The sequence below is a fragment of the Streptomyces sp. NPDC057638 genome (assembly GCF_042800315.1).
Taxonomy (GTDB): Bacteria; Actinomycetota; Actinomycetes; order Streptomycetales; family Streptomycetaceae; genus Streptomyces.
This window is the reverse complement of sequence record NZ_JBHVHF010000004.1, coordinates 1-57,671: the sequence shown is the minus strand read 5'-3', so window position 1 is coordinate 57,671 and position 57,671 is coordinate 1. Positions and strand designations below refer to the sequence as shown.

The window sequence follows — 57,671 nt, the reverse complement described above, 5'->3', positions numbered from 1 at the left end:
CGAAGGCCGCGGCAACGGCGGCAGCATCAAACTCCCCTCCGTCCAGCTCACCGGAAGGAAACTCGACAACCGCGTCGACGAGATCGGCAACAACCTCTCCCCGATCAAGCGGTTCCGCCTCCACACCGTGCTGAGCGAATCCGGCGCACAGCTCGACATCACCTACAAGAACGCCGACTGCGCCGTCGGCTCCCTCCCCGCCCCGGGTGCCTCCACCAAGCGCTGCTACCCCGTTGTCTGGGCCCCGCCCGGCGCCGTGGAACCCCTCACCGACTGGTTCCACAAGTACGTCGTCGCCTCGGTCCAGCAGTCCGACCGCACCGGCAAAAGCGACCCCATGGTCACCCACTACACCTACGGCAAGGAACTCGGGGCCAGCGAGAAGGGCGCCGCCTGGCGCAAGACCAAGCCCGACGGCATCACCGACCCCACGTTCCTCACCTGGGGCCAGTGGCAAGGCTACGAAAAAGTCTCCGTCACCAACGGCGACGGACAGAACCAGACGTCCCGCGTGGACTACACCTACCTCCAGGGCACCCACGGCGACGCCCTGCCCGGCGGCGGCACCCGCGACGTGACCGTCAGCGACAGCGCCGGAGGAAGCCACCAGGACCTGGAGGAGTACACCGGCTTCGAACTGGAGAAAGCCGTCTACCAGGGGACCACGGTCCAGTCCAAGGTCATCTCCGCTCCCTGGCGCCATGTCACCGGCACCCAGACCCGCACCTGGGACGGCAAAGACGTCATCCTCACGGCGAGCGCCGTCCGCACCCAGACCACCCGCACCTTCACCGCCCTGCGCCCTGAGACCGACACCTCACCCCGGTGGCGCGAGTCCCGCACCGAGAACACGCTGGACACCACCCCGGGCGCCGCGGGCCGCATCACCCGCGTCAACAACCTCGGCGAACCCTCCACCCCCGCCGACGACCAGTGCGTCCGCACCGACTACGCGGACAACCCCGCCCTCAACCTCTTCAGCCTGACCGAACGCGTCGAAACCGTCAGCGTCCACTGCGGCGCCACCCCCAACCGGGCCACCCAGGTCATCAGCGACCAGCGCACCCACTACGACGGCGCCGCCTTCGGCGCCACCCCCACCCGCGGCCTGGCCACCCGCACCGACGTCCTCACCACCCACGACGGCACCACACCCACCTACGACACCACCGGCACCACCACCTACGACTCCTACGCCCGTCCGCTCACCCAGACCGACCCGGCCGGAGCCACCACCACCCTCACCTACACCGAAGCCCACGGACTGATCTCCAAGTCCACCTCCAAAAACCACCTCGGCCACCTCACCACCACCGAATACGAGCCCGCCTGGGGCCAGTCCACAGCCCAGATTGACCCCAACAACCGCCGCACCGACCTCGCATTCGACGCCCTCGGACGCCTCACCGCCGTCTGGCTCCCCGACCGCGCCAAGGGCACCGCCGACCCCAGCATCAAATACGGCTACCTCATCCGCCAGAACGAAGTCTCCGCCGTCAAGACCGAGAAGATCGGCAACGCCGGAACCTACAACCCACCCGAGTACCAGCTCTTCGACGCCCTGCTGCGCCCCCGCCAGCATCAGACCGAAGGCCCCAACGGCACCCGGATGATGGCCGACACCTGGTACAACGGCCTCGGCAAGGTCGCCAAGACCAACACCACCTACAACGCGCTCGGCGCCCCGTCCGACAAACTGCAGGCCACGCCCGATGGCGAGGTCGGCGCCCAGACGCTGAACCTCTACGACAGCATGGCGCGGCCCACCGCCGAGATCTTCGCCATCGCCGGACACGAACAGTGGCGCACCACGACCCTCTACGACTCCACCACCGAGGGCAACCGCGTCCACACCGACCCGCCCCAGGGAGCCGTCCCGACCACCGCCATCCACAACGAGAAGGGGCAGCTCGTCGAGCTGCGGCACTTCGACGGCGCCGCCCCCGTCGTCAGCGGCCCTCTCGGGGAACACACCCGCACCACTTACACGTACCGGCCCGGCGGCCAGCTCGCCACCGTGACCGACACCGAGAACAACGTCTGGACCTACGCGTACGACCAGCGCGGCCGCAAGGTCAAGTCCGTCGACCCCGACGCGGGCACCTCCACCATCACCTACGACAACGCCGACCGGCCCGTCACGGCGACCGACGGCCGCAAGAAGTCGGTCACCACGACTTATGACGTCCTGGGCCGCCCCCTCACGACTCACGACGGCACCAGCGCCACCGGCCGCAAACTCACCGAGCGCAAGTACGACCGGGCCGGAGCCCTCGGCCACCCCTACGCCTCCTACCGCTACGTCGACACCACTCACTACTTCGCCTCGATCATCACCGGCTTCGACACCTCCTACCGGCCCACCGGGACCAACGTCTCCGTCCCGGCGACCGAAGGCGCCCTCAAGGGCCTGTACGGGTTCGCCACCCGTTACAACAAGGACGGAACCCTCGCCTCCACGACCGTCCCCGGCGTCGGCGGACTGCCCCAGGAGACCCTCGCCACCACGTACGACAGCCTGCAACGGCCCCTCAGCCTGTCCTCCGCGGCCGCCAGCTATGTCACCAACACGGCCTGGACACCCACCAGCAAGCTCTCGACCCTGACCCTGAGCACCGGTGCCAACCAGTCCCAGCAGCACTTCTTCTACGAGAAGGGCACCGACCGCGTCACCCGCCAGGTCGTGACAGCTGACGGCCTCACCCGCGCGGCCAAGGACACCCACACCTCCTACGACCAGTCCGGCAACATCCTCTCCATCGCCGACACCGCGGCCACCACCAGCACCACGATCGACGTCCAGTGCTACACCTACGACGGCCAGCGCCGTCTCACCGAGGCATGGACCCCCCGCGCCACCGCCACCACGGCCACCGGCTCCGGCACCGTCGGCATGACCACCCCCGAGTACAACGGCACCACCCCCACCGCCTGCACGACGGCCAAGCCCGGTATCAACCCGCTCGGCGGCCCCGCCCCGTACTGGACCTCCTACACCTTCGACAAGATCGGCAACCGGGTCACCGAAGTCCGCCACGACCCCGGCCGCGTAGCCGCCAAGGACACCACCCGCACCTACACCGCCGGCGACGCCAACGGCAACGGAACCAAGAACGAACCCGGCGACGGCGGCCCCCACGCCATCAACAAAGTCACCGAGAGCAAGCCGACCGGCGTCCAGCAGTCCCTCTACACCTACGACGCCGCCGGAAACACCCGCACACGGACCCTCAGCGGCGACGACCAGACCCTGACCTGGAACTCCGAAGGCAAAGTCGCCTCCATCACCGAACCCGACGACCCCACCACCCCCGACAAGGACGAATCCTCCACCAGCACCTTCCTCTACGACGCCGACGGCAACCGGATCAAACGCACCGACCCCACCGGCACCACGCTCTACCTGCCCGGCGGCACCGAACTCCACCTCCCCGCCACCGCTGGCGCCCAGCCCCAGGGCACCCGGTACTACACCCACGCGGGCCAGACCGTCGCCGTCCGCACCGAGGCCACCAAGGTCTCCTTCATCTCCTCCGACCGCCACGGCACCGGCGACCTCACCATCGACGCCACCACGACCAGCGCCGTCACCCAGCGCCGCCTCGACCCCTACGGCAACCCCCGCACCGGCACCACCGGAACGTGGCCCGGCCAGAAAGGCTTCGTCGGCGGCACGATCGACACCGCCACCGGCCTGACCAACATCGGTGCCCGCCAGTACGACGCCGCCCTGGGCCGGTTCATCTCCGTCGACCCGCTCATCGACATCCAAGATGCGCAGCAGATGAACGGGTACGCCTACGCGAACAACAACCCGACCTCCTTCTCGGACCCCACCGGCCTCATCCTCGGCTGCGGCGGATCAGCCCCCGACTGCCCCACCAACAAGAGCAACCCCCCGGGACAGAGCAGCCCCGGGAAAAACGTAAGCCAAGCCGAATCCAACGTCGGCGTCGCCGAGTACACCCACAAGAAGGCCCGCCAGAGCGTCGTCACCGCAGTCAGAAAGCTCGTCAAGATCCTCAAGGACGAGCTCGGCGTCAACGCCGCCATGGACTGCATCTCAAGCGGTGACGTCTCCTCCTGCGGCGAGACCTTCCTCAACATCGCCGGCAGCTTCGCCGGCGGCCTGGCAGGCAAGGCCCTCATCAAATACGGACCGCCAACACAGTGGGCCAACGTGGGCAAACTGGCCAAGCGAGTCAACGGACTTCTCGACGACATCGTCTCAGGCGTCAAGGAAACCTGGGACGCCTCCCAAAGACTCAACAGGGCACGCGATAAGTACGCGGCCGCTCTGGCCAGATACAAGAAGGCTCAGAAGACGGGGGACCGCTGCCACAGCTTCCTGCCCGGCACCTTAGTACTTCTCGCCGACGGAACCCGAAAGCCGATCGAGGACGTCAGGCCAGGCGAACGCGTCGTCACCACCGACCCCAAGACGGGGAAGGAGACCACCCGCACCGTCGTCGGCACCATCGTCACCGAGGACGACAAACACTTCGTCGACCTCACCATCCGCGCCGACGGCAGGTCCTCCTCCCTCATCTCCACCACGACACAGCCCTTCTGGATCGCGTCGAAGCGACAGTGGGTCGAGGCCGGAGACCTGAAGCCGGGCTCGCTCCTGACCACTCCTCAGGGCGCGACCGCCCTGGTCGAAGAAACCCAGAGCTTCGAAAAGCGGCAGCGCACATACGATCTGACGATCGCGCACCTCCACGCGTACTATGTGCTGACGGGCTCCACTCCAGTCCTGGTCCATAATGTAAACGAAAGCGATCTCTGTAATTTGACACTCGGGCCCAACTTGAGAGGTCAGAGAGCGGAGGGGGTTAACGCCGAGCGAGGAGATACCGTTCTCGCTCATGAACAGAGAATGGTCAACGAGTTCGGGGACCGGAATGGTTGCGCTGCTTGTGGTGCGGATGAATCTGGTTACAGGGACGGGCACTGGACTGGTGACCATAATCCGCCGAACAGGCTCTCCCCGAATGGTCCATGGACTCTGTATCCGCACTGCAAGGCATGCTCTAAGCAGCAGGGTGGAATCGTGCGAACACTTATCAAGGAGTACTACGACTTCCCCGCGTGGAAGCCGAGACAATAGGTGGATTCAATGATGCTTTTCGCCGCGTGCACGACTAGGTTTGCGCACGGTCTGGTTGTTGCTGCCGCACCCGGGAGCGTTGACGACCATGCAGGCTGGGATGCGGCAGCTGACGTGGTGCACGGTGGTCCGGACTCCTTGTTCATCGCGGTGCAACAAGCCGCCAGTGGTCCGGTATCAGTCCAATGTGTGCAGGGACCTTACCAGCCGAGCGGAAAGGTTCTTGTGTACTCGGGGGGCCTGACTCTCCCTAAGGCATCCCTCGAAATTTCGGATCCAAATGAATCGGTGAGGATGCTGATTCCTGTTCCCAATTCGGCGAATCGGGTCGATGTCTACGGGGATGGCACAGACGAACCCGACGAGGTAGTCATCGTTCTGACGGGCGAAGAGGTCTGGTGATCCAAGCTCTCTGACGATGGCGGTTCGGCCCTGCCAGTCGGGTGTGTGGTCATTGCTGCTTCGTGGGGAAGCCTTCCTGGTTCAGTGGCTCATCACTTGTCCAGCAATTTCAGGAAGCCCCGCCGGATTAATTTCGTGCGGGGCTTCCTGGGGGTTTGATGGAACACTGACGGTGCGTCCGTGAAACTGCGGCTGCGGTAGCCCCGGTCATCGCCCTGGCCGGTGCAGGCTCCGCTTTGGTGGCGTGGCCGCTGTCTGGGCGAGTGGGCCTACCAGCGGACCCTGCCACTCGAACGACGAGTGAACCCGGGCTCTGGCAGACTTCCTCCACACCTGCAGCCACCATCGCAGGCACACCGCACTTGGCGGACGCATACTCATCGCCCGCGTCAACAACCGTGCGAGTCAATACACCTCACTGCCAATCATGCACGAGCTCGTAGCCGCGACCCGGCTTCTCCTCGCCGCCGCAGGCGTCCTGAAGCGCTTCCATTGCCTCATCTTCGTGTGTGGCAAGGACTTGTCTGTGCAAGGTTGCGGGGTGGCGCACGGGGGCAGAGCGATACGAAAAGCCGTCTGGGTAGAGAGGCGGATTGTTGGTGTCATCCGCCGCCCTCCACAGCCTGTCCCGTCCCGTGATGGCCGCTTGCAAGGTGAGGCTTGAGTGCGCGTCGCCGGGGAAGCCTCCGCCTCACCCTCCGCTGCAGCAGGCACTGGTTACCGGCTTGCCGGGCTCCGCACCCAGCGCTTCCTGGTTGGCGGGCGTGGTGACCGATGCCTCGGCTATGAGCGAATGGTCAGTACCACTCACGGGCGCCTTCCAGAATTGCCGCCGCCAGGTCCGCGTCCGAGGCCAGTGTGCTCATGTGGTCCAGGGTGCTGCGGAAGTACGCTACGTCGAGCCAGCCATCCATCGGGGGAGTGCCCCGAGGGAGCAGCACTGCCGAAGATCACCGAGATCGCCGCGAGCTACGGGATCGCCCAGCAAACTGCCCGCGAGGCCATCGTCGAAACGGAGATAGGCCGTGACCACGGAGGGACGGCAACCGGCCCGGGTGTATCCGCGGCGGTCAGGCCGACTGCGGGGTGCTGCGGGGGTGGGAGAGACGGTGGGCGAGCCGGCGCACGGCCCGGTCGCTGTAGGCGGAGCGGATCGTGGCGCTCAGGCGGTGGGCGCGGCGGGAGAGCGCCGCCGCGGCCCCGTGTTCCCGCCGGCTCAGGTGGCCGTGGGCCAGCCACACGGTGTAGAGCACCGTTTCACGCACCCGGCGCGGGTCGCAGTTGGTCAGTGCGGCGCTGATCCGGTGGCTTCCGTGCCGCGGACGCCCCAGGGCGATGTCGAGGCGGCCGGTGATGATCTCCATCTCGTCGGGGGTGAGCCAGTACGCCCAGGCAGGGTCCGGGTCGGTGCCCTCGCGGCGGGCCGCGTAGGCGTCCTGGGCACGCCGGATCGCCTCCTCGGCCTGCCCCCGCTCCCCGGCGACGGTGTGCGCCCAGGCGGCGCGGGCGAGAAGCAGCGCGCGGACCGCGGGGGTCGCGTCCGGGACGGTGTGCCCGAGGGCGTCCAGGCGGGCCAGCGCGGATCGGGTGAGAATGACCGCGTCGCGGCCCAGGCCGTGCTCGGCGAAGTGGTATCCGAGGCTGGAGACCAGCTGCGCGGCCAGGACAGGGGCGTTGGCGGCGTGAGCGGCCTTGATGCCCTGGAGGTGGTAGTGCTCGCAGGCCGGCGTGTCGCCCGCGTCCGCGGCTGACCACCCGGCGAGCTGGCACATCTCGGCCAGGGTCCGCAGCAGATCGCGGCCGACCTCCTCGGTGTGGGAGGCCGTGCGCAACAACGCCGCGGTACGGGCGAGTTCATCACGGACGGCCGGGTACAGGTCCCCGCCCGCAACGGTGTCGTCCGCCCGGTGCAGGTAGCGCAGCCGCGCCCGCACGACGTCCACCTCCGGGCCGCCGATGCGGCGGGACGGCCCGTGCCAGCGGTGGACATGGCCCGGTGGCGGCGGAGTGATCAGCCACTGGTGCACCACACGCACGGCATACGCGCGGGCGCTTCCTGCCATGACCGGCGCGGGTTCCCCGGCCGCGGAACCCTGGCGTGCGCCGAGGCCCGCGGCCAGTTCCTCGCGCTCCGCCGCTCCCCAGATGTCTTTGATCAGGTCCGGGGCGCCCTGCCCGTCGGGGGAGGCGGCGGCCGGTGCCGGGGAAGGGGAGAGGGGCGAGCCCAGGAGGGCGGCGAGGCCGTCCAGGGTGAGGGCGAGCTCGTCCGCCAACGCCCGGCGGACACCGGGCGACGGGACGGAGATTCCCCGCTCCCACCGGGCGACGCTGGAGACATCGACCCGCAGGCGCCGTGCGAGCGACTCCTGGGTGTGGCCGCGGCTGCGGCGCCGGCGCGCAAGGGCGGAGGAAGGCGGCATGCCCGCAGCCTAGCGCCGCACCCGGCACCGACCGGGCGCCGGTCGGGCAAGGCCGTCCCGGCGGTCCACGGCGCGGCACGCGCCCGTGCGGGTGCGCGCCGGGTGACGGGCAGATGCCGGGTTTCCGCCCTGGTCTGCGGCGGCCCGAACCGGTGGACTCGGTGCCGTCCACCCGTTTCCGTACCTCCAGGAAAAGAGCCCCATGCCACTGCTACGCGATCCCGCACTCGCCGACGAGGGCGCCAGCAAGATCGACTTCGCGTACCGCCGGATGCCGGTGCTGCGCGCGCTGGCCGAACGGTGGGCCAGGGAGAAGCCGCTGGCCGGTGCGCGGATCTCCGCCTGCCTGCATGTGACGACCGAGACGGCCAACCTGTGCCGCGCCCTGGTCGCCGGCGGCGCGCAGGTCGCGCTGTGCGCCTCGAACCCGCTGTCGACGAAGGACGATGTCGCCGCGGCCATCCAACGCGACCTGGGCGTCGAGGTGTTCGCCGTCCACGGATGCGACCGCGACACCTACTACCGCCAGATGGCCGGGGCCCTCGACCTGCGCCCGACACTGATCGTGGACGACGGCGCGGACTTGACCGCGGCCATCCACGAGAACCGCCCCGAACTGCTGCCGGACATCATCGGCGGCACCGAGATCACCTCGACCGGGGTGGTACGGATGCGGAACATGGCCGTCGACGGTGCGCTGCGCTACCCCGTACTGCCCACCAACGACGCCGTGACCAAGCATCTCTTCGACAACCGCTTCGGCACCGGGCAGAACACCATCGACGGCCTGCTGCGAGCCACGAACATGCTCTTGGCGGGCGCGACGGTGGTGGTGGCCGGATACGGCTGGTGCGGCCGCGGAGTGGCAGCCCGGGCCCGCGGCATGGGCGCCGAGGTCATCGTCACCGAGATCTCGCCGGTCCGGGCACTGGAGGCGAGGCTGGAGGGCATGCGCGTGCTCCCGATGCGGCAGGCGGCGCCGCTCGCCGACGTGGTGGTCACGACGACCGGCAACCGCGACATCGTCACCATCGCCCACATGCGCCACATGAAGGACGGCGTGGTCATCGCCAACTCCGGCCACTTCGACCTGGAGATCGATGTCGACGGCCTGACCGAGGCGGCCACCCACCGCCAGTACGTGCGCGAACACTGCGTCGCCTACACCCTCCCGCAGGGACACCGCATCCTGCTACTGGCCGAAGGGCGGCTGCTGGGACAGGCCGCGGCGGAAGCCCACCCCGCCGAAGTGATGGACATGACCTTCGCGACCCAGGCCCTCGCGGTCCACCACCTGACCCGGTACGCATCGAACCTCTCCCCAGGGGTCCATCCCATCCCCCGGGCGATCGAAGACGAGGTCGCCTCCGCGAAACTCGACGCGTACGGCATCACCCTCGACGAACTCAGCCCCCGCCAGCGCGACTACCTCGGCTCCTGGCGCATCGGCACCTGATGCACACCCCCACCGAGCACATCACACACATCGTGTGGGACTGGAACGGCACCCTCTTCCACGACGCGGACGCGCTGATCGCCTCCACCATCGAGGCCTTCGCCCGCCTCGGCCTGCCACCACTGACCCCCGAACGCTACCGCGAACTGCACACCCAGCCGATCGACACGTTCTACGACCGGCTGCTGGGCCGCCCCGTTCCACCCGCGCTGCGCACGCAACTGCACACAGCCTTCCACAACGCCTACGCGCACCGCAGACCCGATATCGGCCTCGCCCCCGACGCCCTCGCCGCGCTGCACACGGTGGCACAGACCGGCCGCACGCAATCCGTGCTCTCGATGTATCCCCACGACGCACTCAGCGCGCTGATCGACCACTTCGCGCTGCGCCCGTACCTGGCCCGGGCGGACGGGCAGCAGGGCGCGGACACGGGATACAAACGCGACCATCTGACGGCCCACCTGCACGCCCTCGACCGCGCTCCCGGCAACGCGCTGCTCATCGGCGACAGCGTGGACGACGCGCGCGCGGCGAAGGCCGTCGGTGTCCGTTGCGTCCTCTACGCCAGCGGACTGCACGCCCCCCACGCCCTTCGCGCCGAGGGCGTCCCCGTCGTCCACACCCTGGCGGATGCCCTGACCACCGCGCTCCCGCCCGCCTCATGACGGCCCTTTGACCAAGCCGCGGAGTCCGCCCCCGGCACCCTGCCCGGCAGGGTGCCGGCCTGGACGGTACCGCGCGTACCCCACGTGCCCTGACCGCTGTCGACCTCGACACGGTCCGGGAGGTCCACGTCCCGGCTGCCCGGCCGGGGCCGGATCGCTTCGTGGCGCAGACGCCCGGCCCGTCCCGGTGCGTTCGGGGATCGGGCCAGGGTCAGGCCGGGTTGGTGAGCAGCTTCATCGCGAGCGCATGTGTCTCCGCGTCCGTCTTCTCCGGGCTGCCGGTGCCGAAGGGGGGCTCGGGGTCGTACTCCAGGGCCAGCTCCATGGCACGGCCCACCCGCTCGCCCGCAAGGCGGGCGGCGAGATACAGCCCCATGTCGATTCCGGCGGAGACCCCGGCCGCCGTGATGATCTTGCCGGATTCGACGAAACGCCCGGGTGTATAGATCGCCCCGAATTCCTTGAGACGAGCACGGAAGGCCCAGTAGGTGGTGGCGGGTACGCCACGCAGCAGTCCGGCTGCTCCGAGCATCAGCGAACCGGTGCAGACCGAGGTGGTCCATATGCTGTGCCGGTGGGCCCGGCGAATCCAGTCGAGGACTCGCCCGTCCTCCATGCTGGCCTTCGTGCCGCCGCCTGATATCACCACGATGTCGGGGCGGGGCACCTGGTCGAGGGACTTCGCCGCGGCGATGCCCAGTTCGCCCGTGTCCGTGCGGACCAGGCCGGCTCTGACGGCCACGGTGGTGACCTGTACGCCGGGCACCCGGCAAAGCGCTTCGTAAGGCCCCACCGCGTCCAGGGCGGTGAACCCGTCGAACAGCAGGATCGCCACCTGCACCTGTCCCGGCTTTCGGCTGCCCCCGACGGCCGCCGCTGCCGGAGCTGTGGCCGCCGTGGCGGCGATTCCCACGCCCAGTGTCGCCCCCGCGGCTGTCAGAAACGCCGTGCGGCGGCTGTGCGTCTGGTTGTCGCTCATTCCCCCGGTCCTCTCGCTCGCTCCGTGCCCTGTGCTCCAGGAGTCGGCACGGACCCCGGCCGAGTTCCCGGGTGTGCGTGGGTGATGCTGGAAGAGTGGGGCGGGCGCCGGTGACCTCGACGACCAAAGGCCTCCTCCAGCCCCACCCGACCGCCGCCCCGAACAGCGCCTCAGCGAGGCGCTCGGAGACCAAGCCCGGCGCGAAGCGGGCAACGGCGGCCCCGAGGGCACCGAGCAGCTCAAGCCCCGGATCACCCCCCTCGAACAGCACATCGCCGAGCTGACACTCCACGACCAAGGCGACGGGGGCTCGCCGCCGCCCGCCAGGGCTGACGCGGAGCTCGACTCCCCGGCTTCCGGCCGCGCGCTGCTCCTGCGCCAGGCCCGCTCCGCGCCGGTCCTCCACAGGTGATGCTCCAAGGCCGACGCCAGCACCTGACTGAGGCACAGACTCCACCGAACGATGCCCCCCTGGGGCGAGGTGCGTTCCCGCCCCGGGACCGCTTAGCCTCTACCCGTCCGCCTGGCCTCAGGCGGTTCAAGGGGGAGGGTGTCCATGCAGCAGCGCGGAGCGGGCAGCGGGTTGAAAGTCGCGGCCTGGGTACTTGCGCCACTCGGGCTGCTCCTGGCGCTGGGGAGCATCGGGTACCTCCTCACGCATTACCAGGGGGCCACCGTCGTGAGCGAGGCAATGAAGCCCACGTACGGCCCAGGCGAGCGGCTGGTCATCGAGCGTATCGACGCAGGCGAGATACGCAGGGGCGATGTCGTACTCATCCATGTGCCCGATCGCTATCAGGGCATACCGGCCCTGCAGCGGGTCATCGGGATGGGCGGCGATCATGTGGTGAGCGACGGAAGCCGGATCACGCTGAACGGGAAGCCGGTCGACGAACCGTATGTGATGCGCGGCGAAGTGCTCCCGACAACCGGACCGTACGACGTGAAGGTGCCGGACGGGCGGTTGTTCCTGCTGGGCGACAACCGGGGGAATGCGAACGACTCGCGGTACTTCCTCGACAGACAGTCGGGCAGCGTCGCGGCCTCCGGGGTGCGCGGGCGAGTGCATGAGGGTATCGCCGCGCCGGCGGTATTGGTGGCGCTCGGGGTCCTCGGGATCGTGCTGACCCTGGTCGGGATCGGACTGGGGATCAGAGGATACGCGGCCGGGCAGCGCGCCCGGCGGTCGCCCGCGGCTGTGCCACCGCGGCCCGCGGCCTGAACGATCTTGCGACGGCTCCGGTGAAGCCGGGTGTGACCGCTGCGACAATCTGCTGGAGCCTCCGCCCCGTACATTCTCTGCGTGGCGGAGGCACAGTCGTTCACTGAGAGGTGAGGTACGTGGTGGACTGAACTCGCTGACAGAGCTCGCCGCCGAAGAAGAATGTCGGCGCAGCAGCAGAGACCGTGCGCTCGCAGCGCGTCTTCCACCCCTGCGCACGGCCGGTGAGAGCACCAGGCCCCTCGGTCCCGACCGGCTGGCCGTGGTCAGCGGTGCAGTTGCCCTGCCCCGTCACTCCGACGAGGCGAGGCGGGAACCCCACGTACAGGGGTTGCCCGGTGTCACAGGTCCAGTCATTCTCAAAAGCCGCTCTGGGCGGCGTCCGGCCGGCCGGTGAGGCGCTGGCCGGTACGGCGGACAGTGTGAACAGCGCACCCACAGTGGCGGTCGTGATGCACCGGCTGTACAGGGCACGCTTCCTCCGTTCCGGCGAGATGCGGACAGGCGAGAGATGCGGAGTCATGATCGCCTCCTCGGAGAGTGAACACGCGGCGCGTGCTACACCTCAGCGCACCGCCGAACTCCCCTACCCGAGAGGGAGCACCGGAGTTGCGCCGCAGCAGAAGAGAGGCGCATCCCAAGGTGTCGACGATCAGCGGGCGATCGATGGAGAGACGACCCCTCCTGACCCCGCAGCGCCCTGATCCCCGCCTGCGTCCTCCCGCTCATCGACACCAACGCACGCCAGACCGGGCGTCGGCTGGGTGATCTACGCGGTCCCGCCCCCCTTCGGCGCGGTGCTCGCCGGCATGATCTACCGAGCCTCAGGGAACGCGGCGCAAGCGCTCACGAGGAGGAAGTGCGCGTACGCCCGGGTCTCCTCCTTCGGGTACATCTCCTGGGGCAACACCAGATGCTTCTGTACGGAAACGGCCCTGGGGCCGGGCGCGGCGGTCTGTCAGACGCCGTTCCGGCCCGTCAGGAACAAGCTCGGGCAGCGGGCGGTGAAAATCGCGGTGACGGTGGTGCGGCCGTCTGGGATAACGGGGCGGATACCCAACCGATCCCGTGAGGCCCCCGTGACGATCACCTGGTGCAGACTCGACGTATCCGACTTCCCCCGGTTGGGACAGTGGCTTCAACAGCCCCATGTCGCCCGCTGGTGGCATCACGAGACCTCGCCCGAGGCGGTCCTACGCGACTTCGGTCCGGCGGCCCGGGGCGAGGAACCCTCGGAGAACCTTCTCGTCGCCGTCGACGGAACCCCGGTCGCGCTGGTGCAACGGTCCTGGATCGCCGACTACCCCCAGTACATGGGCGACCTGGCGGCCCAGGCGGAGATTCCCGAACAGGCGATGACACTCGACTACCTGATCGGTGACCCCGCGCTGACGGGCCGGGGCCTTGGCACCCGCATCGTCCGGGCGATCGTCGCCGCCACCTGGACGGACCACCCGGAAGCCACGAGCCTCATCATCCCCGTCCACGCCGCCAACCGCGCCTCCTGGAGGGCACTGGAGAAGGCGGGTCTGCACCGCTACACCGAGGCGTCCCTGGAGCCCGACAACCCCGCCGACGACCGCGCACACGTCGTCTACCGGATCGACCGCCCGGCCCTGTGACCCACCCGGCCGGGACCAGCGCGCCCGTCGCGCGCGCGGCCTGGACGTAGAGTTCGCCGGGCGGCGGATCTCGCTCTGTGAGAGCGATCTGTGGCTCGCCCGGACGAGCAGTGCCGTGGGGATGGAGCTGGCGCAGTGGCGCCGTATCGCCGCGCTCCTTGAGGAAACGCCCGGTACCTGTAGCCCACAGCAGACGATCCGGTGGCCGCCGCCGCAGAAGAGGCGCTCGCCGTCCGGGGGGAGGTTGCCCGCGCCCCTCGGCAACGGGCCGAGGGGCGGTCGCGTCGTCGGAGGTCCGGGGCTATCTCCTCAAGGAGGGCGACGGCGGCCTCTCAAGGTCGCCCTCCTTGGCCTGAGCGCAGCGAACGGTTTACGTTCCCGGGACTCAGCCCAAGCTGTCCGGGATGATGCGGAGCTTCTCCGCGATGCGGGCGAGGGCCTTGTGGTCAGTCGTGCTGAGTGAGTCGAGCACGGTGCGGCGGACGGCGCGCAGGTGCGTGGGCGCCGCCTCACGCACGACATCGAAGCCCGCGTCGGTCAGTTCCGCGAGGGTGTAACGGCCGTCGGCCGGGTCGGGCGTCCGTACGATCCAGCCGCGCTGCTCACAGCGCTTGACCACGTTGGACAGGCGGGAGAGTGATCCGCTCGCGAGGAAGGCCAGCTCTCCCATCCGCAGCTTGCGCCCCGGGGCCTCGGAGAGATGGCTGAGCACGAGGTACTCGAACAGGGTCAGGTTGTGCTCCTGCCGCAGCGGCGACTCCAGTTTGCCGGGCAGCAGCAGGACGAGGGAGATCAGGCCCGTCCACGCCGCTTTCTCCTGTTCGTCCAGCCACCGCAGCTCCTCCTCGTCCTCGCCGCCCATCGCTCTCCCACCTCTCCGGCGAAGCCCGCCGCCACTCAATCACTTTACGCTTGAAGTAACTCCTTGCTAGGGTCACTTTACGCGTGAACTCACACGGAGGCGAAACGCGCCCCCATGCGCAGAGGTACGCGCAGGAAGAGGAGCATCATGAGCACCGTCACCTTCGGCGTCACCCCCGGCTTCGGTGAGAAGCTGCACCAGACCTTCGGCTACAGCGGGGCCGTCCGCGTCGGTGACCGGGTCGAGACCTCCGGCCAGGAAGGGGTGGATGACGACCTGGTCATCCCCGACTCCCTCGAAGACGAGATCATCCAGGCCTTCGACAACGTGGAACGCACCCTCGCCACAGTCGGCGCGACCTGGGAAGACGTCATCCATGTCAACTCGTACCACAAGGTCGCCCCGGGAGATGACGCCATCGGCGACGACCACAACGCGGTCATGGCCGGCCAGTTCCGCCGTCGCCTCGGCGGCCGCGCGCCGATCTGGACCGAGACCGGCGTCACGGTCCTCGGCCTCGCCGCCATGCGCGTGGAGATCCGCGTCACCGCGATCGTCCGCTCCGGAAGCGGTTCCGGAAACTGAACCCCCTGAACCACCGTTCAGACACCGTCTCTGGTGGCCTGACTCGTTCGCTGAACCATGGTGACGGAGCTGGTTGAGCGGAGTTGGTGCCGGATGACTCGTGGGTGCTGTTCCGGTGGGTGGCAGCGCTGAGAGAACAGGCGTCCACACGGCGGGGGCAAGCGGCGAGCGGGTATCACAAGGCCCTGGCCGCAATCAGCCCCCCGACGCCGGGGTCGGAGAGCGGCGCCCCGCCAGCGCCGACGCGACACACCATCACGGCTGCCGCCGGCCGGTGCCGCCTCACTGGCCCGAGAACGCTCCGAAGGAGAGGCCTCCGGCGGCCGCGGGCGGCGGCTTCGGCGGTGGGGGCGCGAGTACGGCCGGTGGTCGACATCGCCTTGGCGGCCGTCGACACCGTGGCCGTGGTGTACGTGATGCGCGGTGCGTTCAAACGCCATCACCTGCTCGCCGAAGCCCGCCGTTGCCTCTCCTACGTCCTTCGCGGCCGCCCGCACGAGCCCGGCCTGGACGAGACGATCGTGCAGACCGTCATCGACGACTACACCCGCCCCGCCGGCCGGGGCCTGATGATGACGGCCGACCTTCACGCCCTGTACCCCCGCGACATCGAGGACCAGGCGGTGCTGCGCACGCTGGCCCGCAACCGGGCACTGCCCCTCTACGCGCGGGCCCGCCTGGCCGCCCGGGCGTTGTCTGCCCGGGTCCACGCGGTGCGCCGCTCGAACGCCTGGGCTCCCGTGCCCGCCCGCACACCGGCGCCGTGCCCGGCGCCCCGCGGTCTCACCTGCGGCCCTCGCGCCCGGACCAGACGACCGGCCGCGCCCAGCAGCAGGGGACCGATGTTGCCGCGCTGGAGCAGACCCGCGCCACGATCGAGGCCGCCGCCCAGATGGCCGTCAGGCTCCAGGACGGCATCGGGGAACGCGCCGCCGCCCACCGCCCCCGGCCGCGACCTGCCCGTCCGGCGCCCGCGCCGTCACACACCCCGCCGCCCGGCGCGCAGCAGACGCCCGGCCGCACCCCCACCGGAGGACTCGCATGATCACACCGGAGAACCCCAGGACCCCGAAGACCCCCGAGATCCCGGGACTGGAGGACGCCCTCGCCCGGGCCCGCGCAGCCTCCGGGGAGACGGCCGCCGCGCTCGACGAGGGAAGGGAGCCCGAGCCCGATGAGCCTGCGGGCTGGCAGCCGATCCGGAAACGGCCCAGGACACCGAAGCCGAAGGCGGCCAAGAAGGCGGAGCTGCGCAAGCAGCGGCGGCGGCTCCCAGACGCCGGACGCCGGCGCCTTGCCGCCGGGCAGTCGCGCCGACCCCGCTCCCGACAGAGCCGGATCGGCAGCGCGGCCGCGCGCCGCGATGCCCGCGCCCTGTCCCGGATACGGCACTCCAACACCTTGCCGGGGTGACGATGCCGGGCATCGTCCACCGAGTGGAGCCGACGATGTTCCGCGTCCAGTGGCAATGCACGACATGGGGTGGAGTCCACTGGGCCCACGCCCTGGTCCTCGACCCCCAGCGGATCTCCCACCTGTGGGCCAAGGACCTGCCGATCGTCACCCACCGGGGACGTCGCCGGCATCCACGACGCCTTGGTCGGCCTCGGAGAGGAACTGGCGCGCCGCCTCTACCTCAACGACAGGGAGCCGGACGCCGCGTCCCGGCTCATCGTCTCGGTGGACAGCGCCTACAGCGCGCTGCGCCAGCTCACCCGCTACTGGGAGACGTCCCGCGGCAAGGACGACCCGCACATGTCCCCGGCCGTCACCGCCCTCGAGGCCGCGCTGTGGACCGGACGCGCCGCCCGTGTCCACATCATCCTCGACGGCATGCCCGCCACTAGCGTCCTCGGGGCCGCGCCGCACGAGCTGTTCGGCACGGTGATCCTGGCCCAGGTCACGGCCAGCACCTGGCAGCGCCTCGCCCCGCTCGCCGGCCCGCGCCGAAGCCGAGCACGCACTCGGGCCGCGGCCACGCCGCCGACGTCGGCGTCCCGCCTGCTGGCCGGGGGAGCCGAGACCGTCGAGCGCGTCATGCGCGACACCGGCCTGTGGACGGCCTTCCGGCCCTCGGCCGGTGACGCATCCGGCCCCATACGGCCCGCACTCCGGCGTGCGAGCGAGCCCCGCGGCCTTGCGTGATGGTCGGCGATGGCCGCCGTCCTGCGGGCATGTCGCTGCGCGCCGCCCACGACGAAACCGGCGTCCTGCCCGGCGTCTGGACGGGCCCGGCTCTGGCCGTGGCCGGGCCTGACGGCCGGGGACGTGGATAGAGCCACGTGCGGGTTTCCCGGTGTGAGCGTGGTGCTGGAGAATGGGCGCGCACCGTCACAAGAGAGTGCACGGGGGATGGGGAGGCCTGGGTGAAATTAGAGGTGCGGGTTGCGTCTGTGGGGGAACTGCGTTCCTTGCAGGGCTGGTTGCGGTCGGACCCTGAGGTGCGCAGATCTGCCACGGTCGGGGTGAGGGGGAGTACGCCGTGCCCGGGGGAGATGGGCGCGGCGATGGATGTGCTTCAGCTGGTGACGGGCAACGGGTGGAGTGCGGCGTCGTTCGTGCTGGCCCTGGTTACGTGGCGGCAGACCCGGCCACAACGGCCGCGGTTGGAGATCCGCCGCGGGGACACGGTCTTCGTTCTTACCGAAAGTTCCAACGAGGAAATCGAGCAGGTGATCCAGGCTTTGAACGCCGACCGTGACGAGGACGGGGAGCGGTGAGTGTACTGCCTGCCCCGGGGGCGTCGCGGGCGGTCCTGGTGGGGACGAGCCACTACCAGCATCTTGAGCAGCTGCCTGCCGTCTCCAACAACCTGCGAGCCCTCAAAGAACTCCTGTCGAGCCCATTGTCGCTGCAACTGCCAGCGCAGCATGTGACCGTCGTCGAGAATCCGGACGCCGCGCTCACCGTGGTGAGGGAGGTGAGACAGGCTGCCGCCGAAGCCACCGACACACTGGTTGTCTACTTCGCCGGGCATGGGCTGATTGATCCACAGGACACGCTCAGCCTGGCGCTGCCCTACACCGAGTTCGGCCGTGTCGAGACTGGTCTGCCCTATGAATGGCTCCGCCAGGTCCTTCTCCTGGACTCCAACGCCAAGCGCCACGTCGTGATCCTGGACTGCTGCTACAGCGGCCTGGCCCTGGGGCGGATGAGCGCATCACCCGGCCTTGCCGACCAAGCCGCCGTGGAAGGCAGCTTTCTCCTCGCTGCCGCAGCCGAGACCCGCACCGCCCTGGCACCCGTCGGGGACACCTACACCGCCTTCACCGGAACCCTGCTCGAAACGCTGAACCATGGGATTCCCGGCGGTCCCGAGCTGCTGGACCTGGGAACCATCTACCGGCATCTGCACCGGACACTGACAGCCCGGGGGCATCCCGTTCCGCAGGCCAGGGACCGTAACAGCGGTGCCCAGGTGGCACTCGGACGCAACCACGCGACTCTTCCCGCATCACAGGCGGCGGCTCCGCCCGGAGCGGAAGCCACCCGACTCCCATGGCCTGACGCGTCTTCGATCCACACCAGGTCGGACTCGGTGCCCGCGCCCCAGACGCAGCCGCGGGAGCAGAGCCACTTCCTCAAGGCCGCGGACGGCCGCTTGGCCGAGGAGACGGACGCCGAGAGCCCACTGGACAACACGCCCATCAGCGCGGACGCTGTGGATCACAGCGGCATGAAACCCGGCGGCGTACGCGTTCGCATAGATCCGCCGCAGCCAGTTGCTGTGGGTCACACCCGAGCACCAGAACCTGCTGCGGACCGCCGCAAGGCGAACTCCAAGAAGTTCGGGAGGAAGAGAACCCTGGTGTGGACCGGTGGGGTACTCGCCTTCCTGCTTGTGGGTGGCAGCACCGTCGGCTACCTCATCTACCAGAACGTCGACGGCAGCATCACGACAGCCTCCACCGACGGGGCCGGGACCGGCGGCTTCAGTAAGGACCGGGCCATCAACGTCCTGGTGATCGGCACGGACAAGCGCGCTGGCAAGGGCAACGAGAGCTATGGGAACGCCGACACCAGCATCCTCTTCCACGTCTCCGAGGACCGCACGAACGCGACCGCGCTGAGCATCCCGAGCAACCTGATAACGGACATCCCAGACTGCCCGACGACCCTGGCGAGCGGCAAGAAAAACATCCCCGGGACCTCCGGCGGACAATTCGGCACCAGCCTCGGGCAGGCCGAGCGCACCCCCAGCTGCACCATGCGGACCGTCACGGAGCTCACCGGCATCCAGCTCGATCACTTCATGGTGGCCGACTTCAACGCAGTCAAGGCGCTGACGACTGCAATCGGGGGCGTGGACATCTGTCTCGCCAAGGACATCAACGACAAGGAATCCCACCTCAAACTGTCCAAGGGCGAGCACACCATTCAAGGTGAGCAGGCTCTGGCCCTTCTGCGCACCCGGCTCTCTGCCGGATCCGGCAGAGACTTGAGCTTCATCGAAATCCAGCAGCTGCTTCTGGGATCGCTGATGCGCAAGCTGAAGTCCAACGACACTCTGACCAGCCCCACCACGATGCGGGAACTGGCGGAGGCGGCCGCAAAGGCGCTCACCGTCGACAACCAGATCGGCGACATCAACCAACTGCGCAAACTGGGTACGGAGCTGTTCTCGGTCAATCCCAAGAACATCACCTTCACCACAGTCCCGGTGGACAAGTCAAAGGCCGTGCAGGTCTTCTCGATGCTACGCAAGGATGTTTCCTTCACAGGGACGAAGGAAGCATCCGAGGAGGAACCCAAGCTCAAGGGCAAGATGGCCGCCGCAGCGGACGTACGGGTTGACGTCTACAACGGTGGCTCCGGTCCTGGCAACGCGCAGACGGTAGTGACCTGGCTGCAGGACAACATGGGCGTGCTGAAGTCCACCAACAAGGTGAACGCGCCAGCGAAGGTGGAGAAGACCCAACTCGTCTACGCGCCCAACCAGGCGGCCCAGGCACGCCGACTGGCCAACATGATGGGCCTGCCGGCCACCGCGATGAAACCGACGACGGACGCAGTTGGGCCGGACCCGATGGTGTTAACCCTGGGCCCTGACTTCACGGAGGCGGGCACCCCGCTCAAGCCCCCGGCCGACATCCAACAGGTCCAGGCGGACAAGGCTGTCTGCGTGCAATAGCCGCGCCTCCTCGTCAGCAGCTACGCCGACATGCACGACCTCGTCGATCACCTGGTCGTGCCCGACGGGGCGCCCGAGGCCGCGGCGACCGTCCCGCGTACGGCACGCGAGCTCCCTGCGCCAGTCGTACTACTGCTACGAGTTCTCCACCGTGGCGGTCCTGCACTCCCTGATCGCGGTGGAGACCGTGCTGCGCCACCGCATTCCCGACGCGGGCACCAAGCCGCTGCACCAGCTCATCAGGCAGGGAGCCGCCGACGGGATCCTGACGGCCCGGCAGGCCGAGTACCTCGACGACGGCCGTAAGATCCGCAACGGGATGGCGCACGGCCGGACCACACACGCGGCGATGCCGCCGGCCATGGCGGCGCCGATGGTGACGACGTCGTTCACGATCGTCTCCGAGCTCTGCGCCGCGACCGCTGGATGATCACGGCCCGGTAACGACGCCGTGTGGGCGTCACACGGAGCCCGGATTTCCCACCTGTAGCAGGTGAATGGCGGGATGGGCCCGCCCCACCTCCAGGAGCACCCCGTGGCGAGCACCGCCGACGAACCTGAGCAGTACCCTGACCGGACCGGAGGGGACCCCTCCACGGGCCCCTCCATCACCCCTCCGCGCCGCGCGCTCAGCGGCTGGACGTTTCCACAGGTCAGACCCGGCGGACAGAGGGTCGGCGCAGCGCCGACAACCTCACGTAGATGGAGCAAGGCGCCCTGAGTACCGGAGGACTTCGACCGGGCCTCGACGCCGGGATCCTGCAGGCCTTGGGGATCTTCCAGAGGGCTACGCCCGACCAGTTGTGGAAGCTGACCCGTCCAGGCAATGGCTGCGTAGGTGAGAGCGGAGAGCGAATGTTGGTGATTCCTGGCAGCGGTTCTCCGTCGAGGGCCCAGGAATGTCGAGAAGTAACAGCATCTGGGAGTGGTGGTGGGTCGGCCGAGTGGGTCAGAGTCCGAATCGACGCTTCCACCAGGGAAGGTTGGGTGCTTCGAAGGGGTTGTTGACCGTACGTCGGAGAATCTGGTCATCTGCTGGCTCGATGACTGCACGTAGCTCACGTCGTGCCTTCGTCTGGAGAGCGTGGAGCGTGAGCTCCAGCAGCGTGCGGATGTGGTACTCGCCGTTCCGCAAGTCGGTGTCGTCGTAGCCGTAGAAGGGAGTGAGGTCGTCCCTTCGCGACCGCCGGACAGTGGAACTCCATCGGCGAAACGCGTGTGCGACCTCGCCTGCGGGGAGCCCACTGATGCGTTCGAACTGTGCGATCTGCCTGTTCGTGGATGCGGACAGCCCTCGGATCACCGGGGCTCGACGGTGCTGGGACCGGTTGGGACGGCGTGGGAGCTGAGCCCTGATCTCGCCCGGTGACCGGCGAGGCATGAACACTTCCAGAGAGGAAGACGGTAGGTCCGTCGACGTTAGACCGCTTCAGAGCCCGAGATCAAGGCTGCGGGAAGCGCTGGCGGCAGATGCTCAGCCAGCCGCGGCTTGTTGTTCTGCGCGGGCGCGGATGGTGGCGAGTCGGTAGGAGTCGTGCCGGTCTCGATGATGTTGCCGCCGAAGGTGAGATGAGACGCAGCAGAGTAGAGACCGCGCCGGGCTCGCAGATCACGCAGGTGCTCGCCACCTGGGCGCTCCCGGCGCAGGCGTGGGAGCAGATCGACGCCGACACCGCCCGGCTCAAGGCCGGGGAGGACAGCGGTTCCCCCCACAGGACGAGCGCTACGTCACCCCGGACGTGGCGTGACCCGCCGGTTCACCGTCCAGTACACCGACCAGGCCCAGGACTCGCTCAACCAGATGTCCTCGACGGTCTGGGCCCGGTTCGAGACGGGGATGGCCCGGCTCGCCGCCGGCCCGGACGGGCACGGCTCCACCCCGGCGAAGGCAGGCCGGGAGGAGGACCGGCGGTCGGCTACCGTCGCCGGGTTCGTGGTCGTCATCACCGCCCTGCACCGGTCCGGGCACCGGTGGAGCACGGCTTCGCCCACCTCAAGAACTGGCGCGTGCTCGGCAAGGTCCGCACCGACCCGGCGTGGGCGACCGCCCTGGTCAGGCCCCTGCGCGTCCTCACAAACCGCGAAGTTTCCCGGTGACCGACGATCTTCACCGAAGTCATCCACCCACGACCACCACGAGCATCCCGAACCCCGCACACACCAGACCCGTGACCAGCAACTTCACGAGGCACACTGCTCAATGGCCGCCCGCTGTCCACAGGAGGCCCCGGCAGGATTCTTGAGCTATGGACATCAGCTCGCCGGGTATCGCCCGGCAAACAAGAAGACGCCGCGCTGCGAACGCCACGGTGCCCTCCTCCAGCCCGAGGAGCGCACCGAGTTCGCGGCCCGGTTCCTGGCCGGCCACCAGGCGCAGATGGCGTTCCTCCTGGCCCGCTACGCCGGCAACGCCTCCCTGGCCGCCGCGCTCTTGGGCACTGGTGCGTACGGTGCGCCGCCACTGCCGTGGGTGGCCGTCACCGCCCGGGCTCCGGCTGCGCCGGGCCCTGCGCCGCCGTGTCGTGGACCTCGTGTGCCCGCGGTGCCTGTCCGATCGTGCGGTGGAACAGGCGAGCCAGGCGAATCGGGAAGCCCGGCGCGCGACCCGACGGCTTCCGGGTGATCCCGGCGGGGTGGATCGCTGACACGCCGGGTGCCCGAGAACCTTCAGCTCCCTCAGAACTCTGAAAGCTTTTCTGCATTATTAATAGTAAAAAGCTGATGAAGATGCGGAAGTTGCATGGATTCAGGTAAGATGGTGGCATGGGATTGCGCTTGGAGGAGTCGCTGCGGCTGACGGTGGCCGCGTTGATGCAGGTAACGGGTGAATCGCAGCGGTCGGTCGCAGGGGTGCTGGGACTGACGCAGACACAGGTGTCGCGCCGGCAGTCGGGTGCCATCTCCTGGAGCCTGCGCGACGTCGACGTTCTGGCCGAGCACTACGGCATCGGCGCGCTGGACCTCCTGGCGGGTCCGACCAGAGCATGCGAGGCGCTGCCCGCCGACAGGCGCCGTACCGTGCGGACCGAAGCAAGGGGGACGGGCCGGTGAGCGACTTCGACGCGATCGACTCGCTGCTTGACGCCGTCGGCCCCCAGGCCGAACTCCCGCCCTGTCACGTGCGCCGCGAGCTGCGGGAGCGGGCTCGGCTGTCCAAGGCACAGGTGGCACGCGCGCTCGGCGTGAGCCCCTCAACCCTCAGCGGGTGGGAAAGCGGCCGGGACCCGACCGGCGAGATCCGCACCAAATACGCCTACCTGCTGGACGGACTGAACGCCAAGCTCGCCACCGAGACCGAGACCGAGACCGAGACCGAGACGGCGCCGGCTGCGGAGCAGCCCGTCACGTCAGGCACGGCCGCGACCGCCACCCCCTTGTCTTCGCCCGACCTCGGCCAGGACGAGGACGGGGACGACGTGGAGCTGCTCGTCGCCCCCGAGCCCTGTGTGCTGTGCGGCCATCCCGCCGGACAACGCGTGGCGGGGTTCGCTCAGCACCTGACCCCGGCCGACTGCCGACCCACCGCCACCGGGGCCCCAGCTGCCCCACCAGCCGGACAGCCCGCGACGCACACCCCGAAAGCGCCGCTGCGCACGACACGTCCGGCACGTGCGACGGAGCGTTCCAAGGGCCCGGCCCGCCACGCGTTCCAGGAGACGTCCGGCCCGGTCGACCTGATCCGCGAGGCCGTGCAGGGTGCGCTTGCCGAGCACCGGGGCGACGTCGACGCAGCCACGGCGGCGCTGGTGAAGCGGGCCATCCCGGACGCGATGCGACTGCTGGACAAGACTCGTAAGGGCGCCCGCTACGACGTGATCGCGCACCCCTGGATCCCCGACATCTGATGAATCTGCCGACGATCACTAGATTGGTGGGTTGTCTGAGCTGGTGTTCTAGTGATCGTTTCGGGACTGATTCAGGTACTTCTGGGATGGCCTACGAGAAGTGTTGATGGGCTCTGAAGTACAGGTTTAGTAGCTGCCTCGGAATGTAGTGATCAGTACGGGATTTTGTTTGTGCTGCGGAGGCGTGCGGATCGATTTCCCCTGGTCGGAGCCGGTGTGACGGTGAGCGCCGAAGTCGGTCCGACGGTGTACCGCAGCCCTGTATGGCGGCTGGAGAGGGTGCGATGCGACGCCGTGGGTGGGACTTCGAGCCAGGAGGGCGGGACTGCGAGGTCTTTGCGACGCGATGACGCCGAGGGGCGGCCGTGAGATGTCCGCCTTGTCAGCGGGACCGTCGGGGCCGAAACTGGCTGATAGGCCCGATTCGACGAACTGCCTTGTAGCCAGAACCGCCCCGGTGCCCCTCAGAACCGTGCGTAGGCGTTGCCGGTGCAGTCGCTGCACAATCCGATGTCGAGTGCAAAATCAGCCCCACGCTGACAGTCGCCGCACACTCCCTCGACGGGGTGCACGCCCCACAGGCACATCAGTACCTGCCCGTCAGGCTCATCGGCTGTCGGTACTGGCACGACGCATGCCTGCCCGGTGGAGCATTCGGAGCACTCGTAAGCCGGCGGCTCCCCGCCTTGTGTGATGGCTTCGTAGAAGCTCCCGACGCCATAAGCCTCGACTGCGTCCGGAATGTCGTCATAAGCCTTCCCGCACAGCAGGCATCCCACAGGACGCTCATCGCCGCCGGTCACGAGCGCCGCGAAGTGGCCGCAGGACAGGCACCGCAGCGTATGACCGCCGGCGGGCCCGAGTTTCTCGCCCAGAGGGCCCAGGCGGTGGTTCACCAGCCCGTGGATCCGGCCGACGAGCGGTCTGATGCTCTCCATCAGCTCCCAGGCCTCTGCGGCCGCATCGCTGTTGTCGTGGGGCAGCAGCTCCTCGTCGATGAACGTCAGCAGCAGGTCAAGGACAGGGATGGCTCGCGCCTCCACGGCAACGGCGGTGTCGGTGGCCCCGAAGTGGGTGAGACGGTTACGCAGATCGACCAAGGCCTTCAAGGCCGCATGGTCCGGGTCGATCGGGTCCGCGATCTTCGCTCTGTCACGTAGTCGTTCAAGCGCATCCTTCGTCCCGACGCTCTTGAAGTCGCCTTGACGGTGCAGCCGTTCGTCGAACTTCTCCGGCTTCACCCACACGAGGGCCGGATCGTGCTGCTCCAGACGTGCCTTGAACAGAGTCTCGGCCGCGAACTGCAGGTGCAGCACGGCGTACTTCAATGCGCGGCCCTCCGGCTCGTCCGCCAGCGAACTGACCGAGCTGTGCAGGTAGTCGAGCCCGTTGATGATGACCGGGAAATGCATGTCACCACGACTGCTCATAGGTCCCTCCCACGTGGTTGCGGTCTTGCAGGTAGTCGGTGCTCTCATCGTCCTGGGACCTGACTGAGCCGTGTGCACCCGGGGCATGCCTCACGGGTGTAGCAACGCAGCCGCCAGGCTCGGGGCGGTCAGGAGCGGGCCCAGCCCAGAGCGTCGCACAGTTCCTCAGCCGCCTGTCGGGACTCAGGACCGAGATGTGGTGAGAGCCCGACACCCATACCAATAACGGCAGGACTCTCCAGCCTCTGCTGGAAGACACCGATGCCGGCAAATGGGTAGTCGGCCGTCACCTCCTCAGAGGCGGCCAGAGAACCCGCCCAGACCCAGTCGGACCGCATCCACGCCGCTCCGTAGCGGGAGAGGTCGACCAACAGGAGTACGGGCACGCCGTCGAGGGACCTTCCCTGCGCGGCCTTGGCCGGGCTGCGCCCGGCTGCGACCGCGGCGTAGAGGGCGGAGGACATAGGGCCGGTGAGTTCAGCGCCTGCGACTTCCCACCCCAGCCACTCCTCGCTCTCCCGTACGTGAACAGTGACGGTCAGCGGTCCGGCGTTGATCACGACGTCACCGACATTAATCACCACCGGTTCCGGGCTTCCGCTGGCCGCCACGGTCGATGCCTGGTCATGGACTGCGGCGATCACCTCATCCGCGACTGCGGGCCTCAGCCTGCTGGGGTAGTGGCTGAAGACCATATGGACGCCGAGGCCGCTGTGCGGCTGGAGCTCTTCCTCGATGCGCTCGAACAGCTCGTTGATCCCTGGAGGAGACGCGGACGTCACCTCCACGCCCGCGACCGGACTGGCGCCGCCCTTGGTCGGCAAGATGAGGAAGTCGGGATTGGGCTCGCCTGGTTTCCCCAGGTCATACCCGATACCGGCGGACGCCAGAGCACATGCGACGGCGAACTCACTCCGCATCTCCAGGAACTGTCCCATGGACATGAGGCTGGCGAACTCCCGGCGCTTCGCTGCCCACCTGGCGTCACCGCCATCAGCCGAGTCCAGAGCAGGCCTGTACGTCTCCTCGACGTCCTTCTCGTCCGCGCCGGGAAAGACGCCGAAGGGGCCACGCTCGCCCGGCGCCGCCGCACCGAGTTCGGCAGCACCGCCCTTGCGCCGGTGGAACTGAGGAAACACGCAGCAGCCTCACAAAGATGGGGGACAGAGCGAGATTGTCTCAACCCCTCCGGCCAGCGCGGTATCGATACCCCCACAAAGCGGTGGCCGCCAAGAACCGCCAGGCGGCTCATGGCGGTGACCAGCCGGAAACCTACTCGTACCGCAAAAGCCAAGCGGCAGTGGTACCCGACCGGTGGCAGGCCCTCAGCGTCTGCAGGAGCGTCGCCGTGCGGCTCAGCCGAGCTGTGCTGTCGCGGCGTCGATCTCCTTCATGGTGATGTTCTCGCTGCCGTTTTGGATTGCGAGGACGGCGGCGGTGGAGATGACGTAGGTGAGGGCTTTGAAGTAGCCGCCGGTGCGTCGGTGGAGTTCGGCGGCGTGCTGGCTCAGGGCGTTCTTTTCCAGCCGGTGCAGGCTCAGATCCGCCTCGAAGCTCGTCAGCACGCGCCGGAACAGCTCCTGTTCCTCGGCTTTGGTACCCAGGGGCAGGGGGTGCAGCCAGGTCACCGGCAGCAGGGCGGTGGGGGAGGGGGAGACGGGCTCGGCGGGCTGTCCCGCCTGTTCGAGCCGGACCCTGTTCTCCTCGCTGACCCGTGTGAGGTCTTGGGCCAGGATGCGGGCCTGGTGCAGACGATGGCTGGCGCCGGTGCCGCAGAAGATGAGCGAAATGCCCAGCTTGTTGCGCAGGTAGTCGAAGTAGGGGAGGACGTTGGCGAGGTGCTGGGGGGAGGCGCGGTCGATGTCGTCGATGAGGAGCAGGCGGGTCTGTGCGCTCTCGAGGACGTAGTTGACCGGCAGGATCACGTCCTGGTGGCGGCGCATTTCCAGAACCTCTGCCAGGCTTTTCGGCTCGGGGTTGAGTCCCAGGTAGGAGCCGAGTTCCCAGATCCAGTTCACCCTTGGTTCGGGGTCGGCGGGGGTGGTGATGTGCACGACCGGGATGGTGTTCGCCTGCCTGCCGCCCATCGCGGATTCGATCTCTCGTTGGGCGGTGCGTCCGATCGCCCGCAGCAGGCACGTCTTGCCTGTGCCTGAGGGGCCGTCGATGACGTGGTCCATCAGCCCGTCACGGCGCCCGCTGTTGCCATGGACCGCCTTGACGACCATCTCCTGCATGTGGGTCATCGCATCGGTGGGCACCATGCGCAGATGCCGGTGGTAGGCGATGGCCTGTTCGTCCTCCTTCCTGTTCGTGGCAGGAGGACTGTCCGGCGCCAGAGCGGGCGGGACCACATCCTCGTCGACGAAGTGCGTCCAGCCGGTGAGCTGGAACAGCGGCAGGGGCCGCATAGGGGTGTCCTGCAGCTGCTGACGCAGACGTGCTTCACGCTTGTTGCGTAGTTCGACGGATGCCTTCATCACACCTCTCTCTCATCGCGGTTCGGCCTTGCACTCACAGGCCGGCCCACAGCCGGATGTCCTGCCCCGGGCGTCGGCTTACGTGGTGCCGGGATGTGCACGGCTGTGGCACGTCGTCTACGCCTCCCACACGTCGCCCTCGCTCTCGTCACCGATATCACCATCCGCATCGACGTCGTCGACAAGCTCCGCCTCGACGACCTCATAGACATCGTCCGGATCTTCGACCATGGCGCCGTCCGTAAAGTCGTCGCCTTCGTCGTCGGGGAAGAGCGCTGCCAGCGGGTGCGGGTCCTGCCCGCCCTGCGACGCCTCCGTGCCACCTGTGCCTGCGGGCAGCGCCGGCAGAGAGTCTGCGACCGGAGGGGACCAGGGAGAGATGGGCTGTGCCGGATAGGGCCGCAGCGTCGACAGGTCGAACTCCTCCAGCTCCGCGTAGGGATCCCGGGATGGTTCCTCGGTCTCCAGCTCCAGTCCCTGGAAGATCGGTTCTTTCCCGGTGCGCTTGGGCGGCGGCTTCGATGAGCGTCGCCGGCGGTCGCGCTGCGCCAGGGACAGGGCGATGGCTTCCTCGTCCTGCTTGCTGTCGCCGGATACGAGGTGCTGCTCTGCGTGTTCCTGCCACATGTCCGCTGTCCATGGATCGGTCAGCAGGTGCCGCAGCCGGAAATCGCAGGTCACCCAGGTGTCCGTGGTGTGGTCGTACAGCCATACCCGCTCGGGGCGGTAGGGGTTGAAGCGGCATTCCCACTGGCCGCCTCGGCCGGGCAGTTTCGATCCGCCGCGCAGGAGGATCTCCCGGTAATGCCCGGCGTCCTGCGCGACGGGCTGGTACGTCCGGCGGTTGATCATGAATCCGCCCTTGCCAGGAGTGACCCACCGCGCCAGCAGGAAGAAGCGGTTCTCGGCAGGGGAGAGCGGTACGGTACGGTAGCCGCTGCGGGCCACCTGGACGGCATACATGTCGTTGGGGGACAGCATGATGCCCGGGCGGAACGGATCACGCATCCCCGAGTGCGGGTTCTGCTGGTACTCCAGCGCGACCCATTCCTGGGCCATCTGCTGAAGCTCCGCGATGGTGAACAGCGGCATGCGGTCGATGCCGCGGCCACGCTTTCTGTGGCTGCGGCCCTGCCAGCCGTGCCGAACGTACTGACTGAAGCGGACCGCGAGGGTGATGAAGAAACGCTCGGCGAGCGGCTTGTCGGACGCGGTCCTCTTGCGCGCGGGGCGGCGGGCGATACGCAGCCGGTCGCAGACCTCGGTGAAGTGCTCGCTCACATAGGGGCTGCCGTGGTCGTAGATGATCAGTCCGGGGCGGATGACCGGGCGGGCGGCGGTCGCCTCCGTGAACCGTTCATCCGCCGCCGCCAGCGCTTCGAACGGCAGACTCGAGGCAGCAGCCGCGCTGAGAGGGTCCCAGCCGGGCATCACGGGCCAGGGCGCGAAAGCCTGGGCCAGCATCAAGGTCAGATCGATCGCGCGGGTCGCCTGGCCGACCTGCCCACTCTCGGTGTCCCTGGGACGGCTGGGAGTGATCATCAGCGCGCAGAGACTGTGGCTGGCCACGTCGATCAGCGTGGTCATCTCCGTGGCGGTGGGCCGGCCGTTGTCGCCGCGGGCCAGGATCCGCAGCGGTGTCGTGTCGACCTGCGTCACCTGCCCCGGCCGCAGCACGACCTCACGCCCGCCATGGGGCAGCGGCGGAGTGGAGGCCAGCGCAGCACGGCCGCGAGTCGGCAGGTCCAGGACATCAGCCAGTCCGGACTCTTTCATCCGCAGATAGAACGTGGACCGGGAAGGCAACAGAGCCGCCGCGGCCGCCCGGCCACCGAGCTCTTTGCCATGGCGCGCGTGCAGCAGGTCCTCGACCTCTTCACGGATCAGGTCGATGGTCACGTCCGAATCGTTCGCACGTCGCGCCACGACGTCCTGCATGGCGGTCAGACAGCGCGGATCGGTGAAGCCCCCCGGCCGTCGTTCCCGCGCCACAGGTAGCAGGACGACCGGGTTCTCCCCGGCCGCTTTCCACTTACGCCGCTTGTCAGCGAGAGTGTGGGCGGAGTAACGCAGCCCCTCGGCCGCCATCCGCGCCGACATCGCAGCACACCTCTGGGCCAGCGTCGTTTCCGGCCCGAACCCCTGCGCACGCTCGCTGCGGCCAGGCGTCAGACCGGTGTCGATCTCCACCATGCGCGCCTGCCAGAGGGCGGCCTCCCTCTCCCGTCCCTCCTGCAGTCCTGTCGCCCTAAGGGCCGCTCCGTCCGTCGCCTGCGCCGCACCACTGGTGAGAACGGCGAAGTCGTCCGCTCCCACCAGCCACCGGTGCGACACCGCGCGAGGGGACTCCTCGCCGTTCTGCCCCACCAGCGTGACCAACGGCCCCCGCCACTCCACCACCTCCCACTCCTGCCCCTGCCAGCGCACCTGCGCTCCGATGGACAGCGACTGCGCCCGCCCGCCCTTGCCCGTCATCGCCACGCCCCCTCTCCGGCCTTCAGGCTGTCCACACCTCGGCATCGGGCAACAGCGGCCGCCTGCCGTCGAACAGCAGCCGCCGCTGCCACAGCAGCCGATAAGCAAGGTCGAGCCCCGACAGCTTGTCCAGTCCGCTTGCCTCCACCCCCGCCCGCAGCCCCCTCGGCGACCTGAAAACCTCCAGCAGAGCCCGCCCGCAGCTCTCTTCCAGCCCCGAGGCAAACCGGTAGCCGGCCAGCCAGGCCAGGTTCCGTCCACGGACCCCCGAGGGCTCACGGACCTGCTGTACCCGCCAGCCGGCCTCCCGGGCCACCTCTGCGAGCACCTGAGACCTCGACGCAGGCACGTCCTGCTTGCCCAGCGGCTTCAGCACCAGCACCTCGCGCACCCCATCGGCTCTGCGAGCCACGAAATCCGGCCGCCAGCGGCGCTCGCGCCCACCGGCCCGCCACCTCAGCTCCACCGGGCCGGCGCTGAACGCCACCCACTGCGGCTCGAAGTCGAGCTCCATCGCCAGCCGCCACTGCCGCAGGCTGCCGCACACCACCGTCTGCTCCCGCGTCGCGATCGGCCAGTACGTGATGATGCCCTTGCGACCCCGGTACGGCACCGGCTCGCTCACCGGCCCGAACTCCTCCAGGGCCAACCCACGCAGCGCTGTCGCGCGGCACGCGCGCACCGGCCCGTACGGCTCGCGGTACAGTGCCACGACGTCTGGGCCCGCCTGCTTGTCCAGCGGCCCACCAAAGGAAGCCGCCGCGCTCACGCAGACCACCGCCCGCTTCCGCGTACGTGTCCGGTCGGTTCTTCCTCCCGCACCCGCCGTCCGGGCGCCATGCGGGTGGCGCGCCCCCGCTCCGGTCGGCTTTCTGCCGGCCACGACGGACCAGGCGAGGACCGACAGGTTCGCGACACGCCCTTGCCCTGCCCCTCTTCCGGCGTTGGAAGTACCGCAAAAGCCCAGGCAGCCATACTGCTCCGCGCCAGTGTGTGCACAGGGCTCCCCGGCGACCCGATACACCCGAAAGGGTGAACACGCCGGTATGCGCTGCCGTCGGCTGCCGCCGTGACCTACACGCCCACGAACAAGGAGCGATCCTGCCGCTCAGAAGGAGGCCGCCTCGGCTACCCCGGCCCGCAGCCGGGCCACCACACAAGAGGCCTCGCTGCCGCCTGTCGGGGCACAGCAGCCCCTGCACCCCTATGCCGCACCGCGGCTATGGCGGGACGTCCAGCCACGTCGAAGCACCCCGGCGCCACAGGGGCGAAGCCCAGCGAGCAGACACCTGCCCGCTGGCCCCGCACTCCTACCGGAAGCTCTTCTTGAGAGCAGTGACGGGCGTTCCCGCAGTCCGATGCCCCTGCGCGCTGTGGCCGCTGAACTGGCTGAACTCTCGCCAGGAACGGGGGTGTTCAGACAGCGTCTGCCGTTCTCCGCGCAGCGCGTGAATCAAATCGCAGCCCAGGCGCTTGAGCTGCTGCTCGAGCCACTGCCGGCAGACCAGCAGGCTGCTGGCCTTGCCGCTGGGACGGACCCACCTCAGGTACTGCACCCGCAGCAGCCCGTCGGCGTCGTACCAGTGGGGCTGGTCTGGGTCGCGCCGCAGTCCGGCTCCCCTCAACAGCGGATCGTTGAGCAGGGTCACACAGACGGAGGCATTCAGGGAACAGTCCGGCCCCTGTCCGCTCCACTGGTAGGTCTGATCGGTCGGGATGGCCGTCACGGGCTCGCCGGTGGGGTCTGTGGCACGGTCGTGCTGGCCCCGCGGCGTGGTGAGCAGCCGCTCCGCCCACTCGTCGTCGTCCTCGAGCGGACCGTCCGCCCATCGCCGCGCGAGATCGGCGAGCCTCTCCGCCCTCCTTCGCGCCTGCTGCTCACGCCAGCGGGTGTAGAGGTCGCCGATCTCGCTCGGGTCAGGGTTGGGATCCGGCGCCTGCGTATCGTCATCGGATTCCTCGTCGCTGTCTGGCACAAGCAGGCTGTCCAGGGCTGCTTCTGCTTCCCGGACAGGTTCGGCCTCTTCGTAAGCGAACGTGGCCACCTGCCAGGTATCGGGTTCGGGATCGGTCCAGGGGCCGGGAGGCGTGGGGAAGTCGGCCAGAAGCAGACTGTGACGGTCGGGGCCCTCGGGCATCAGCCGATTCGTCCACGAGCGGCCCTCAAGCCATGCGAGCAGGCTCGCGGACTGTTGGTCGGGCACGATCCAGCTGTAGAGGTGGTGCCACTGCTCGGCCTGGCCCCGGCCGGCGCTCCAGCCTCTGCCGTCGTGGTCGTCCGTGGCCTGCTCGTGGAGCACGATCCACTGCCTGCCCTCACCGTCGGTCCTGAGGCCCAGCTCCTCAAGATCGGGCAGATGGTCCCCGGTATTGATCCAGTCGGACGCTGCGTCGTCGTCCGGCAGAGCCGGCACGGCAGGCGCCAGGGGGTACGAGGGATCCGCGGGCGCGAACGTGGCGTTGTCGGCTTCGTCGGAGCTGGTGTCGTCGTCCATGACGGAGAACGGGTGCCGGGCCGGAGGCAGGGAGGGATCGATGTCGAGCAGCAACAGCTGTGCCGCACCGGGATATCCGGCAGGGTCCTGCTCACTGGTCCGGTGAGGATGGTGATGATTCGCCAGGCGCTCCACGAGCTCGTGCAGAGCCATCCACTGGTACTTCTTGCCGATCCGCTCACCCTTGTGAGAGACACGGGAGCTGGGCAGACGACGCCGGTAGGTGTCGAACTCGGCAAAGAGCTCGGGCGACCAGCCCAGTTCGGCGACGCGGCCCAAAACCCACCGGGACGCCCATTCAGCATCCACGCGGTCCCGCGCGAGGCGTTCGTCCTTGGCCGGCGGCACCTGGCAGCCCTGCAGCAGCGCGTACTGCTCCTGCTCCAGGACCTGCCTGCCCTCCCCGCCGGCGAGGAGCTGCGCGACTGCTTCCGGCGTGCTCAAAGCGGCCCGGACGTCGGGCGGGAGGCTCTCGGCGAAAGCCGGGATGCCCGCGGGGGCCACCACGACCGGATCATTCCTCCGTTCCCACGACGGCCGGCCGGGATAGTCGCAGGACAACGGCAGCATGCTGAAGTGGTGGACCGCGGGCTCGATCTCGTAGCGCGCGAAGTCGCCCAGCGACGACAGGGAAGACCGGACCGTCCCCCATGACGACTCCGGCTGCTCTGTCCGGGGGAAGAGCGCATCGAGCTCTTCCTGCGCAGGCGCCGGCCCGATCTCGGCACAGGCGTGCGGATGCCGGACCGCGGCTGCCTCCTCATCGGTGAGGCATCCGGCGCCGTGCGCCAGGGTGACCAGGCGCGTGGCCGCATCGCACAGCAGCGCGTTGCGTGAGGCATGGGCAGGCGAACCGACGTCCCCATAGAGGTGACTGATGAGCCGCTGGGCGATCCGGCCCACCAGCGCATCCTGCTCCTCGCCCTGCCCGCACCGGCCCACCACCCCGTAGGCGACCCACACCAGGCGCTCGAAGAGGTAGGGGTCGTCGACCTTCTCCACGTCCTCATCGAGGAACCTGTCCAGCAAGGACTCCAGAACGTCCCCGTGCCCCAGGAGCAGCTGCACGAGTCCTTTCGTCGCCCTATCCCGCAGAAACCGGTTGGACGACGTCAACGTCCACACCAGTGTCGTGGCCGCCAGGCGGACAGCCTCCTTCTCCGCTGGACCCGACGCCTGCGCCTGCAGGCGTGCCCGCAGGCCCAGACGGGGCCGGGCAGGGCGCGAGGCCGGGCGCAGATGGGGTGGCGTGGGGTACTGCTCGGCCCAGCGCAGCAGCCGGTGCAGCGCGGTGACGTCCCCCAGCAGGTTGTACGTCTCGATGCCCCACCACGCGTCACGCCCGGGCCGTGGCATCTTCGCCAGCTTCGCGTGAAGACGGTCGGCGTTGAGCAGATGCCCCGGCTCCGCGGTGACCGCCACCACGGTCTCCAGCACATCGCCGACACGTCCGTGCCGGGCTGCCGTCTCGTTGAGGATCTCGACGGTGCGCTCGTTGACGCTGCGGGTGCTGCGCAGCGGGAGAGTGGTCACAAAGCTCCGGGCCAGCTGACGGCTGCGCACCTCCGCCCGGCCGGCGGGCCTGTCTTCCCCTGCCGGCGGCGGGGGAGGGGAGGCCAGAAGATCGATGAGTTCCGTCCCCGTCTGCTCGGGCAGCAGAATCGATGCGGCCTCCTGATAGTTCGGGGCGGCCGCAGCCAGCCAGGCCCGCAAAGCAGAGTCCTCGCCCAGTTCCCGGCCCTCACGCAAGCGGTCGATCTCGCCCTGGTGGGAAGCGAACACCGACCGCACGATGCGGTCATCGCCGAATGCCTGGTAGGGGAAACCGATACCCGTCTCCTCCTCGGCCCGGTAGGTCCGTTCGTTCGACACGATGCCCTGAAGGAGCAGTTCCCCGAGCATGGTGTCCGGCCACTTCGCGGCCGCGGGCGCGTACGCGTCGACCAGGGCACGGGCCTGTGCCCGCTCCAGCACGGACACCCCGGCGGCGGCCATGCGCGCGGCCAGGGCGTCCACCGCCCGGTGGACCGGCCGGGTCAGCGGATCCAGGCCGAGGCGCGCACAGATCACCTCCGCCCGGTGCTCGACGTAGGCGTCGAAGACAGTGCTGCGGTCACGGGCCTGCCCGGCGGTGTCGGCCGAACCGCGGCTTCGGCCCCTGCTCAGACCATCCGCGTACAGCTTCACGAACAAAGGGTTGGTGAAGACCGAGGAGAGCAGGGGAGTACTGGGAAGAGCCGCAGGGTCCCCCTTGAGGTAGCTCTCAAGGCCTTCCATCTCCCGGCCGGCGAAACCGGGGTGATCCGAGACGGGGCCCTCGAAACCGTCAGGAACGACCAGGGGTGCGAAGGTCGAGCGGCAGGACACCACCAGGGCGATGTGCCGGAACGCGGCGATGCGCCCCTGCAGGGCGAGCAGCTCGCTCTTCCAGCGCGTGGCATCGTCGGCGTCGTTGAGCGCGTCGATGATCAACAGGAAGCGGCAGTTGCTGGCGGCTCCCGCGGCGTCCATCGCCTGAAGGAAGTCCCGCTCGGCGATCGCACCCAGTCCGCGTTTCTTCGCGATCTCAGTCAACGTGTAGCGCCCACTGAGCTCCTGGCCGAACACCACCAGCGCCGGCCGGCCGGCGTCCACGGCACGGCGTGCGGCGTCGACCAGCAGATGCGTCTTGCCCTGCCCGGCCGCTCCCTTCAGCAGCCACGTCCCCTTCTGCGCCGCCTGGGCCGCCGTCTCCCGCATCAGCGCCGTCATCCGTTCGCAGGCGCTGTGCGCACGAGCCAGAGGACCCTCGGCCAGCGCCTTGATGCCCTCCCAGGCCGGCCGCTTCTGCCCCGGCATCGCAGGCGAAGCGGAAGCCTCGGCGTGCCGGGAGTGCGTGACGAACCGGTCGGCCAGCTGCGCGAAGTCATCCAGCAGGCCCGCCATGTCCTCAGCGACAGCGGCTGTCTCCTCGGCAGGGAAGCCGGATGCCGCAGACGCGGCGGAGAGGTCGTCAACGGCCTCTTGTGCGCCCTCCCGTATCGCAGGCGCCCACGATTGCACCCACCGCGACAGCTCCTGGTGTGCCGAGCTGCTGGGCGAGGCGGGATAGGAGCTGTTCCACCGTGTCAGCTGGGTGAGGAACGCTACGACCTCGCTTTGCAGGTCCCGGGTCCTTTGGGCGCTCTGCCGCACGAACTCCGCGGGCAGAGCGCACGCGTCGGCCACCTGGGCCAGCGGCAGCGGCACATGATGCTCGGGGGTGTAGCGCGACTCAGCCAGACGCTCAGCCAGCGCGAGCTCCTCCTTGAGCCAATCGCTGCCCAGCGCGCGCCTTTCGAAGAAGAACCACAGGCGCCCCTCATTTCCCGGTCGGCCCAACCGGTCCAGCAGCTCGCCACCACCGACGTAGCGGATGTCGACATCAGCGAGACCAGGCAGCGTCTCCTTCCACGAGGCGACGTTCCTGTTCCACCTGTCCCGTGCGCCTTCACGCGGCTTGCCCGCCGGGGTGAGTGGGGTGGGGTCGGGGAGGTCGAAGGGGGTGAGGAACTCCAGACGGTCAATCTTCCGGTTGGCGATGTTCTCGCCCACCGTCGCCGCACTCCTCCTCGCCTGGGGGAGGAGGTCGTCGAGACTGTGGACGAACTTGACCTGGTACCCGTGTACGGCACTGCCATCAGGGGCCTGGTCGTACCATTCGACCCCGCCATCCGGAGCAGCGGTCTTGATCGTCTCCCAACCCACAGGGGCCGCGGAGCGGAGCTGGAAACACAATTCTTCGAAGGCACGATGCTGGCTTCCGTCCCATTCACGGATACTGCGCCAGTTGTGAGCCCTGCTGTCGTTTGCTGCCAATGCCGCCCTCTGACTCGTTCTGCCGCCCCGCAGCGTGCGCGCCGGATGCCAGCCTAGAGGCCCGCGCTGACACTCGAGTGCCGCTCTTCGCCGGGAACCGAACCGGCACAGGACACGACTGGCTCCTGCTGCGCACCAGCCGCCGACCGAAGGGCAAGGGCCATCACGACAGGCATGAGCGCTGTTCCAGCGGCCCGGTCGTCGAGGCGAGCCGGCGGTGCCCCGGGGTAAGCGGTAACCGTCCCCGCCCGGACCCGGCGGCCGGCTGTGCTTCCGGGTCAGCCGGTAGCCGGTGGCGGTGCAACCAGTCCAGCAGCGGCCCTTTGCCCGCCTGCACGTCCAGCTCCCACGACACCATCAGCGCCTCGGCATCGCCGAGCCATCGGGCGCGGGCGTCAGTGTCACGGACGTCCGACTGCTCGAAGGCGGCCATCAGCTGCGCGAGGCGTGCCGCTTCCGGGTAGATCACCAGCGGCATCACCCGGGTGCTGCGGTCCTCCAGTCCGCACGCCCACGCCCGGTGGACCCAGCGCAGCACCATGGGCATTGTCCGCCACCATTCCGCCGTCACCTGAAAGGCGTCGGCGAACAGCTCCGCACCCGACCGGCCGAACTGTTTGTGCAGCCGGGCGCGCTCGAGATGAGCGTCGACGACCTCGGGGAGTTCCTGCAGGGACAGCCCGCCCTTCGGCTGCGTCCTGGAGTCGTCGCACCACCGCCTGTGCCGGGCACACACCCGCCATCTGTCCGACACCAGCCACCAGGCCGGCTCCGTGACCCCGCGGGCCTCCACGCATCTCGTGCAGCAGCGTACGAGATGGCCCTGCGGCGGCTGCCAGGGCCACTTCCACACCGCGTCCCCGTCGCCGGGCAGCCGGTGGCGCGGCGCAAGCCCGGGCAGGGCCCGTCGCAGCACGGCCGCCGGTGCACCGGCCAGCACGGCCAGATACTCAAGCCCCGGTCCGTTCACGTACATCTCCGTGCACTGGGGGTACTTCGCCACGCGGGCCGCATCCTGCGACGACGATCCCGTGCCCTGGCCCACGCGCTGAAGGAAGTCCCAGAGTTTCAGCCCGTTGGCGTGAGCCAGCCGGTTCACGAACGACCCCGTCGACTCACCGGGCAACGGCGAAACCCGCATCGGCAGGGACTGACGTGGACCGTAGAGCCCTGGCATCTGCAGCACCAGCCCAGCCCCCTCTTCCGCGACCGCCCCGCATACCTGCGCTCTATCGTCGCCAGCCGCCCCGCAGCCCGGTCAAGGTCCCTTAACTCCTTCGGGTGAACCCGACGGCAACACCCCAGCAGCCTCCACGGCACGGGTCTGAACCTTGATCCGCAACGTGACGATCCACTGCCGGGAGGGCATCGTGGCCACGCTGACGAGCAACGGCCTCAGAACACAGCTACGCGGCCACCAGACACTTGCCGTCGACGCCTGCGTCCACGAGTTCACCGACGGCGCGCCCCGCGTGAGCGTCGTCATGGCCACCGGAACGGGCAAGACCCTCGTCGCCCTCAACACCGTCCAGGAGACCGCCCCCCAGGGCAATGCACTGGTCGTGATGCCGACCCTGGACCTTCTTGAACAGACGGCGGCCGTCTGGCAGAGCGAAGGCCGCCAGGGCGTCTACCTGGGCTACTGCGGGCGCGACGGCCCCCAGGTCCGGCCGCTGCGCGGAGTTCTCACCATGATCCACGACCCGGGCGAACTCGCCCGTTACGCTTCGCTGGCCGACGGCCCGGTGAACGTCTTCTGCACCTACCACTCACTGAACCACCTGGCCCAGGCACACCGCGATCACCATCTACCGCGCTGGGGCATCGTGATCTCCGACGAGGCCCACCGCACCGCCGGCAACCGTCACAAAGCCTGGGGCGTCATCCACGACAACGACACCCTGCCCGCCCGCCACCGCCTCTACATGACCGCCACCCCGCGCGTCTTCGACGAGAAAGCCGGCTCCCAGGTCGCAGTCGGCTGCGAAGTGGCCTCCATGGACGACCACAGCCTCTACGGCCCCGTCGTCTACCGGATCTCCCTCGCCGAAGCGATCGACCAGGGCCTGCTGGCGGACTACCGCATCGTCGCCGTCGAGATCAGCGACACTGAACTGCACCGCGTCCTGAGATACGCCTCCATCGCATCGGCCGGAGCCGAAGGCCTGCGCGTGGCAGCCGCACAGATCGCGCTGCTGCGCGCCCAGCACCTCTACGACCTGCGGCGGACCCTGACCTTCCACCGCCTCATCGCCTCCGCTGGCATGTTCGCCGAGACCCTCCGCGAAACAGCAGCGCTCATGCCCGTAGAGACACGGGCGCCTCTCCTTGTCGGCACCGTCAACGCCAAGCAGAACCCCGCTGTCCGCCGCCAGTCACTCGAAGTCTTCGCGTCCGTCCCGATCAACAGTCCTAGCCCCGACGCCGCCTCTCAAAGAGCGGTCCTGACCAACTGCCGCTGTCTGGGCGAGGGCATCGACGTCCCCAGCACCGACTCGATCCTCTTCGCCGACTCCAAGCAGAGCTCCCTGGACATCACCCAGGCCGTGGGCCGCGCGCTGCGCCAGAACCCCGGCGACGACAAGATCTCCACCATCGTCGTCCCCGTTTTCATGGAACCCGGACAAGGGCTGGAGGAGGGAGTCAAAGGAACCCGCTACCGCCTCCTCTACCAGGTCCTCATCGCCCTGAGCACCTACGACGAGCACGTCATCCACCGTGTCGACTGGGCCATCTCCGACGACTCCCAGGAGGACCTGGGAGTGGCCGCCCGGCCCGAACGTGCCGACGAGATCATCCCCCTGCTCGACCTCCAGGCCACCGGAGTACCCAACCGGGTATGGCAGATCGGATTCGAAAGCGCCCAGCGCTACTTCGACACCTACGGCCACCTCGACGTCCCCAGCCGCTATCTCGGCCCCGACGGCTTCTACCTCGGCTGGTGGCTCGGCCGGCAGCGCTCGCTGCGCATCAACCGCATGCTCCTGCCCGAACGCATCGACCAGCTCGATGCTCTCGGCATGATCTGGCCCCATCCTCCTCACAGCATCGAGCACAAGCTGCAGATCGCCCGGGACTACAAAGCCCGTCACGGCCACCTTGCCCCGCGCGCCGAAGAAACCTTCGGCGGCATCCGTCTCGGGCGCTGGATCGCAGACCGCCGCCGCGAAGCAAACAAACGCACCCTGCCCTACGGCTACCAGCGCGCCCTCAACGACATCTACCCCTGGTGGAACACCCACTGGCCAAAACACTGGCACCACACCTACGCCCAGGCCCTGGCAGCCGCCCGCGCCGGCAGCCTTCCCTTTCCCGACCTGCGCCCCGACACCGACGAGACCACCCTCACCCGCTGGCTGGACACACAGATCGACGCCCTCCCCACCCTCCACCCGGACCAGCACGAACTCCTCGGCGCCCTCCCGCTGCGCCACCCCCTGGCCCTGCTCCTGCGCCGCCCCCGCGGCCACGCGGCGTGGGCCTTCGCCAGAGGACTGCGCGCGGCACGCGCCTTCTGGCGCAGCCACCAGCATCTCGACGTCCCCTACGGCTACCTCTGCCCCGACACCGGGCTGCACCTGGCGACCTGGATCGCCGACAAACGCCGCGACCCATTGCGACTCACTCCCGAACAACGCCACGCGCTGGAAGCACTCGACATGCGCTGGATCCGCCGCTGAGATACCGACGGCAGACCACGTCGTCGCCGTCCACGGCCGTTTTCAAGCCGCCTTGGCCACCGACTCGTCAGTCGTTGTCGGCGCCGGCCGCTAAGGTCTGGCCTTTCGGGTACCAGATGTCGCATCGAGCAGAAGGCATGCAGATGAAGCGCGAGCGGGCCACCACGAATCTGAACGAGATGCTCGAACGACTGGAGCAGAACGCATGGCCACTCAACCTGGTCACAGAGATCTACCTTTTCGGGTCCTACATCCGTGGAGCCTTGGAGGTCGGCGACATCGACGTCGTGGTCCAGCACACCACTGACGAACGCTGGACCCAGCAATCCCTCAATGCCTTCTTCGGCGGCCGCGACAGCTACACCCCTATGCGTCAGGCCCTGCGCGGCAACCGCCGTGGCATCAGCTTCCAGTTCCAGGGCCGCGACTCCCTGCAGAGCGAGGACATCGAACTGCTCCCACTCTGGCGTCAAGGTGAACCGATCGCCCTCGCCCGTCAGCGCCTGGCCGCGATCACATCCGATACAACTGCCGGCCGCGCGCCCCGTGACCACGTCCTTCCCGCCTACGAGACACTAGCCGACCTCATCCCACGGCCTGTCCGTATCGACCTCCACCGCTGGTCCACTGACCGCAAGATCACCGTGACGACCCTTTGTCTGCCCGATGCCCAGCCCAGCTCCACGACAGCAACCCGCCACATGGACGACCGGTGGGTGCCCAACAGCCCGCTGCGCCGGGCCGCCGCGGCCGCGCTCGCCTATCTGGAGAGCACTGGTCAGCGGCTGGACCGCTGCGAGATCCACCGCCAGTACCTGGCCCGCGGGGCGACCGACCGGACGATCGACTGTTTCGTCGACCTGGGCTGGCGCTACTGGAGAAGCGCAGAACGGTACCTTGCCGACGGTCAGAGCTGGTTCGAGGTCCTGCCCGCCACATCCCGGCAGCCCCTCAACGCCCTCCACATCACACCGGCGGCACGGTCCTAGACGGCAGGGGCGGCTTCTTCGACCGGTACGGACGCCGGCTCAACCACATGCGGCGGCAGCCGGGCCCCGGAGTTCGCCTCGTTCCTGAAACATCAGGAACCGGCAGGGGGCCGCCGTGCCATCGGTACCAGGCAGGTACGGGAATGTCAGGCAGGTAGAGGAACCACTCTCACGCGTCGCAAATTCGTGGATAAATTCAAAGGTAAATCTGCTAGGTTCTGGGGTATGCCGACCCAGGATGAGCTGTTCGATGCCGTGGATGCGTTGCTGGCGGGGGAGCCGCCGATGCCGCCACCAGCTGAGCGGGCGCGGCTGCGTGAGGCGGCCGGGATCACGCAGGCGCGGCTCGCGCAGGTCCTGGAGACGAGTACGCAGACGGTGAAGAACTGGGAGGCGGGCCGCAGCGAGCCCCGCCCCCCGCGCCGCGCGGCGTACCAGCGCCTGCTCGAGGGATGGGCCCAGAAGTATCCCGCCCCCGCCCCTACCCCGGAGACGTTCACCACCCCGGCTCCGTCCCCAGCGCCTGCTGTTCCGGCAGCCGAGCAGCCGCCAAGGCCCGACAAACCATATGCTCCGGCACCGGAGACGAACCCGGCCCCGACACCTGCTGCTCCAGCACCCGGACAGCCCCGCGGGCTCGAAACAGCACCCAGCCCGGCGGCCACCGCTCGTCCGACAGCATTGCGGCGCCCGAGCGCGAAGAAGGCTGCCGCTTCGAAGCCTGCGACCGCCGCGCCCCCCGCCACCGATCCGAGGTTTGTGAATGGGCCGCTGGCTGTCGTCCATGCCGACGATGAGGGCCAGATTCTCGCGTACTGCGTGGGCGGTCTGGTCCTGGACGTGCCCGCGAAAACACTGCCTTCGCTGGTGGAGTGGACGCTCACTGAAGCGAAGCTCGGCGCGCAGCGGCTGAACGGCTCGGGCAAAGACGCCGACCCGCTCCTCGTCCTCACGAAAACCGCCCTGGAGCGCTTCGGCCTGCCCGCCGAGCTCACCGACAAGGAGCGCCTGGCCGGCCGCCTGCCCGACGCCCACAAAGCAATCGCCCAGCTGACGCGGGCGCAGTGGCAGCTCACGAAACGCGGTCTCGGCCCCTGGGCACGGATCTACCGCCCCGCCCAAGGCGGCCGCCGTTCCTGCGTCCAGCTGTGCATCCCGTCCTGGAACGCGCTCGACACTCGCAGCTGGGGCCACGCCGCAGACCTCCCCCCTGCCGAACTCGCCGCCGTTCTCGGTACATACGCCACCCGCGTCATGACCCCACGAGGATCCACCGCCGTCACCGGCCTGGAGCTGATGATCGCCCTGCACCCACCGACCCGGGCCTCCGCCCCGGACGAGACCGGCAAGCGGCACAGCGAACACAACCCCGGATCTCTGGGCAAGGAACCCATGGACCCACCACCATGCGAGGCGACCGATGGCCACCCCGTCCTCGCCCACTTCCCCCGCTTTCATATCCGGACCCCGGCAGAAAAACTCTTCGAGGAGGCCTACGACTGGGCGCGCCCGCTCACCGACGAGGAGTGCATGCGACGCTATCTCGTCGGCTTCGACGTGAACATGGCCTTCGCCGCCGGCGCCAACGGCGCGATCGTCGGCCTCGCCACCCCGCCCATCCACGTCACCAACCCCGCCTTCGACGCGAAGACACCCGGCTCGTGGCTGGTCGACCTCTCCCACGTCGACCTGTCCCGCGTGAAGGTCTCCAAGCAGTGGCGCACCCTCGACGGCGATCTGCTGCCCAGCCCGTTCACCCCGACCGGCGAGCGCCCCGAAGGGCCCGCCTGGTACGCGACCCCGACCGTCGCCTACGCCGTCGAACTCGGCTACGACGTCGCCCCCACCGAAGCCTTCATCCGCACCGAGTCGGGTCGCTACCTCGACGGCTGGTACAAGCGGTTGCGCGACGCCTACGTGTCGACGATGGCCGACCTCGGCGTCACCGAGAACCTGGCACCCCAGGAACTGCTCGTGGCGATGGACGGCTACAAGCAGCGCGATGCGCAGGCGGCGATCGTCCTGGATGCGATCAAGTCGACGGTGAAGAACGGCATCGGCAAGTTCCAGGAGAAGGCACGCGGTGGGGGCTGGCGGCCGGGACAGCCCTGGCCGGCTCTCACCCGCCCGACGTGGCGCCCGGACATCCGCGCCGCCGTGATCTCCCGCGCCCGGATCGGCATGCACCGCAAGATGGTGGCACTGGCCGCCGCTACCGGCCGCTACCCGGTCGCTGTGCTCTCCGACTGCGCCGTCTACGCGGCCGACGGACCCTCACCACTCGACGTCCTGCCCTACGACGACGCGGGCAAGGCGGTACCGGGGTCGTTCCGGCTCGGAGTGTCACCCGGAATGGTCAAGCACGAAGGCACCCAGACGACCCTGTGGGCCGAAGAGCTCCGCGAGCGCGTCCAGGCCCCGGAGTTGAACCTGGCCCGCTACATCAAGACCGGCGACGTCACCACCGCCGACACAGGGGAGTAGGACACCAAAGATGACCAAGTCGGTCGGTGAAGGACTCAACAACGCACTGGAACAAGCCGTCACACGCCCAGCTCCCAAGAGCGCGGGCGCGCAGATGCGCTACCTGGTCAAGCAGCTGAAAGGAACCAAAGCCGCAGCCCATGCCCTCGGGATCTCCCAGCGCACCGTCGAGCGGTACATGAAGAACCAGCTCAAAAAACCGCGCCCGGACCTCGCCGCCCGGCTGTCGGGCGAGGCGAAGAAGCGGTGGCAGCCCCGCGTGAAGGCGCAGGCGAAGAAGACAGCCGGCACGAGCAGCGGCCTCGTCATCGACGTCCAGGGCCGCCTCGGCTACAGCGCGCCCGTCGGAACCACGGACGAGGCCCGCGAACGTCACCTCACCGTGGCGCTGCCGCCACGCTTCGCCGAGCGCCTGTTCACCGCGCAGGAGCAGGGCGCCTCTGAGAGCCAGCTCCAGCAGATCGCTGCCGAAGGACTCAAGGAGACCTACTTCCAAAACCATGGGACGCGGGCCGGGAGCCTGGAGGAAGTGCGCCTGTTCGACGTCCAGCACATCGAGTTCGGCCTCTGACCATCCCAGCACAGGACGAGGCACCACCCCGGCAACTGAACCGCAGCGCGAGAGGCGCCGCCAAGACAGGCCCGTGGTCACAGGTTGGTGGCAGTCAGCGGAACCGCACTTCGCACCGAAGAATCCCCCTTGGGGAGCTACTCTCCTTGCCTAGCATGACCGTGTGTAACTATCATTACGCCAATCGTGACACAGAAGATGCCGCACTCCGCGGCCGGCCAGATGGTCGGATACCTCTACCAGTGCGAATGGGCCCTGGTGGAACTGGCCCGCCGATGGTTCAGGGACCCGCAGGCCGAGCTCCGCATGGAGATGCTCGACGACATCGACCTCCTCCGCCACGGCACGCCGGTCGAGCTCGTCCAGTCCAAACACCACGGACACGCCGGCGAACTGGGGTCCACCAGTGCCGACCTGTGGCGTTCGATCAACTCCTGGTGCGACGCGCTCGAACACCTGCCGGCGGGGCAGCTTCCCATGCTCCGGCTCGTCACCACACAGACCGTCTCGCCCGGCAACGTGTTGGCCAAACTCAGACACGACGCCCGGGATGTCACCGCTGCACTGGCAGAACTCGAAGCCATCGCCAGCGATCCCGACGGCGCCAAAACCACCTTGCCCTGGCGATCCCGGTTCATGGCCTGCACCGCTTCGACGCGCGCTGCCCTTGTGGGCGCCATCGTCCTCGACGATTCCGCGCCGCGAGTGTCAGAGGTGGACTCTACGCTGCGCGAAGTGATCGGAATCTGGAAAAACGACGAGCAGAGCCAGGCGATCCTCGAGGAACTGAAAGGCTGGTGGTGGAACGTGTCCCTCGACATGCTCGACCACGCCAATCCCGGCCGGCGTATGTCCGTCAGCGCCGAGGAACTGCGCACTCAGATCGACTACGTCTCCGGCAAGTACACCCACACCGCCCTGCCCGTCGTCGACAGCCTCGACGACCTCACCGAGCAGGAGATCGCCCAGTACACCGGCCACGTCTTCGTCGAACAGCTCAAGCTGATCGGCCTCGGTAACCGCAGCATCCGCGCTCACATCGGCGAGTACCACCACGCCTGGGCCCACCGCTCACGCTGGCTCTACCACCATCACGTCACCCCCGGGGAACTCACCCAGTTCGACAGCGACCTGCGCCAGGAATGGAACCTCATCTTCGCCAAGTACGCCGACCGCTTCGACGCCGGCAAAGAAGGCGACGACGCCCAGGCCGTCGGCGAGACCATCCTCGACGCCACCCTCACCGCGGCGCAGGACATCAAACTCCGCCAGCTCGGCAAACGGTGGATCGCCCGCGGCACCCTGCACGCACTCGCCGACAACGCCCGCAACGAACCCAAGCCGCTGGGCTGGCACCCCCACTTCGAGGACCTGCTCAAGACACCCCCGCGCACGCAGACGAAGGGGGAGTAGCACATGATCACCACCCAGCTTCCTGAAGCAGCGGCCCTCCTCAACCCTGCTTTCGGCGCCTACATCCTCAGCCACAGTGCTGCCGCGTACGCCGCAGCCGCCACCGAGCCGGAATCCCATCTGCCCTGGCCGTCCGCGTTCCTGGTCCTGCCGCTGGTCCTGCCCCCCGACTCCCGGAGCGCCCTACCGCGAGACACCCGCACCCAGCTCGCCGGATGGCTGGCAGACAACACCATGATCCGCGCAGCATTCCCTCAGCGCGCACCCGCTCTGCACGCCTACACCCAAGGCTGTATCCGCTTCGGCATCCGCCACGGCACCCTGTCGCTGACCGGAGGCGGCCTGCGGGCCACCCGCAAACCCGCGAAGCCCGACTCGTCACAGCCCGCCGGCGAAGCCGCCACCTGCGTACGCGCCGCGGTTCTCGTGGGCCGCTGGTTCGCCGCAACCGACACCGCCACCCTCTTCACGCTGCTGGGCGTAAGGCCCTGACCCGACAAAGGACCCTGCCCCATGCACCTGATCGCCCTCGCCCTCTACCACCGAGACGGCCGCCCCGACCCCCGCGTCGTCCGCTTCCGCCCCGGCACCCTCAACATCCTCACCGGAGAGTCCGAGACCGGGAAATCCGCGGTCCTGAGCATCGTCGAGTACTGCCTTGGCCGGCAGACCTTCACCCTTCCCGACGGCGTCATCACCAACACCACCGCCTGGTACGCGCTCCTCGTGCAGATCGGCCCCACCCGTCTCCTCCTGGGCCGCCCCGCCCCCAAGGGCGCCTCCACGAACAAGGCGATGCTCGTCCTCGGCGACCACACACTCGACATCCCCCCGGCAGACCAGATGCACGTCAACGCCGACGCCACTGCCATCCGCACCGAGCTCAGCGCCCGTATCGGCATCGAGGAATTCCGCTTCCAGCCCCCCGCTGGAGCCGGCCGCCACGCCTTCGACGTCTCCATCGCCCAGGCCGTCCTGCTGTGCCTGCAGAAGCAGAACGAGATCGCCAACCAGAACCTCCTCTTCCACCGCCAAGGGGAGCAGGGAATCGCCCAGGCGATCAAGGACACCCTTCCCTACTTTCTCGGCGCGGCAGGCCCCGAACAGGCAGCCCGCCGTCACGAACTCGCCGAACTGAACAAAGCCCTGCGCAGGGTCAACAAGCAGATCGAAGAGGCACGGCGCCGAGTAGAAGGCGGCGAAGCCCCCCGCGTCGCCCTGGCACGCATGGCAGCCGACGCAGGTCTCATCGACGCCGTCCCCGAAGCTCCCACCGCAACCGCCCTCGACACCCTGCTGCGCCAAGCCCTCGACGCCGTCCCTGACGCCTCCTTCGTCTCCGGCCCAGACACCAGGCGTGAACAGCTCGCCGCCGAACGCCGCGCCCTGCGCAGCCAGCTCCAGAAGATCAACAACTCCCGCACCATCCTCGACAGCTGGAAGGAAGAGAGCACCGCCCTCACCGGCGAACTCCACGTCCAGCTCAGCCGCCTCAAGCCCATCGGCCTGCTCGGCGACGCCTCCCACGACCGCGACGCCCACACCTGCCCCCTGTGCTCTCAGCACCTCCCCATCCCAGACCCCCGAGTCTCCGACCTCCAGGAACTCACCCGCCGCCTCGAGACAGAACTGGACGATCTGGCCGCACTGCAGCCGGCCCGGAACCAGCACCTCGAAGCACTCGAAGCACAGACCCGCGAGATCCAGGCAAGCCTGCGTAACAACGCGGCCACCCTCGAAGCCCTCAACGCCAGCGACCGGCAACTGCGCCAGGCCCAGGACCAGCGCACCTACCTCGCCCACGTCCAAGGACGCATCCTCCAGGAACTGCAGCGCACCAGCCCCCAGGGCAAGGATGACCTCGGCGACCTCCTGCGGCACGGCGACAGGTTGACCGAACAGGCCGAAGCCCTTCAGCTTCTCGTGGACGCCGACGAAGTCGGCGCCGAGACCGAGAACCGGCTGAACGAAGTCGCCGACCTCATGACCACCTGGGCGCGAACCCTCAGCCTCGAGCACGCCGACACCGCCGAAGAGGTCCGCATCAGCCCCACCCTGCTCAACGTTGTTCTGCGTACCCCCGCCGGACGACTCCCCCTCACCCGCATCGGCAGTGCCAAGAACTGGATCGGCTACCACCTCGTCGCCCACCTCGCCCTGCACACCTACCTGCACCGCCACAACCGTCCGGTCCCGGGCTTCCTCATGCTCGACCAGCCCACCCAGGCGTTCTTCCCCGAGGAGGTGCACGACGCGGTCACCGTCGAGGACGCCGACTGGGAAGCCGTCCGCGCCTACTTCGCCCTCATCTCCCAGGCCGTAGAGCAGAACGGCGGAGCTCTCCAGGTCATCGTCTGCGATCACGTCAACCTCCGCGACGACTGGTTCCAGCAGGGAGTCGTCGAAAACTGGAGAGGCGGCGTCGCCCTCATTCCCACAGACTGGATCTCCGCCGAGTGACGACCTGAGCCCTCCCTCCTCGCATCTCGCGGCCCTCCCTGTCTCGTTATCACGGGGCAGCGCGTTGAGGTCGACGACGGCCGGCTGCTGCACCGAGACCGCCGACAAGCAAGGGGACGAACCGAAGTGATCGAACGAGTCCGTGCCGTCCTGGTCACGCTGACGACACGATGCTGGCCATCCGCCGCACCCGGCCGGGCCTCCCCGTGTACTGGGTCCTGCCCGGCGGCGGTGTCGAGCCCGGTGACGAGTCCCGGGAGGCCGCCCTGTACCGGGAGATCCATGAGGAGATCGCGGGGAAGGCCGACATCGTCCGCCTCCTCCACACGCTGGAGGCCGACGACGAGCGCCAGCTCTTCTACCTCGCCCGCATCGCGACCTGGTCCTTCGAGGACCGCACCGGCCCGGAGTTCTGCGCCAAGGGCCGCGGCGAGTACGCGCTGGAGGAGATTCCGCTGACCCTGGAGGGGCTCAACGGCATCGACCTCAAGCCCGAGGAGATCGCCCACGTGCTGAGGGGAGCTATCAGCACCGCGACCCTCGGAGCCGAGGCGACTTCATTCTGAGTCTTCGAGCACCTCACCACGTCAACCAGTGCCGGACTCGAACGGCGCCGGTCCTGGCGGCCTTCCCCTACCTCGCAAGCCAGTGCTGCGGGCGTGCCAGCCGCAACCGGACCACAGCGTGCAGACCATCTCTGCCACGCCCCGGACCCCACAGGCCGTGGTGGAGCCATACGCCTGGCATGGCCTAATGCTTCTACCAGGGGCGCCACGGTTTTTTTGAGTGTGTGCAGGTGCTCCCGCACGGCAGCGATATAGGCGGCCTCCAGCGTCTGCAGCGGGCTGAGGTCGATCTGCGCCGGCGGGATGTTCATGGCTGTGTCGCTCTGGATGGGAGACGCTTCCCACGCTGCGTGCATGGCCGATCCGGCCGTCTTGCGTAGTTCCTGGACGAGGTCGGCGTAGGCACGGCCCACCGCTTCGGATTCGATCTTCGTCCAGGCGAGATGGTAGGAGAGGTTGCCCTGGATCTCCCGCAACGTCTCCGACAGCCGCACGCGTTCCTCGGCCGCGGCGTCGAACCGGCGCCGCCTGATGGCGTAGGGCATCTCCTTGTAGGCGCTGTGGGCGGCGAAGGCCTCGGCGAAGGCGGTCCGGAGCCTGCTGATCTCCTCCTCCCGGCTCTTTCGCCGGGCAAGCCAGATGTTGATGGCCGCGGTGAGCGCGGCGGCGAGGAACGCCCCGGACACCACGGCTGGCCACACCGAGGTGGCATCGGCCGCAGCAGGAGCCGCGGGCGGCACGGAAGGAACCACGGTGGCTGCCGACACCGCCGGCACCGGCACGGAAGGCGCCGCGGGTGCCGCGGAAGGCACCGCTGCAGTCGCCGACACAGGAGGAGCCGACGGCGCAACCGCCATCTGGACGGGCGTCATGACAACCTCCAAACCGATACCGGGCACGCCGCTCACGGGCCGTGGGGAGCTTCCTGGCCGGCCCACTCACCCGTGCTACGCCACCATTGTTCACGCAGCAGATGGGCCACCACCTGCCCCAGCAAGGCCTCAGGCCCGTCCGCACGGACCCAGCGCTGCTCAGGCGCATCGTACGGGTACCACATGCACAAAGCGCCATCGGAATACCGGTGAGGCGACTCCGACGGCCCATCGGTGTACACGTGCGGCACGTCGGGGGCCCCCGGGCCGAACACGATCGAGACCGTCTGCTCGACGACGTCCGCGACCCGCAACTGGACAGCCAGCGCGAAGCCACCGCGGAAGCGGCGCGGAGGCGGGATCGCCCTGACCGCCTGGCCGCAGGCGGCCAGGCGGCGCTGGAAGGCGATACGGGCAGCCGGCCTGGCGAACCAGGCCGGCGCACGCCAGGCAGGCCGACGCCTCACGCCTGATGCCCGGCACCGTAGGCCCGGGTGGACCGTACCTCGGCCACCGGCCCGCTCAGCCCCAGCGTCACCGTCGTGACAGGAGCGGGCTGCCGCAGCGCCGAGATCTTGCCCGCGAAACTGTCGGACACCGGGGCGTCCACGTACCGGTAGAACACCCCCGACAACGCCGACAGCACCGCCTCCCGGTCGTCGTCGACCGCCAGAGCCTCGGCCACGCCGTCCGCCGCCCCGCGCAGCCGCCGGGCCGCAACCTCACGCCCCACCAGCAGCTTCACGTTCGGCGAAACCCCCAGCGGGTCCTTGGTCGCCGTACCGGACTCCACCCGCGCCGCAGCCTCGGACAACACCGTGGCCAGCGCCTTCGCCACGCCCATCCCCGGCTCGACGAACTCCCACGCCCACACCGTCAGGTTGTGCGAGGAGAACCCCAGCTGGGAGTACTGCTTGTTCCACGCCTTCAGCAGACGCACCACCCTGCGGCGGGTACGGCGCATCGACTGCGTCCCGCCGGTGAAGAGCGCGACGTGCCCCTCCGGGTCGGACGCCTCCCACCGGTCGGTCTCCAGGTTCGGGATCCACAGCCCGCCCCCCTCCTTCCGAGTGAGCGCCACGACCAGATCCACCGTCGGGTCCTGATCGTCGACCGGCTCCCCGAACGTGATCTTCGGACCGCGCTTGGAGGTGCCACACCGGGCCTTCGGGTACACCTTGCGCACCGCGGGGCCCAGCAGCGCACACAGCTCGCCGGTGATGGCGGCCGGCGTCTCGCCGCCCCCGTCCGGCCCGAGCCGCGGATACACGCGCCGGTCCAGGACGACTCCGCCGTCACCGTCGCCGACCGGGTGGATGAAGGTGTGCTGGGGCAGCGAACCACTGCGGTAGGTCCGCAGTGCGCCCGTGAAGCCGATCGCGCTCGAGCAGACCAGGTCCAGCCGCGTACGGGCCTGCGCCAGCGGCTCGGGGTGGGCGTCGATCTGGCCGCGGATGTCGTTGAGGATGTCCTCGGTAAATCCCATGAAGATGTGTCCGTTCAGGTGAGGCACAGCGCCCGGGACCTTCCCCGGGCGGAGCCGTCACTCGGCGGCTCACCCTCCTCTGACGTCACACCGCCGAGATCGTCCGGGCACCCCTCCCCCCCCCCGACTGTGATCAGGTCAGGAACAGTCCCGGCAGACCGTGCTCGCACCTTCGAACCGGGACGGGGCCAGGACCATGAAGCACTCCTCGCAGGCACGGTCGCTCAGCCTCCTGGCAGCCGTGCAGCCACAGTGCCCCTGCCCGCACGAAGGCTCCCTGCACTCCGCACACCCCGGCTCGATGATCTTGAATGTCTCCCCGCACGTCTCGCACTCCCACCAGGAACCGAACCGGGAGCTCCCCGTCCGCGGCCGCGGCGCTGTGAAAGCACGCCAGGCCACGCTGTCCTCGGCGAGCACCGCGATCAGATAGTCCTCATCACACCAGGCCGCCTGCCCGTACAGCAGATTGCTCTGCTGGCCGGACCGGTAGAGCACGAACGTCTTGTCGCGCTCCACCGTGGCGCGGGTCCCCAGGGCCGCGGCCAGGAGCGGGGTGCCCGACTGGTCGGAGCCCCGAGCCGGCGGAATCATGCCGTGAGCCGCGGCGAACAGCACCCGGCCCCCAGCGTCGAACAGGACGACCGCACCGCCGCCGGCCAGGTACTGCGCCGCACGCACGCAGCACGCCTCGCGCGAGGCCCGGGAGGTGCGGAACATGGCGACCACATCATCGGCGCAGGGCCCGCGGCGGCGTACGTCCGCGGCAATCTGCGCATCCGGCACGAGGATGCGCGCGGCGAAGGCGTCACATGCGGCTTCCTCGAACGCTTCGGAGTCCTCCCAGTCGAACAGGCGCTGCCCCAGCTCGGGGTCGGTCTGCTGGAGATGGTGGCCCAGCTCGTGCAGGCCGGTGAATCCGCGGCGCCGATGTGAGCGGGCCGCCCCGACCACCAGCGTGGGGGGATCGGTCTGCGACCGGTAGCTGTCGGCGACCGAGCACCGGCCACCGCCGTCCGACGCGGCCTCCAGCGACACCTGGACGTCCGTCCAGCGGCCCAGCTCGGCCAGCGGATCGGCACGCAGCGCTTCCACAGCGCCGGGGTGCAGCCGCTCAAGAGCCAAGATCATCGCCTCCGCCTGACGCGGAGCCTCCTGGTCGAACCGGCGCCGTGTCACGCGCCGCCCTTCGTAGTGTCCTCGCCGCCGAGGAACTGCCGCAGACGGGCGTCCCAGTCGGCCGCGCCACCGCCTGTCTCGCGAGCGGCCAGGGCGAAGGCGCCGTAACTGCCCCAAAGACGCGCTTGGGCTTCACTGATCTCCAGCTGCCGGGCGCGGCGTACCCATACCGAGCGCCACCGCGGGTGCTCTATGGCCTGGACGAGATCGGCGGGCAGGGGACGGACCGTCCGGGCGATCTGCTCTGCGCTCAGTCCGGTCGCCGAGGCGATGGCACCGATCCGGTCGGCAGGCAGCGGAGCCTTGCCGCGAAGCAGTTTCATGACCTCGGGCTGCGGCATCTCCAAGACAGAGCACAGCGTCCTCAAGTCCAACCGGTCGCCGAGCAGCGACGCCAACGTCCCGGGAGGCCGTCCGCTCTCCTGAACCGGCAGACCGGGCGCATGTTGCAGATGCTCCAGATCATCAGCGAGGCCCGCTCGCGTCTCGGCGTCCGGCTCCAGGGCGGAACGGATCATCTGTCCCTGGCGTACCCCTGCCGCGGCCGGCACCGGCCGACCCTGGGCCCGGGCCGCCGCACACCCCACGATGTCCTCGTCCCAAGCATCGACCACACGCTCCAGCACGCGCACAGGGACACAGGAGACCAGCCCTGCCCACACGGTGGCCTCGACGCCGAACGCGGTGCGTGCCCCCTCCACGACCACGCTGGTCTCATCCTCACCGGGCGGGTCGATCGTGACGGGGACGGCGTTCACTTCACGGGCGCCCGCCTCCAGGACCAGCACAAGCATGCTGACCTCGTCCCAGCGTGCCCGCCATACCTGACCAGCCTTGATCTCCGCCTGAGCCGGATCACCGAAGCGCTCCCTCAGCCCTGCCTCCGACAGAGCATGCGGCCCACGCATCTTTCGGGCCAGGTCCAGGAACCGCTGCGGTACTTTTGAGTCACTCATGGTGTCCTCCCGCATCCATCGACTGAGCAGGCCTCCACCATCGACTGACGTCATACCGGCCAGGACGTCCGGCCCCGGCCGCGCTCATCATGTCTGCGCCGCTTCGCTGCACAGCCGGATCACCTCCGACCCCACCGAACGTACCTCGTGCCCGTCTCCGTTCCCGACGAGCTGCTGCAGTTTCTCCTTCAGACATGTTCCGCGGTGATACGCCTGGGACCGGCCGCAGCCCAAAAACGCCTGAAGCTCTCCCGGGCGCTCCAGATACGCGACCATGCCCCGCTCCTGGGGGCTGAGCATGGCCACGATCTGTGCCGCGGAAGACGCCGCACCGGCCTCGTCGTCGCGAGCAAGCACGATCTCCTCCGGGGAGGCGTGCGCACGGGCGGTGATCTGCGATCCCGCATTGTCGGGGAGCGGGAGGACTCTCGGATCCAGCGCCACGGGAAAACGGGCGATGAACACCTCGACCAGCTGGGCGACCTCCATCGATCCAGCAGCGGTGGACAAGACCGCACGGATCACGGCTTCCAGTGACTTCCGGTCAGCGAGAGGGGCACGACGCGTTTCGCTGCTCCACTTCGGGATCTTGATGTTCGGCACGGCGTACGCGGCGTCGACGAGCGGGCCGGGGGGACCGGACCAGGGCTGCACCGTCGTGCCGGCCAAGCGCCACCTGCCGGCTCCTGCCTTGCTTGGCGGCACCGCCTCGAAGGCACTGCAGTCCGTCAGCACCTCTTCCAGCGAGCGCCTGACCGAACCAAGCGCAGTCTTACGGGCCTGGTCGATCAACCAGCGCCGGATCGATGTCCGCAGCAATCGTCCGACACTGTCATCGTCGGTGGCCAGAGCCAGGAGATTGGCGGTGACCGCCTGGAGGCGATCTACCAGGAACTCACCCAGCAGATCCTCCTCATCGGCCTTCGGCCAGCCAGCTTGCGGCTCCAGAACAGGAAAGCGCTGTGCTTCCTGCCACACCAGCTTGCCGGCCAGGGCCAGACACGCGGGGCCGAAGCACCCGAGTTCGTGCAGTTCGTCGAATACGGAAATAGCCGGTACCTCCCCTTGATGGGCGAACCGTACGCCAAGGGGCCCTTCCAGCACAGGGCATTGCACATTCCGGCTCGCACCGCGACCACACCCGAGGGCTACATCCACACCTACACCGAGGGTTAAATCCAACCCGAGCCGAGCCGGCCCCATCAGCCCGGCTTTACTCCCAACGCATCCCAAGCTCGGACAGCTCTGACACCCGCTCGGGCGACAGCCGCGCCCGACGGGAGCGACTGTTGGCGATGAACACCCCCAGGGCCTGCTCGCCCCCGCCGACCTTCTCGACATGCCGGTGGGGCACCTTCAGATGCCCCTCCCGCTCCCGGTACTGACGGGCAGCAGCCAGATTGGCTGCCCACACCTGCGCCCGCGTACGCCGCGGCGCCGCCACATCCCGCTCACCCTCCAGCAGCGGGCCGAGGCCGAGGGCTTCCTGCAGCAGCCACTGCTGCGCCGTCTCGAGGCTGTCCCAGCCACGCCGCTGTCCGCCGGCCCACCGCCCCAGGTCCTCGCCCTGGACCACTACCTGTCCCGGCTGCTCGGGCAGTACCTGTCTGCCCTGGACATGCATGCGAGCGAGGTGGAAGCACCGCTGCCAGGCAACCGACCATGAGGGGCACCACGACGGGTCGATGTCCTCCAGAGCACGCCGCCGAGCCGCACTCAGCCCACCCGCCGCCTGCTCGCCCTTGTCCTGCCGCGCGGCTGCCCGCTGGTTCTTCAGCCACACCCCCACCGCGTAGCCCTCCCACATGGCATCGGCCGGCGCCAGCAGGTGCCCGTGCTCGGCCGCCCACTCCCGTGCCGCGGACAGCCCCTCGGCGAACGCGACCTCGGCATGCGACCAGATCATGCCGAGCTCCTCCAGCTGCCCCACCCGCTCCTGACTCAGCTCCCCGCGGGTATGCGCACTGCGCTGCCGGGCGATCCACACCCCCAGAGCGAACCCGTCCGCAGTCCGGTACTCATACGGAACCGCCAGATCACCATGGTCACTGCGGTAGGCCAGCGAGGCCCCCAGACCCCGCCTCCAAAACTGCCTCTCCGGCTGCAACACCCGCAGACTGATGAACGCCGCCAACTGCGCCGGATCCCGAGGCCGGGAGAACGACAACAGCTCCGCAGCCACCCTGCCCACCTCGCCCGGCACCTCCTCCACCCCGCCGCCCGACCGCCCCCCGGCCACTTGGGGAGCGGCCAGCTGCTCCACGGCCTGCGCGTCGTGCGCCCGAAGCGCCGCGAGGACCTTCACCAGCTCCCCATAGGCCCGTGATACCAGCATCTCGTCCGGCTGCTCACCCGGACCGAGGAAGACGGGAACGACCAGGGAAGCCACCTTGCCTTCCCCCGGCTGCATCCGAAGCGCCCGCCCCACCGCCTGGACGATGTCGATCGCCGACCCCCGCACATCGGCGAAGACGACGGCATCGCACTCCTTGGTATCCACCCCCTCACCCAGCACCCGTACCGAAGACAGCACCCGCACCCACGCCGCCCCCGCATCAACATCCGGTTCGGACGCGAAACCTGCCAGCACCGCACCCCGGTGTGCCGGCCGGTGCTCCCCGCACAGCCAGTCCGCCCACACCCCATCAGCACCCGGATATAGCCCCGGATCGCTCTCGTGCAACTCCTTCGCCACCGCACCAAGACCACTGGAGAACGCCTCGGCCTCACCCGTGCGGTAATGAAACGTCAGCAACCTCCTCAACTGCCGCTCCGCAGAAGCCTTCACCACCGCCGTCTGCAACGCCGCAAGCCGCGCCCCCCGCACCCGCGCCGTCCTGCCCGCACCCCCCACCAGCTCGACCACAGGCAAACCAGGATCCGCGATATCCACACACACCACCTGGTAACGAGCGATCAGCCCCCGCTCGATCGCCTCCGACAACGACAGCCGGTACACCACCGGCCCGAACACCGCCTCATCGTCCATCGACGCAACCAGCTCACCACCCCCCTCCGGACCCTCCCGATCCGGCACCTCCCACAACCGCGGCGTAGCCGTCATATACAACCGACGCAGCGCCGGCACCCGCCCATCGTCATGAACCCCTGCCCACGCCTTCCCCAACGCCCCCGACGTCCGGTGCGCCTCATCCACCACCACGAGGTCCCACGTCCCCAGCCCCACGCGATGACTCCGCTCCAGCACCCCCAGTCCCAGCGAGGCGTAGGTGGCAAAGACCGTCACCGAATCCAGGCCCGAGACCCACCCCACCAACTCCGCCTCGTCGGTGGTGCACTGAAGAACCCGCGTGTCCTCACCTGACAGCGAACAAGCACCGAACATCGGACCCCGACGCCCCGCCTCCCGCCACACCGACACCGTCTGGACCAACAGCCCGAGCGTGGGAACAAGAACCAGAACCCGTCGCGCACGTAGAGCCCGCGCCGCGTGGACCGCGATCAGGCTCTTCCCGGTGCCGGTCGCAGCAACAACCTGGGCCCGTACCTCACCCAATGATCCTTCATCAGGGACGCGCCCCAAGGCCCTTACCACCGCGTCAACAGCTTCGACCTGATGAGGTCGAAGCTTCCACCGGGTCGCCACAACGCATCACCTCTCACCCCGGGGCACCCGGTAGAGGCACTACCCGCTCAGCGTGGACTTTATCCGGGTACATTTTTGATTGCATACTGCCGCAGAACCCAGACTTCCACCCCACTATGACAGGGACACCATCCACATTGTGCGGGCTTGGAAGAACAGCCCCCATCCGAGTACATGCCGAGCAGACACCCAACCCCCGAGCATCGCCAGCCCTGCAGCCAGCCGCCCGCGCAGCGGGCCAGGCTTGGAGGCGAAGCCGTAAAGCCTCAGGCAGGGGAGCGAAGCGGACCTGCCCAACCGGACTGCGAAGCCGACCGCCAACGAACACTTCGTCAAGCAACCGCAGCGAAGCGGAGGTTGCTCCTGGGAGAGCGAAGCGAACCCAGGAC

At 68.7% G+C, this 57,671-nt stretch carries 36 protein-coding genes and 2 pseudogenes (1 of these 38 running past the window's edge); 23 read left to right on the top strand and 15 right to left on the bottom strand.

Going from position 1 to position 57,671, the window contains the following annotated elements; translation table 11 throughout:
* Positions 1 to 5,110, top strand: the 3' portion of a protein-coding gene (locus ACFVIM_RS01250) for an RHS repeat-associated core domain-containing protein (RefSeq protein WP_384297129.1). It extends 1,892 nt beyond the left edge of the window; only the last 5,110 of its 7,002 coding nucleotides appear in the window; its start codon lies off the left edge, out of view; its stop codon occupies positions 5,108 to 5,110.
* Positions 5,111 to 6,582: 1,472 nt separating this feature from the next.
* On the opposite strand, the gene ACFVIM_RS01245 is transcribed toward ACFVIM_RS01250, so the two are convergent.
* Positions 6,583 to 7,932, bottom strand: coding sequence for a multiprotein-bridging factor 1 family protein (locus ACFVIM_RS01245; RefSeq protein WP_384297127.1), 1,350 nt, complete (start codon positions 7,930 to 7,932; stop codon positions 6,583 to 6,585).
* Positions 7,933 to 8,134: 202 nt separating this feature from the next.
* Here ACFVIM_RS01245 and ahcY point away from each other — a divergent pair, with 202 nt between their 5' ends.
* Positions 8,135 to 9,388 carry an adenosylhomocysteinase gene (gene ahcY, locus ACFVIM_RS01240; protein ID WP_384297125.1) on the top strand — a complete coding sequence of 418 codons (1,254 nt, stop codon included), beginning with the start codon at positions 8,135 to 8,137 and terminating at the stop codon, positions 9,386 to 9,388.
* Positions 9,388 to 10,056: an HAD family hydrolase gene (locus ACFVIM_RS01235; RefSeq protein WP_384297123.1), complete on the top strand. Its 669-nt coding sequence runs from the start codon at positions 9,388 to 9,390 to the stop codon at positions 10,054 to 10,056. The genes ahcY and ACFVIM_RS01235 overlap by 1 nt, the downstream gene beginning before the upstream one ends.
* A 211-nt stretch (positions 10,057 to 10,267) precedes the next feature.
* Here ACFVIM_RS01235 and ACFVIM_RS01230 read toward each other — a convergent pair whose 3' ends face one another.
* On the bottom strand, positions 10,268 to 11,035 hold the full coding sequence (locus ACFVIM_RS01230) for a DJ-1/PfpI family protein (protein ID WP_384297122.1): 768 nt from the start codon (positions 11,033 to 11,035) through the stop codon (positions 10,268 to 10,270).
* Positions 11,036 to 11,591: 556 nt separating this feature from the next.
* Here ACFVIM_RS01230 and lepB point away from each other — a divergent pair.
* Entirely contained in the window at positions 11,592 to 12,257 is a 666-nt protein-coding gene (gene lepB / locus ACFVIM_RS01225) for a signal peptidase I (RefSeq protein WP_384297121.1), read from the top strand.
* A gap of 1,079 nt (positions 12,258 to 13,336) precedes the next feature.
* Positions 13,337 to 13,879, top strand: a complete 543-nt coding sequence (locus tag ACFVIM_RS01220) for a GNAT family N-acetyltransferase (protein ID WP_384297119.1) — start codon at positions 13,337 to 13,339, stop codon at positions 13,877 to 13,879.
* A 385-nt stretch (positions 13,880 to 14,264) separates the two neighbouring features.
* On the opposite strand, the gene ACFVIM_RS01215 is transcribed toward ACFVIM_RS01220, so the two are convergent.
* Complete coding sequence (locus ACFVIM_RS01215) at positions 14,265 to 14,741, bottom strand: MarR family winged helix-turn-helix transcriptional regulator (protein WP_384297118.1); 477 nt, start codon at positions 14,739 to 14,741, stop codon at positions 14,265 to 14,267.
* 147 nt (positions 14,742 to 14,888) lie between these two features.
* Between ACFVIM_RS01215 and ACFVIM_RS01210 the strand changes: the two genes are divergently transcribed.
* The 10 genes and pseudogenes from ACFVIM_RS01210 to ACFVIM_RS01165 form a co-directional block, all read left to right on the top strand.
* Positions 14,889 to 15,326, top strand: a complete 438-nt coding sequence (locus tag ACFVIM_RS01210) for a Rid family hydrolase (RefSeq protein WP_384297116.1) — start codon at positions 14,889 to 14,891, stop codon at positions 15,324 to 15,326.
* Between the two features lie 763 nt (positions 15,327 to 16,089).
* Entirely contained in the window at positions 16,090 to 16,371 is a 282-nt protein-coding gene (locus tag ACFVIM_RS01205; protein WP_384297115.1) for a hypothetical protein, read from the top strand.
* Complete coding sequence (locus ACFVIM_RS01200; protein ID WP_384297113.1) at positions 16,368 to 16,739, top strand: hypothetical protein; 372 nt, start codon at positions 16,368 to 16,370, stop codon at positions 16,737 to 16,739. The genes ACFVIM_RS01205 and ACFVIM_RS01200 overlap by 4 nt, the downstream gene beginning before the upstream one ends.
* 183 nt (positions 16,740 to 16,922) lie before the next feature.
* Positions 16,923 to 17,471, top strand: coding sequence for a hypothetical protein (locus ACFVIM_RS01195; RefSeq protein WP_384297112.1), 549 nt, complete (start codon positions 16,923 to 16,925; stop codon positions 17,469 to 17,471).
* 137 nt (positions 17,472 to 17,608) lie between these two features.
* The gene (locus tag ACFVIM_RS01190; protein WP_384297111.1) at positions 17,609 to 18,046 is read left to right on the top strand and encodes a hypothetical protein; all 438 of its coding nucleotides are present in this window, start codon (positions 17,609 to 17,611) and stop codon (positions 18,044 to 18,046) included.
* The gene (locus ACFVIM_RS01185; protein ID WP_384297109.1) at positions 18,043 to 20,457 is read left to right on the top strand and encodes an LCP family protein; all 2,415 of its coding nucleotides are present in this window, start codon (positions 18,043 to 18,045) and stop codon (positions 20,455 to 20,457) included. The genes ACFVIM_RS01190 and ACFVIM_RS01185 overlap by 4 nt, the downstream gene beginning before the upstream one ends.
* Before the next feature lie 151 nt (positions 20,458 to 20,608).
* Positions 20,609 to 20,887 (top strand): hypothetical protein, encoded by a 279-nt coding sequence (locus ACFVIM_RS01180; protein ID WP_384297108.1) that lies wholly within the window; start codon positions 20,609 to 20,611, stop codon positions 20,885 to 20,887.
* A gap of 1,523 nt (positions 20,888 to 22,410) precedes the next feature.
* A pseudogene (locus ACFVIM_RS01175) lies at positions 22,411 to 22,554 on the top strand (IS5/IS1182 family transposase); the annotation flags it as partial.
* A gap of 666 nt (positions 22,555 to 23,220) precedes the next feature.
* Positions 23,221 to 23,508: a helix-turn-helix domain-containing protein gene (locus ACFVIM_RS01170; protein ID WP_070201824.1), complete on the top strand. Its 288-nt coding sequence runs from the start codon at positions 23,221 to 23,223 to the stop codon at positions 23,506 to 23,508.
* Positions 23,505 to 24,299 (top strand): annotated as a pseudogene (locus tag ACFVIM_RS01165) (helix-turn-helix domain-containing protein); the annotation flags it as partial. The gene ACFVIM_RS01170 and the pseudogene ACFVIM_RS01165, both read left to right, overlap by 4 nt.
* 467 nt (positions 24,300 to 24,766) lie before the next feature.
* On the opposite strand, the gene ACFVIM_RS01160 reads toward ACFVIM_RS01165, so the two are convergent.
* The 7 genes from ACFVIM_RS01160 to ACFVIM_RS01130 form a co-directional block, all read right to left on the bottom strand.
* Positions 24,767 to 25,732 (bottom strand): hypothetical protein, encoded by a 966-nt coding sequence (locus tag ACFVIM_RS01160; protein ID WP_384297107.1) that lies wholly within the window; start codon positions 25,730 to 25,732, stop codon positions 24,767 to 24,769.
* A gap of 128 nt (positions 25,733 to 25,860) precedes the next feature.
* On the bottom strand, positions 25,861 to 26,871 hold the full coding sequence (locus ACFVIM_RS01155; protein WP_384297105.1) for a hypothetical protein: 1,011 nt from the start codon (positions 26,869 to 26,871) through the stop codon (positions 25,861 to 25,863).
* 216 nt (positions 26,872 to 27,087) lie between these two features.
* A complete protein-coding gene (locus tag ACFVIM_RS01150) occupies positions 27,088 to 28,212 on the bottom strand; it encodes an AAA family ATPase (protein WP_384297104.1) in 1,125 nt (374 codons plus the stop codon).
* A 117-nt stretch (positions 28,213 to 28,329) separates the two neighbouring features.
* Positions 28,330 to 30,687: a transposase gene (locus ACFVIM_RS01145; protein WP_384297102.1), complete on the bottom strand. Its 2,358-nt coding sequence runs from the start codon at positions 30,685 to 30,687 to the stop codon at positions 28,330 to 28,332.
* A 22-nt stretch (positions 30,688 to 30,709) separates the two neighbouring features.
* The gene (locus ACFVIM_RS01140; RefSeq protein ID WP_384297101.1) at positions 30,710 to 31,456 is read right to left on the bottom strand and encodes a TnsA-like heteromeric transposase endonuclease subunit; all 747 of its coding nucleotides are present in this window, start codon (positions 31,454 to 31,456) and stop codon (positions 30,710 to 30,712) included.
* 541 nt (positions 31,457 to 31,997) lie between these two features.
* Positions 31,998 to 36,755 carry a hypothetical protein gene (locus ACFVIM_RS01135; protein ID WP_384297100.1) on the bottom strand — a complete coding sequence of 1,586 codons (4,758 nt, stop codon included), beginning with the start codon at positions 36,753 to 36,755 and terminating at the stop codon, positions 31,998 to 32,000.
* Between the two features lie 427 nt (positions 36,756 to 37,182).
* Positions 37,183 to 38,196: a TniQ family protein gene (locus tag ACFVIM_RS01130; RefSeq protein ID WP_384297149.1), complete on the bottom strand. Its 1,014-nt coding sequence runs from the start codon at positions 38,194 to 38,196 to the stop codon at positions 37,183 to 37,185.
* A gap of 166 nt (positions 38,197 to 38,362) precedes the next feature.
* Between ACFVIM_RS01130 and ACFVIM_RS01125 the strand changes: the two genes are divergently transcribed.
* The 8 genes from ACFVIM_RS01125 to ACFVIM_RS01090 all read left to right on the top strand — a co-directional run bounded on the left by ACFVIM_RS01125 (position 38,363) and on the right by ACFVIM_RS01090 (position 49,182).
* The gene (locus ACFVIM_RS01125; protein WP_384297098.1) at positions 38,363 to 40,699 is read left to right on the top strand and encodes a Helicase associated domain protein; all 2,337 of its coding nucleotides are present in this window, start codon (positions 38,363 to 38,365) and stop codon (positions 40,697 to 40,699) included.
* A gap of 137 nt (positions 40,700 to 40,836) precedes the next feature.
* Positions 40,837 to 41,688 carry a nucleotidyltransferase domain-containing protein gene (locus tag ACFVIM_RS01120; protein ID WP_384297097.1) on the top strand — a complete coding sequence of 284 codons (852 nt, stop codon included), beginning with the start codon at positions 40,837 to 40,839 and terminating at the stop codon, positions 41,686 to 41,688.
* Between the two features lie 225 nt (positions 41,689 to 41,913).
* Entirely contained in the window at positions 41,914 to 44,172 is a 2,259-nt protein-coding gene (gene tap / locus ACFVIM_RS01115; RefSeq protein ID WP_384297096.1) for a telomere-associated protein Tap, read from the top strand.
* 10 nt (positions 44,173 to 44,182) lie between these two features.
* Complete coding sequence (gene tpg / locus ACFVIM_RS01110) at positions 44,183 to 44,743, top strand: telomere-protecting terminal protein Tpg (RefSeq protein ID WP_384297094.1); 561 nt, start codon at positions 44,183 to 44,185, stop codon at positions 44,741 to 44,743.
* Between the two features lie 186 nt (positions 44,744 to 44,929).
* Entirely contained in the window at positions 44,930 to 46,156 is a 1,227-nt protein-coding gene (locus ACFVIM_RS01105; RefSeq protein ID WP_384297093.1) for an ABC-three component system protein, read from the top strand.
* A 3-nt stretch (positions 46,157 to 46,159) separates the two neighbouring features.
* Positions 46,160 to 46,648, top strand: a complete 489-nt coding sequence (locus ACFVIM_RS01100) for a three component ABC system middle component (protein ID WP_384297091.1) — start codon at positions 46,160 to 46,162, stop codon at positions 46,646 to 46,648.
* Between the two features lie 21 nt (positions 46,649 to 46,669).
* Positions 46,670 to 48,616, top strand: coding sequence for a DUF3732 domain-containing protein (locus ACFVIM_RS01095; RefSeq protein ID WP_384297089.1), 1,947 nt, complete (start codon positions 46,670 to 46,672; stop codon positions 48,614 to 48,616).
* Positions 48,617 to 48,786: 170 nt separating this feature from the next.
* Positions 48,787 to 49,182, top strand: a complete 396-nt coding sequence (locus ACFVIM_RS01090) for an NUDIX domain-containing protein (protein ID WP_384297088.1) — start codon at positions 48,787 to 48,789, stop codon at positions 49,180 to 49,182.
* Positions 49,183 to 50,517: 1,335 nt separating this feature from the next.
* Here the strand turns inward: ACFVIM_RS01090 and ACFVIM_RS01085 are convergent.
* From ACFVIM_RS01085 to ACFVIM_RS01065, 5 genes are all read right to left on the bottom strand, one after another.
* Positions 50,518 to 51,540: a hypothetical protein gene (locus ACFVIM_RS01085; RefSeq protein ID WP_384297086.1), complete on the bottom strand. Its 1,023-nt coding sequence runs from the start codon at positions 51,538 to 51,540 to the stop codon at positions 50,518 to 50,520.
* 138 nt (positions 51,541 to 51,678) lie between these two features.
* Complete coding sequence (locus tag ACFVIM_RS01080) at positions 51,679 to 52,671, bottom strand: ImmA/IrrE family metallo-endopeptidase (protein ID WP_384297085.1); 993 nt, start codon at positions 52,669 to 52,671, stop codon at positions 51,679 to 51,681.
* A gap of 44 nt (positions 52,672 to 52,715) precedes the next feature.
* Positions 52,716 to 53,690 (bottom strand): hypothetical protein, encoded by a 975-nt coding sequence (locus ACFVIM_RS01075; RefSeq protein WP_384297083.1) that lies wholly within the window; start codon positions 53,688 to 53,690, stop codon positions 52,716 to 52,718.
* A 72-nt stretch (positions 53,691 to 53,762) separates the two neighbouring features.
* Positions 53,763 to 54,779, bottom strand: coding sequence for a hypothetical protein (locus ACFVIM_RS01070; RefSeq protein WP_384297082.1), 1,017 nt, complete (start codon positions 54,777 to 54,779; stop codon positions 53,763 to 53,765).
* A gap of 109 nt (positions 54,780 to 54,888) precedes the next feature.
* Complete coding sequence (locus ACFVIM_RS01065; protein WP_384297081.1) at positions 54,889 to 57,282, bottom strand: Helicase associated domain protein; 2,394 nt, start codon at positions 57,280 to 57,282, stop codon at positions 54,889 to 54,891.
* Positions 57,283 to 57,671 lie beyond the last annotated feature (389 nt).

Excerpts from the sequence above, each read along its gene's own strand:
- ACFVIM_RS01245 (WP_384297127.1), bottom strand. The coding sequence starts at position 7,932 with ATGCCGCCTTCCTCCGCCCTTGCGCGCCGGCGCCGCAGCCGCGGCCAC.
- ahcY (WP_384297125.1), top strand. The coding sequence starts at position 8,135 with ATGCCACTGCTACGCGATCCCGCACTCGCCGACGAGGGCGCCAGCAAG.
- ACFVIM_RS01235 (WP_384297123.1), top strand. The coding sequence starts at position 9,388 with ATGCACACCCCCACCGAGCACATCACACACATCGTGTGGGACTGGAAC.
- ACFVIM_RS01230 (WP_384297122.1), bottom strand. The coding sequence starts at position 11,035 with ATGAGCGACAACCAGACGCACAGCCGCCGCACGGCGTTTCTGACAGCC.
- lepB (WP_384297121.1), top strand. The coding sequence starts at position 11,592 with ATGCAGCAGCGCGGAGCGGGCAGCGGGTTGAAAGTCGCGGCCTGGGTA.
- ACFVIM_RS01215 (WP_384297118.1), bottom strand. The coding sequence starts at position 14,741 with ATGGGCGGCGAGGACGAGGAGGAGCTGCGGTGGCTGGACGAACAGGAG.
- ACFVIM_RS01210 (WP_384297116.1), top strand. The coding sequence starts at position 14,889 with ATGAGCACCGTCACCTTCGGCGTCACCCCCGGCTTCGGTGAGAAGCTG.
- ACFVIM_RS01200 (WP_384297113.1), top strand. The coding sequence starts at position 16,368 with ATGATCACACCGGAGAACCCCAGGACCCCGAAGACCCCCGAGATCCCG.
- ACFVIM_RS01170 (WP_070201824.1), top strand. The coding sequence starts at position 23,221 with ATGGGATTGCGCTTGGAGGAGTCGCTGCGGCTGACGGTGGCCGCGTTG.
- ACFVIM_RS01160 (WP_384297107.1), bottom strand. The coding sequence starts at position 25,732 with ATGAGCAGTCGTGGTGACATGCATTTCCCGGTCATCATCAACGGGCTC.
- ACFVIM_RS01150 (WP_384297104.1), bottom strand. The coding sequence starts at position 28,212 with ATGAAGGCATCCGTCGAACTACGCAACAAGCGTGAAGCACGTCTGCGT.
- ACFVIM_RS01145 (WP_384297102.1), bottom strand. The coding sequence starts at position 30,687 with ATGACGGGCAAGGGCGGGCGGGCGCAGTCGCTGTCCATCGGAGCGCAG.
- ACFVIM_RS01130 (WP_384297149.1), bottom strand. The coding sequence starts at position 38,196 with ATGCCAGGGCTCTACGGTCCACGTCAGTCCCTGCCGATGCGGGTTTCG.
- ACFVIM_RS01120 (WP_384297097.1), top strand. The coding sequence starts at position 40,837 with ATGCAGATGAAGCGCGAGCGGGCCACCACGAATCTGAACGAGATGCTC.
- tap (WP_384297096.1), top strand. The coding sequence starts at position 41,914 with ATGCCGACCCAGGATGAGCTGTTCGATGCCGTGGATGCGTTGCTGGCG.
- tpg (WP_384297094.1), top strand. The coding sequence starts at position 44,183 with ATGACCAAGTCGGTCGGTGAAGGACTCAACAACGCACTGGAACAAGCC.
- ACFVIM_RS01100 (WP_384297091.1), top strand. The coding sequence starts at position 46,160 with ATGATCACCACCCAGCTTCCTGAAGCAGCGGCCCTCCTCAACCCTGCT.
- ACFVIM_RS01095 (WP_384297089.1), top strand. The coding sequence starts at position 46,670 with ATGCACCTGATCGCCCTCGCCCTCTACCACCGAGACGGCCGCCCCGAC.
- ACFVIM_RS01090 (WP_384297088.1), top strand. The coding sequence starts at position 48,787 with ATGCTGGCCATCCGCCGCACCCGGCCGGGCCTCCCCGTGTACTGGGTC.
- ACFVIM_RS01085 (WP_384297086.1), bottom strand. The coding sequence starts at position 51,540 with ATGGGATTTACCGAGGACATCCTCAACGACATCCGCGGCCAGATCGAC.
- ACFVIM_RS01080 (WP_384297085.1), bottom strand. The coding sequence starts at position 52,671 with ATGATCTTGGCTCTTGAGCGGCTGCACCCCGGCGCTGTGGAAGCGCTG.
- ACFVIM_RS01075 (WP_384297083.1), bottom strand. The coding sequence starts at position 53,690 with ATGCGGGAGGACACCATGAGTGACTCAAAAGTACCGCAGCGGTTCCTG.